The sequence below is a fragment of the Actinobacillus porcinus genome, assembly GCF_901764995.1.
In the GTDB taxonomy this organism is placed as follows: domain Bacteria; phylum Pseudomonadota; class Gammaproteobacteria; order Enterobacterales; family Pasteurellaceae; genus Exercitatus; species Exercitatus porcinus.
Genome location: NZ_CABFKI010000006.1, coordinates 1 through 57,671, shown reverse-complemented (window position 1 = coordinate 57,671; position 57,671 = coordinate 1). Strand labels below are relative to the sequence as shown.

Below are 57,671 nucleotides of genomic sequence, written 5' to 3'. Positions count from 1 at the left end.
GTTCGCATCGCCTGCGGAAATGACCTTAGAATGGCAAGAATCAGGCGTAGAAGGGGCAAAACGTTTCTTAGGTCGTTTGTGGAATTTGGTGTTTGAATACAACAAAAATCCGGCACAAACTGCCTTAGATCCGACCGCACTTTCAGGTGCACAAAAAGCCTTACGTCGTGATGTTCACAAAACCATTGCGAAAGTGTCTGATGATATTGGTCGCCGCCAAACCTTTAACACCGCGATTGCGGCAATTATGGAGTTAATGAACAAACTCACGCGCGCACCACTTGCAGATGAACAAGATCGCGCAGTAATGGCGGAAGCATTAAGTGCGGTCGTACGCATGCTTTACCCAATTACACCACACATCTGTTTCCAATTATGGAAAGAATTAGGCAACCAAGACAACATCGACTTCGCCCCTTGGGTCGTTGCTGACGAAACGGCAATGGTGGAAGATGAGAAATTGGTTGTGGTGCAAGTCAACGGTAAAGTACGCGGTAAAGTCACAGTCCCTGCTGACTTCAGCGAAGAGCAAATCAAAGAAGTGGCATTGCAAGATGACAACGTACAAAAATTCTTAGATGGCTTGAACATTGTGAAAACCATTTATGTACCGGGTAAATTATTTAGTTTTGTTGCGAAGTAATTGACTTGTTAACAAATAAGGTGGGTGAAAACCCACCATATTTCTATATGCCTATGAAATTCACAACATTAACAAAAACCGCCATCATTCTCACCGCACTTTCAGGCTGTGCATCCAATAATGATTTCGCACATTTAGATTGGCGTCCTTTTAAAGATATTGACGGCAGTATTCAAGAAGTCGGTTTTTATAGCTGGAAAGTTCAGGCTTTTCAAAACGGGAAAAGCGTAGAACGTGATGCACATATGGCTTATTTAGCTCAACCTTTTGGGGAATTAAAAGCGAAAAAAGAACTCGGTGAAATGTTTCCTTTAGGGCGTGCCAAGGAAAATAGTGCTATGGCAACCATTTTCTTGCTTGATGGAAAATCCGTTAATATTTATGATGAGCAAAATATTAAAAAACTCGCGCAAGCTACAAGTTTTGATTTCTATGAATTTGGCGGTATGCGATTAAGTCATGCTAAATTCAGTGCGGAAAAAGCCATTTGTCAGGATTTCAAAGGCAAAACAGGGGTAACGTTGTTAATGACAACCAATTATTACCCTGAAAATAGCTTTACGGATTTCTATACGGCACTAATTAACGTCACATTACGCCATAACAGCGCACCGACAGAAATTGGTTATACGCCAAGCTTTACCGGCAATAACGAAAAGTTACAAAAAATGATCAAAGCACAAGAACAGAAATGGGGCAAAAATATGGCGGTTGCCAATATTAAAGAAAAAGCCAGTCTTCTGTTTAATATTATTTGCAAATAAAAGGGGAATTTATGTTTAACCTATTGAAAAAAATCGCATTAATCACAAGCATTGCCGCCATTTCCGCCTGTGGTTTTCATTTTCAAACCGGTCAATTAGTACCGAAAGAATTACAAACCATCAGTTTTGAAAGTGCGGACAAATACGATGCTATGTCCATGGCAATGCGCAAACAACTTCAGATGAGCAATATTAATGTGGTGGATCCGCGCGAAGATGTCGCTGTTTTACGGATTCACAACGTGCGCACCAATGATGAAGTGGTGTCGGTCTTTAAACAAGGACGTGAAGCAGAAAAAGTGCTGATTATGAACGTAAGCGCCAATGTTCGCTTACCAAAACAAGAAGCTCATGAAATTTCCGTCAGCGTTAACCGTACTTTCTTTGACAACTCTCGTGCCGCGCTAGCAAAATCGGCAGAACGTGAGGTCATTTGGAACGATATGCGCGAACAAGCGGCTCGTCAAATTATCGCCAAAATGGTCGCCTTACAACATCAAGTTAAAACGGCAAAATAACAATGAACCGTATTTTCCCTGAACAGCTCAGCCACTCGCTAGGTCAACGCCTAGCGAGTCTTTATTATTTAACCGGACAAGATCCCTTGCTGTTAGCGGAAGCGCGCGATCTCATTATTCAAACCGCCACCGCACAGGGTTTTGATGAGAAAATTGATATTCAAGTGGATCAATCAACGGATTGGGATGATTTATTTGAACGTTGCCAATCTATGGGGCTGTTCTTCAATAAACAAGTGATTAGTCTCACCTTACCTGAAAATCTCACCGCCGCTTTACAAGCCAAATTGTTTGAACTCATCAGCTTATCCCATGAAGATGTGCTATTGATTTTGCAACTGCCCAAATTTGGCAAAGCCAATGAAAAACAAGAATGGGTGAAAAAATCGCTGGAAATTGAACCGCACTTAACCGTAGTAAATTGCCAAACACCCGGCATAGAACAGCTACCACGTTGGGTTTCCCATCGCGTTAAAGCCATGGGGCTTTCCATTGAACAAGACGCAATACAATTGCTTTGTTATAGCTATGAAAACAACTTGCTTGCCCTAAAGCAAACCCTTGAATTATTGGTGTTACTCTACCCCGACCACAAAATCAGCTTTACACGTGTCAAATCTGTGGTTGAACAAGCCTCCGTTTTTACGCCTTTTCAATGGATTGACGCCCTATTAGAAGGCAAAGAAGGACGTGCACGCCGGATTCTTGAAAGCTTGAAAGCAGAAGAAATGCAACCTGTTATTTTATTACGTACTTTACAACGAGAACTGATGACCTTACTGGAATTATCTAAACCACAACAACGCTTAACCGGTATTGATCAACCTTTACCAACACATCAGTTAAAAGAAGGGTTTGACCGCCTAAAAATATGGCAAAATCGCCGCCATGTTTATAGCGCACTTTTTCAACGCTTCACCTACCGCAAGCTCTATAAAATTATCCAACAATTAGCTGAATTAGAACGCCTTGCCAAATTAGAGTTTAGCAACGATATTTGGGATAAGTTGGCGGATATTTCAGTGAAATTTTCGGCTTAATCGACAAATCCAATCAGTTAGGGATATATTTTCTATAAATACTATTTTATAATAATGCTCTTCATTGTAAGTCCAACTTAATTCCGACGTTGGCTTGAATTGATTAGCTTATGTGATTGTATATAAGTTTCAACTTGATTGAAGGGTGGCAAGGAAAGCAGCCGACACAGGAGAGCAATCAAAAAATCTATTATTTTTCAATTAGTTAGCCTTGCCCCCCCCCCCAACACTTTGTTATTTTTCTCATATCTCAAATCCATGGCTAACACAATGACATGTTAGACAATGTCTTATTCCTAGTGAATCCTACACCAAATACCAAGGCTTAACTCTGAATATATTGTCTAGCGGTAAGAGATAAATTTCTTCATTCATTTAATAGCAACTTCAATAGACGAATAGTTTTTCAATTGTAATGGGAACTTATGGCGTCAGTTTTTCATTTATTTGTTATAAGGAAACAATATGAATAAGATTTTCAGAGTAATTTGGAACCAATCAACTCAAACGTGGATGGCTGTATCAGAACTTGCTAAAGGAAAGGTTAAGTCTTCTTCAGTGGGCAATACAGATAAATCGAGCATTTCATTTAAAATCTCATTATTAAGCATTGCCATTACAGTTGGTTTGGGTGTATTTACTAGCAATGCTTTTGCTACGATTACCGAAGGGACTATAAATGGTAAAGCAACTGATACAGCCAGCCTAGGAAAATATGGTACGCCAAATAACCTTCAAGGTTCAAATGGGGATACTGATAACTATTCTAAAGGTCTTGGTGGAATTGCGATTGGACAAAATTCAGTCTCTACCTATCAAGGAGGGGTTGCTGTCGGGGAGAGAAGTACAGCAACCAATGTGGCTGTTGCACTGGGCTCTGCAGCAACTGCTAATGGTACATCTTCTATTGCAGTTGGTGCTGGCACTTTAGCTAAAGGTGCTAATTCACTAGCAATTATGCGCCAAGCGGGGGCAACAGGAAACTACGCTATGGCTATTGGTACCGCAGCTTCCGTATCAAGTGAGGCAGGTATTGGTATTGGTAAATCGGTATTGACAACGGGTACACGTGCGATTGCTATTGGTTCGGCAACAGATTCATCATCTAACAGCTATAATGCAGCTACCAATACTCAAGCTACAGGTACAGATAGTATTGCCTTTGGTACAAAAGCCAGAGCCACGAATACAACTGCGACTGCTATTGGCTCAAATACAACAGCAAGTGGAGTTAGTTCAAATTCAATCGGTGTAAACTCAACAGCAAGCGCAGTCAATGCAACTGCAATTGGTGTAGATTCTGTTGCTAAAGGTGCAAATAGTACTGCAATTGGTACCATTGCAAATGCCTCTGCTGCCAATACAGTAGCAATCGGTACAAATACCATAGCCTTTGGTACATCTGCCGTTGCAGTCGGCGAAAATGCTACAGCGCAAGGTAATTACGGTATTGCAACAGGTGCAAATGCAACAGCCAGTGCTGCTCATTCTATTGCAACTGGGTTTAATGCAACGGCAAGTGGCGTAAACACTTTTGCTGTTGGTGAAAATTCAACCGCAAGCGGTCCAAATACGGTAGCAATTGGTAAATTATCTGTTGCCAATGCAACCAATGCAACAGCTATTGGTTTACAAACTAATGCAACGGGAGAATCTGCTATTGCGATTGGTAAAGCGGTCAATGCAACAGCATTAAATACCATTGCGATGGGTAACGATACCGATGCATTAGCTGAAAACGCAATGGCATTCGGTGCCTATGCAAATGCAAGTGCGGTAAACTCAATTGCGATTGGTCGAACGGCAGTTGCCACTGCAGCCAATGCAACAGCTATTGGCAGACAGTCCACTGCTGCACTAGAGGGAAGCTTAGCTCTAGGTAATGGTTCTACAACTGGTACATCAGTTCCTGACACAACGCTAAATTATAATTTCTTAAACGACTCAGGAACAACCGTTGCACCTAATACTCAAAAAGCAGCAAACTCTGTTGTTTCTGTTGGCACAAGTGGCAAATATCAGCGCAAAATTATTAATGTAGCAGCAGGAGCCGTAACTGCGACATCTACCGAAGCCATTAATGGCAGCCAACTTTATGATGTAGTAACGAAAGTTGGTTTTAATATTCAAGAAAATGGTTCAACTAAATCACGTATTAACAATAATAATTTTGTTAATTTTGCTAGCGGCACTTATACCACCGCAAGCGTGACGGATGGGGCGAATATTTCAAAAGTTGTCTTTAATGTAGTAAATCAAGCTATTACGACAACCAAGGGCGTTGCTGCTGCGACAGGTACAGCAGGTTTAGCAACTGCTGCTGATGTAGTAAATGCAGTTAATAATACAGGTTTTAATTTACAAGCGAATGATGCAAGCAGTTCATTTGTTAAATCGGGTGATACTGTAAACTTCAAAAAGGGCGATAATATCCTTGTCACAAAATCAGGGAATAATATTACTGTTGCCACATCAATGACGCCAACCTTTACTATGCTTACCACAACAGGGGATGCAACGATTGGTGGTAATCTTGATATGACGAATGGCAAAATCACTAATCTTGCCGACGGTACAAATCCAAATGATGCGGTAAATTTGTCGCAGTTAAAAGCTAATACCACTAAAGTGGTTGAGGGTAAAAATACAACAGTTACTAATACCACAGGTGCAGATGGTACAACTTATACCATTAATGCAGACGATACTAGCGCAAGCGTTTCAACAGATAGTAGCTTATTGACCGTTACACCAAATGGCTCAACAGCAGCAGGAAATGCAACGGTAACCGATTATAAAGTGAGCCTAACTCAAGGAACGTTGGCAACAAATGATGGCGTTGTTTCAACAGCAACTAATGGTGTGGCTACAACGCAAGATGTGGCGGATGCAATTGGTAAAGGTTATTGGAAAGTCGGTAATAATGCTGGCACTGAAACCGCACAAATTAAATTTGGTGATCAAGTTAATTTTGTGAATGGCAAAGGCACAGTATCCAATGTATCCAATGTAAAGGGAGCGAATGTTAGCTTTGATGTTAATGTAGATGGTAAAACGATCAATGTAGACAGTGATGGCAAACTCACAGTTAATACAAGTGCTTTACCTAAAGGGGTATCTGTTGAAGCAGGTAAAAATACTACAGTAACATCAAAACCGGGAACTAATGGTGAAACTATTTATACTGTAGATGCTGAAAAAACCACTGCAAGTGCAGGATCAAATGCAGTAACTGTCACGGCGGGCAAAAAAGATGCGAGCGGTGTTACAAATTATACTGTTGATTTAAGTGACACAACCAAAAAGCAACTTGCTAAAGCAGATACGGCTATCCAAAACTTCACAACAAGTGTGAATGGCAAAGAAGTTGAAAGCATTGACAAAGACAACAACGATGTGAACTTTGTGAATGGCACAGGCACGACAGCACGTAGAGATGCAAACAAGCATATTACATTTGATATAAATAAAGCGACCTTAAGCAAAGGTACGGATGGTACAATAACAGCCAGTGCCCAAGGAGATAATTTTGCGACGGCACAGAATGTTGCAGAGATGATCAACAATGCTTCAAAATCGGCGAAGACTGAAGTAAAAGAAGGCGATAACATTGTAGTGACGTCAGAGAAAGGCACGGATGGTCAAACGATTTACAAGGTTGCAACATCGAAAGATTTAGTGGTAGACAGCGTAAAAGCTGGCGACACCATGTTAAATAAGGATGGTTTAACTATTACCGGTGGACCAAATATTACTAAATCAGGTATTGATGCAGCAGATAACAAAATCACGAATGTGAAAGATGGTGCAATAGACGCAACCAGCAAAGATGCGGTGAACGGCAGTCAATTGCATGATGTGATTACCAAAGGCTTCAAAATCAATGCGGATAAGGGCACAGAAGACACGGTGGCTTTAGGTGAAAGTGTCAAGTTTACCGATACCTCTGGCAATATCATTACCACGGTGACGGACAACATGATTGCGTTTGCGTTAGCGAACAGCATTACAGTAGGCGCAGCACACCCGATAACGATTAATGGCACAGCAGGCACGATAACGGGTTTAACGAACAAAACATTTGATCCAAATAATATCGTCACAGGTCAAGCGGCGACGGAAGACCAGTTAAAAACGGTAGCGGATACAGCAAACAGTGCACTGCAAGAGTTTACGACCAGCGTAAATGGTAAAGTGGTAGAAACCATAAGCAAAAATAACAAAGATGTGAACTTTGTGAACGGTACAGGTACGACAGCACGTGGAGATGCAAACAAGCATATTACATTTGATGTAAATAAAGCGACCTTAAGCAAAGGTACGGATGGTACAGTAACAGCCAGTGCCCAAGGAGATAATTTTGCGACGGCACAGAATGTTGCAGAGATGATCAACAATACATCAAGTGAACTGAAAAATAAAGGCTTTAGCTTAACGGCGGAAGACAATCAATCGGTGAAGAAAGCCTTGGGAGAGAGCATCGCTGTGGTGGGAGATGAGAACATCAATACGACAGTGAATACAGGTAAGTTAGAAGTTCAGTTAAGTAAAAACTTGAATGTGACTAGCGTGAATGCTACCACGGTGAATGCCACTACAGTGAAGACAGGCGACACCACAATGACAGATAATGGTTTAACCATTACCGGTGGACCAAGCATTACTAAATCAGGTATTGATGCTGCGAATAAGAAAATCACGAATGTAGCAAATGGCACGGTAGGTGCAGACAGTAAAGATGCAATTAACGGTGGTCAGTTGCATGATGTGATTAGCAAAGGCTTCAAAATCAATGCGGATAAGGGCACAGAAGACACGGTGGCTTTAGGTGAAAGTGTCAAGTTTACCGATACCTCTGGCAATATCATTACCACGGTGACGGACAACACGATTGCGTTTGCGTTAGCGAACAGCATTAAAGTGGGTGTAAACAATCCGATTACGATTAACGGTAATGCAGGTACCATCAGTGGTTTAACGAATAAAACGTTTGACCCGAATAACATTGTGTCAGGACAAGCGGCGACGGAAGACCAGTTAAAAACGGTAGCGGATACAGCAAACAGTGCACTGCAAGAGTTTACGACCAGCGTAAATGGTAAAGTGGTAGAAACCATAAGCAAAAATAACAAAGATGTGAACTTTGTGAACGGTACAGGTACGACAGCACGTGGAGATGCAAACAAGCATATTACATTTGATGTAAATAAAGCGACCTTAAGCAAAGGTACGGATGGTACAGTAACAGCCAGTGCCCAAGGAGATAATTTTGCGACGGCAGAGAATGTGGCTGATGTCATTAACCAGACCGCCAATAACTTGATCAACAAAGGTTTTGGCTTGAAAGCCGAAGATAGTAAGACGGTAACTCAACCACTAGGCAATACCATTGAAGTAGTAGGCGATGAAAACATTAATACCGAGGTGAAAGACGGCAAAGTAGAAGTTCAGCTAAGTAAAGACTTAAATGTCAACTCTGTAAATGCAACAACTGTGAAAACAGGCGATACCACAATGACAGATAATGGCATTACGATCGCTAACGGAACTAAAGGTAGCCCAGTAAGCTTAACCAAAGACGGCTTGGACAATGGTGGTAATAAAATTACCAATGTCGCAGCTGGCACGATAGATGCAACCAGCACGGATGCAGTAAATGGTAGCCAGTTATACCAAGTACAAGAAGCCGCGAAAGCTGCTAAAACAGAAGTGGTTGCAGGTAAAAATACAACCGTTACTTCAGAAACAGGTGCTAATGGTCAATCTATTTATACTGTAAATGCAGATAAATCTGTTGTAGAAGCAAAAGCTGACTCTGGTTTAACTGTTACGGCAACAACTGATGCAGGCAACTATACAACAACGTATATGTTAGATTTAGATGCTGATACGAAAAAACAACTTGCGAAAGAAGAAACTGTGAAAGCAGGAAGTAGCAATATTGTTGTGAGTGAAAGTACTAATAGCACAGGTGGTAAAGAGTTTACCGTTGATCTTGCGAAAGATATTGCTGTAGATACGCTTAAAGTCGGCGATACAGTAAATATTGATGCAAATGGTATTAATGCAGGTAATACGAAAATTATTAGTGTAGCAACAGGTACAGATGATACTGATGCAGTTAATGTTAAACAATTAACCGATACAATTGCAGCATCTAAAACAACTGTTTCATCAACAGATTCATCTATTGTGGTGGTATCGTCAGGCAACAACTACGATATTTCGGTAAAAACAGATAGTACTACAATTCGTAGCGGTTCTAATGGTTTAGAAGTTGTTACGGGCGATATTAGTACAAATTCTGATGGTAAAGCGGAAGTTGCGACTGGCGATGAATCGAAAGTTGCAACCGCAGGCGATGTTGCTAAAGCAGTAAATAATGCTGCTTGGACTGTTAAAGCTGATAAAGTTACAGGTACTAATGGCGATGCAACTGGTTACACAGGTGGTGACAAAGTTAAAGCAGGTGATACCGTATCTATCAATGCAGGAAATAATATTGTCATCAGTGGCTCAGGCAAAAATATCAATATTGCCACATCAGATACGCCGAAATTTAGCTCAGTTACTACTAAATCGGTTTCTGCTGATGAAGTGAATATTACTAATGGTCCTTCAATTAATTCTAATGGAATTGATATGAATAATAAGCGCATCACTAATGTTGCGCCAGGCCGTGTAGGCACTAATGATGCTGTGAATATGAACCAATTGGGTGATGCAATTGGCAAAGTAAATAATAGAATTCACTCTGTAGATAAGAAACTACGTAGTGGTATCGCTGGTGCAGTTGCAATTGGTTCTCTTGTTCAGGCGTATAACCCAAGCGATACCTTGCTAGCTGTAGGCGGTGGTACTTACCGTGGCTCTTCTGCACTCGCATTAGGTTACTCTAAAGTATCCGATAATGGTAAAATCATTATAAAAGCGACTGGTAGTGTGAATAATGCAGGTCACTATATGGGGGGTGCAAGTGTAGGTTACCGCTTCTAACAACTAATTACCCTATTAACCAAAAAAACTAGCCAAATCTGGCTAGTTTTTTTATTGGATACACGATGACATTAAGGTCTGTTTATCTTTCAAAAAAGGTCTAACAATATAGATGCTAAGTGCGGTTGAATTTTTCAAATATTTTGATAAAATTCACCGCACTTTTTGTTAAGTAAGCAACAAAAATGTTCGGTTGAAGCTAGTTGGAGAGTGACGAATTAACGTTACACCGACGAAGTAAATCTTTCAGGTGCGCGAAAGCGTAAGGACTGCTAGTGGACGAACCCTTGGAGAGATCCTGCACAAGATGTGCATGGGCGCCGAAGGCGAAAGAATAGCATCAGGCTATTTGAAACGCTCAGGCAAAAGGACAGGGGCAAGAGATTTCATCATTCACGTCTTTGGCGTGCATTTCTTCTTTATCTCTTATCCCTTTGTATTTTCAATTTTCAGGAAATTACAATGGAATCAATTTTATCAACCATCGACTCTTTTATTTGGGGACCGCCCCTTTTAATTTTACTTTCTGGAACAGGGTTATATTTAACTTTGCGCCTAGGTTTTATCCAAATTCGCCATTTACCGCGCGCGTTTGTCTATATGTTTAAGCGTGAAAGCAGTAATGGGCAAGCCGGCGATGTCTCGGCTTTTGCGGCACTTTGCACCGCACTTTCCGCCACCATTGGAACAGGCAACATCGTTGGCGTGGCAACTGCCGTCAAAGCGGGGGGGCCCGGTGCGATTTTTTGGATGTGGTTAGTGGCATTGCTTGGAATGGCTACGAAATACGCCGAAAGTTTATTAGCCGTAAAATATCGAGTACGAGACAAAGACGGCTTTATGGCCGGCGGTCCGATGTACTACATTGAACGCGGATTAGGTATTAAATGGCTTGCTAAGTTATTTGCGGTCTTTGGTATTCTTGTTGCCTTTTTTGGTATTGGCACTTTCCCGCAAATCAATGCCATTACTCACGCTATGCAAGATAGCTTTAATGTCCCCATTGAACTGACCGTTATCGTGATGACAACGATTGTGGCACTCATTATCTTGGGTGGCGTAAAACGAATTGCTTCCGTATCGACTTTTATCGTGCCATTTATGGCAATCCTTTATGTGGCAACTTCGGTGATTATTTTAATTTTAAATGCCGATAAAGTGCCTGCTGCCTTAGGCTTAATTATCCATAGTGCCTTTGATCCTGAAGCGGCTTTAGGTGGTGCATTAGGTTTCACCGTCATGAAAGCCATTCAAATAGGGGTGGCTCGTGGTATTTTCTCTAATGAGTCCGGCTTAGGTTCCGCCCCAATTGCCGCGGCGGCAGCTCAAACGAAAGAACCGGTACGCCAAGGTTTAATCTCTATGACGGGAACTTTCTTAGATACCGTCATTGTTTGTACCATGACAGGATTGGTGTTAGTGATTACTGGGGTATGGAATAGCGCGGCCGAAGGGGCTGCCGCTACAAATGACGCCTTTTCATTAGGTTTAGGCACAGAAATCGGTGCAACCATTGTGACGATTGGCTTGCTTTTCTTTGCGTTCACCACCATTTTAGGTTGGTGCTATTATGGCGAACGTTGTTTTGTTTACTTATTCGATATTCGCGGCATAAAAATTTATCGTTTTATTTTTATCCTATTGGTTGCTACCGGTGCGTTTATTACCCTTGATACCATTTGGATTTTAGCCGATATCGTCAATGGCTTAATGGCATTTCCTAATCTCATTGCGATTGTTGGCTTGCGCAAAGTCATTATCGAAGAAACGCAAGATTACTTCCGCCGCTTACGCAGCGGTGAATTGGATGTAGATGAACGTCAAGTGTAGTATCACAGGTTGGGGATTAGTACAAATGATAGGGGCGAAATATCTTTCGCCCCTTTTATTTTAACCAGCCCTAACGATTAGGTTATCGCGCTTTTTTCAAGAAAAAAAGTGCTTTTTTATGGTTTTGCGATCTAGATCATATTTTTACAAATTAATCTTTTTTCGCGAAATAAAGTACTTGCAAAGCAAATTGAATAGGCATATTTTGTTATCAAAGGAAGTAAACAGCGTGGCGACACGCAACAACAGCAAAAGAGGTAACTGCTATGACACTTAATATCGCAAGCAAACAAATGGATATCACTCCTGCAATTCGTTCTCATATCGAAGACAGACTCGCAAAATTGGAGAAATGGCAAACGCAGTTAATTAACCCACATTTCGTATTAAGCAAACTCCCACAAGGCTTTGGCGTAGAAGCAACGATCGGCACACCAAACGGCAATTTGTTCGCCAGTGCTGAAGCGGATGATATGTATCATGCCATCAATCTTGTCGAAGAAAAATTAGAAAAACAACTCAATAAATTACAACATAAAGGTGAAGCGCGTAGAGCGGATGAACGCTTGAAAGACTCTTTCTAATGGATTAATCATGAAAATTAAAGACCGCACTTTTGTTGAAGTGCGGTCTTTTTATTAAGGTTTTTTGATTAGTGTGTACTGGTACTGGTTGTAGTACGGTTCGCACGTTTACGATCATTTTCAGTCAGTAATTTTTTACGCACGCGAATTGACACCGGCGTTACTTCCACTAACTCATCATCATCAATAAACTCAATGGCTTGCTCTAAAGTGAATTTCACAGGGGTTGTTAACACAATGGCATCATCTTTACCTGACGCACGCATATTAGTTAATTTTTTACCTTGTAAACAGTTCACCGTTAAGTCATTTGAACGACTATGAATACCAATGATTTGACCTTCATATACATCAACACCGTGGTCAATCATCAATTTACCACGTTCTTGCAAGCCCCATAACGCATAAGCCAAAGCTTTACCTGTGGCATTTGAAATTAATACACCGTTTTTACGTTGACCAATTTCGCCCGGTTTCACATCATCGTAGTGGCTGAATGTTGAGTAAAGTAAGCCTGTTCCTGAGGTCATGGTCATAAATTCGTTACGGAAGCCAATTAAACCACGGCTTGGGATAACATATTCCAAACGTGTACGACCTTTGCCATCCGGGATCATATCTTTCACTTCACCTTTACGAATCCCCAATGCTTCCATCACAGAACCTTGGTGTTGTTCTTCAATATCGATGGTCACTTGCTCAAACGGCTCTTGTTTTTTGCCGTTGATTTCACGATAAATAACGCGTGGACGTGATACCGCTAATTCATAACCTTCACGGCGCATATTCTCGATTAACACAGACAAATGCAACTCACCACGACCTGAAACACGGAACTCATCCGGGTTTGGTGTTTCTTCAACACGTAATGCCACATTATGTACTAGCTCTTTGTTCAAGCGTTCTAAGATTTGGCGCGAAGTCACATATTTCCCTTCTTTACCACAGAACGGCGAGGTATTTACACAGAAGAACATGGTTACCGTTGGCTCGTCTACGCTTAATGCAGGTAAGGCTTCTACATTGTTAATATCGCAAATAGTATCTGAAATATTCAATTCACCCATACCTGTAATCGCCACGATATCGCCAGCGAAAGCTTCATCTGTTTCGTAACGCTGTAAACCTAAATGTCCCAATACTTGACCAATACGACCTTGACGCGTTTTACCTTCGCTATCAATTAAGGTTACCGCTTGGTTTGGTTTCACTGAGCCGCGTTTAATGCGACCAATACCAATAACACCCACGTAGTTATTATAGTCTAACTGCGAAATTTGCATTTGGAACGGAGCATCCAATTCCACCGCAGGCGGTGCAACATGTTCTACAATTGCTTCAAATAATGGCGTCATATCTTCCGCGAGTTCTTCATGTTCTAAACCCGCTACCCCATTTAATGCAGAAGCATAAACAATCGGGAAGTCTAATTGTTCGTCTGTTGCGCCTAAGTTAACGAATAAATCGAACACTTGATCCACCACCCAATCAGGGCGCGCGCCCGGGCGGTCAACTTTGTTGATCACAACGATGGGCTTTAAGCCGTGGGCAAAGGCTTTTTGGGTCACGAAACGTGTTTGTGGCATTGGACCATCAAAAGCATCCACCACCAATAACACCGAATCCACCATAGAAAGAACTCGCTCTACTTCACCACCGAAGTCCGCGTGCCCTGGGGTGTCTACGATATTAATACGGTAGTCATTCCAGTTAATCGCCGTATTTTTTGCCAAAATAGTAATACCGCGTTCTTTTTCAAGATCGTTACTGTCCATCACACGCTCATCATTATCACCGTTACGAGCGGCTTCAAGTGTGCCTGATTGTTGTAAAAGTTTGTCCACTAAGGTTGTTTTACCGTGGTCAACGTGCGCAATAATTGCAATATTACGCAATTTATTAATGTCTAAATCTGCCATTGAAATATTCTTTTATTTTGTTAGGAAAGTTTTTAAAATTTCACCGCACTTTTGCGATATTATGTAGCGCTTGCACAAGACGGTCGTTGAGCTTGTCGAAACGTAAGTCTTGTGCAAAGAACGCTGAAATGCCTTATGGTTCGACAAGCTCACCAACCGCCATTTCAGCTTCGTGCAAGTGATGCATCATACCGCACTTTTGTGACTACTGGCGAAAGGTCGCAAATTATACAACTTTTTGCTTTCCTTGTCTTGAATATTCACAAAATAGATAAAATCACGATTCATTATCTGTTTATTATGTAATTAATAATAAAAACGCCGATTAGTTAGATAAATTTCACTCTTACAAATATTTTTTTAGATTTTCTCTTATTGCTATTTGCTAAATTCTAATTCTGTGGTATTTTGACGCCGACAAAGTAAATGACTTTGGATTTCCTTTTTACTTGCACAACAAATTTATTAACAGGAGAGCTTTTTTATGGCTAACGCAGCAGCTATTGAACGTGTGTTCAAACTTATTGAAGAAAATGACATTAAATTCGTTCTTCTTCGCTTCACCAACCTCCGTGGTAAAGAACACGGTGTATCGTTACCCGCCAGCGCAATTGACGAAGACTTCTTTGAAGATGGCAAAATGTTTGACGGTTCATCAGTAGAAGGTTGGAGAGCCATCAACAAAGCAGATATGCTTCTAATGCCAATCGCCGAAACTGCCGTTGTTGACCCATTCGCTCAAATCCCTACCCTTTCAATCCGCTGTAGCATCTACGACCCAAATACTATGCAATCTTACGACCGCGACCCACGCTCAATTGCGATTCGCGCAGAAGACTATATGCGTTCAACAGGTATTGCAGATGATGTATTCTTTGGGCCGGAACCGGAATTCTTCTTATTTGATGATGTTCGTTTCAGCACAGAAATGAACAATGTGTCATTCAAAATTGACGACATCGAAGCTACTTGGAATACCAACCGCAAATATGAAGATGGCAACAACGCTTACCGTCCATTGAAAAAAGGCGGCTACTGTGCCGTTGCACCAAACGATACCGCGCACGATATTCGTTCAGAAATGTGCTTATTAATGGAAGAAATGGGGTTAGTGATTGAAGCGCATCACCATGAAGTTGCCACCGCAGGTCAAAACGAAATTGCGACCAAATTCAACAGCTTAACCTTAAAAGCGGACGAAACCCAAATCTATAAATATGTCGTACAAAACGTTGCTGCAGAACACGGTAAATCAGCTTGCTTTATGCCAAAACCATTCGCAGGCGACAACGGTTCAGGTATGCACTGTAATATGTCATTAAGCAAAGACGGCAAAAACGTGTTCCAAGGCGATAAATACGCAGGTTTATCAGAAACTGCCCTTTACTACATCGGCGGTATCATCAAACACGCAAAAGCATTAAATGCCTTTACAAACCCGGCAACTAACTCATACAAACGTTTAGTACCAGGATTTGAAGCGCCTGTATTATTAGCTTACTCCGCAAGCAACCGTTCAGCGTCAATTCGTATCCCTGCGGTAACGAACCCGAAAGCAATCCGTGTTGAAGCCCGTTTCCCGGATCCATCAGCCAACCCATACTTATGTTTTGCGGCATTGTTAATGGCAGGTCTTGACGGTATCATCAACAAAATCCACCCAGGCGATGCAATGGACAAAAACTTATACGATTTACCACCTGAAGAATTAAAAGAAATCCCGGCGGTATGTTCATCATTAGAACAAGCCTTAGATTCTTTAGAAGCGGATTACGAATTCTTAACCAAAGGCGGCGTATTTACTAAAGACTTCATCGATGCTTTCGTAGCAATGAAACGCAAAGATGTTGAACGCGTAAACATGACACCACACCCGGTGGAATATGAATTGTATTATGCTTAATTACTCATAAAAACAGAAAGTGCGGTCAAATCAAATGTGATCGCACTTTTCTTTTCCATTTCTACTAGGGGCGTTTTGGGAAGATACACAAACCCTAGCGTTTTCTATATTTTTTCCACAATCTCTCTGTCGCAATAGCGGTTCCCATTGCCAACGTCAAAGGCATTAATGTCTCTGCGTTGCTTCGGGTGAGCTCAAGCAAAAATACAATAGACGTCATTGGCATTTTCTGCATAATGCCTAAAAATACACAAGCCCCCACAATCGCTGCGCCTTCCAAGGATAAATGGGGAAATAATGTATTCCAGCCGATGGCTAATGCATAAGCAAAGGTACTACCGAGCATCATGGATGGCGTAATCAAACCGCCGTAAGCCCCTGCGGCTAAAGCCAAAATCACCACGATCCATTTTAACCCCAGCAACTGTACGCTTTCTTGCCAGGTTAACATTTCCCCAAACGTCAATTGATTGCCCGCTTTCCCATTGCCCAGAATTTCAGGCTGAATCATAGAAATTGCGCCGATCAGGCTAAATAACACCACGGCTAATACCATCATGCGCTTATCTGTGCGTTTCCAAAAAGGCACTTTTTCGCCGGAAAAGCGGAAAGCTTGCACCAAAAGTGCGGTCAAAATCCCGATTATTCCTGCAAAAACCAATAACGGCGGATTGATTTCAAAAGGCACCACTTGATGATATTGAACCAAATCCCCTAGAAAGAAACGAGAAACACAAGTGGCAATCACTACAGTCACTAACGCCGCGCCCAGTGAACGCGTACTTATACTCATCACCATCGTTTCTAAAATGAAAATGGTTGCTGCCAACGGTACGTTATACACCGCGGTTAAACCGGCGCCTGAAGCACAAGCTAAAATCAATTTGGCATCAATATCCGTCAGCCCCATACGGCGTACCCAAAGACTGCCAAAGGCAACGGAAATCTCGCGCGGCGCCACTTCTCGTCCCAACGGGGATCCCAATCCTACGGTGATAATTTGCAATAAAGCATGCGCAATTGTTTTGAAAAACGGCACACCTTGTTGCGGCTCATCAAGCCCTTGTTTAATAGAACGCAATGGCTTACCATAGCGATGTATGACAAACCAGCCTAATCCTGCCACCAATCCACACAGGGTTAACACCATCCAACGCCGCTCAGGAGAGCTTTGTAACACCCCTTCGCGAAAAGACATTTCTTCCCCATTAAGCCCATAACCGAAGGCAAAATGTTGAATATAATGAAGAAGATAGGTTAAACAGGTGCCGATAAGCCCTGCGATAATCCCAATATAAATAAGGGAAAAATAAAAACGAGAATTCAATTTCATAGGTGATACAAAGTGTAAAACAGGCGGATATTTTACCGCACTTTTACCCATACCGTCTTTTCAAAATTTCTGTCAAACGATCAAACACAAACAGCACCCTTGGCGATGTGATGGTTTGATAGGGGCGGTATAAATACAGTTGCCATTTATCAATAGGGATTTCAGGAAATAACTTAACCAACTCGCCACGATCAAAATAAGGTTTACAAAACAGCTCGCTGATAAAGCCTACCACATTGCCACGCAATACCGCTTTTAGTTCGCATTCGGGGTCGGAGCTGTAAAAAAGCACTTCTCTCGGTAACAGTTTTTGCTCGTCATTCATTGCTAAATCCCACGCACGCCCTGTTTCTACGTTAATCGGCAAGGAAAACGGGAAATTGCGCTGTAAATCGTCTAGATCTTTCGGCGTTCCCAATCGTTCCAGTAATTTCGGGGACGCCACAATCCAGTCTTGCAAATCAGCAATTTTGCGCACGATAAAATTCGGGTTCGGTTCAGGCCCGATGCGCAAGCCAATATCAATGCGATGTTCCACCGCATCAAATTTGGTCATATCTTCACGCCAATCAATCACCAACTGCGGATAGGGCGCAAGTGCGGTCAGAAGTTCGTCCAGAATTTTGTCATTTTCACGCCAACGGGGAAAGGTAATCCGCACCACGCCTGCCATTTCGTCCGTTTGTTGCTTGCCGAGTTTGAACAGATTATCGGTGTCCGCCAGCAGTTGTTTTGCCTTAATCAAAAACTGCTCGCCAAAATTGGTCAGGCGAATTTGGCGCGTATTTCGCTTAAACAACTGCTCGCCCAATTCCTGTTCCAATTCCGCAATCACACGCGTGACTACCGAAGGCGAAACCGCCAACTGCATTGCCGTTTCCCGAAAATTCAGTGTTTCGCTGGCAAGGCAAAAATATTTAATCGCATCGAGTTTGTTCATTGGATTGCTCCTTCTTCAAAAAGCAGTCAGATTTTTGATCACTTTGGCTATTGCAAAATCTTGTCAAAATCCGACCGCTCTTTCGTTATAGTTTCTGTTCCATCAAGGTCTTAAGTGGCTCAAGCCCTAAACGTTCATAGAAACGAAATGCCCCTTGATTGTCATTCCAAACGTGCAACGTTACGCTATCGCAACCGTTCTCTTTGGCGTATGCCACCACGTGTTGATACAATTTCTCGCCAATTTTTTTACCCCGTTGCGAAGCGTCCACACAAAGGTCGTCAATGTACAACACCTTGCGATCAAATAAAGCCGGAATGCCCTGCGTAATTTGATATACACAAAACGCATAGCCTTGCACCGTGCCGTTTTCGTCTTCATAAACAAAAATCGGTTTTTGCTCATCTGCCAACAAAGCGACAATTTCCTCATCGTTGTATTTGCGCTTGCCTGCCTGAAAAATATCAGGACGAGCTTCAGCGTGTACAGCGTGAACTTGATACAACAACTCGGCAATACGTGCCACATCTTCGGTTTTTGCGGGTCTGATCATTGTTTTACTCCTTCAGTATTATTCTCTTTTTCAGAAAACTCTATTCTATTTTTATTGATTGTAGTGCAATCAATCTCCCATTACAATACACCCATCAAAACCCAACAGGAGAACAAAATGAAAAAGGTTTTAGTGATTTCAGGACACCCAAATTTATCGCAATCCATTGCCAACCAAACCATTATTGACAGCCTAGCAAGCGGTCTAAATTCGGTGGAAATTCGCCGATTAGACACGCTCTACCCAACCGAACAAATTGATGTTAGCGCCGAGCAGCAAGCTTTGCTCAATGCCGATGTGATTGTGTGGCAATTTCCGTTTTACTGGTATTCAATGCCGGCTTTGATGAAAAAATGGTTGGACGAAGTGTTTTTGCACGGTTTTGCTCACGGTTCAACGGCGAAATTAGGCGGTAAAAAATTAGTGATTTCCATCACAACCGGCGCACCCGAAGTGGCTTATCAAGAAGATGCTGTGATGAAACACACAATGGCGCAATTAGTTGCCCCTTTTGAAAGTATTGCGGCGTTATGCCAATTAGATTTACAGAATATCAGCTATTTGAACGGTGTGAGTTATGTGGGGCGTAACGAAGAAAAAATTGCAGAGCAAAAACAAACAGCCCGTAAATATGCCGAGCAACTTATTCAAACCATCAATGAATTAATTGGAGAAAAATAATGTATTTAATTGATATTTCATTAAAAAATTCAACGTTATCCGAAGAAGAACAAGCTAAACAACTTGACGCACATCGTGCGTGGTTTGCCAAATATTTCCAACAAGGCAACTTTTTATTACTCGGTCCTTATTTAGATAAAGAACGTGCCGGTGTGATTATTGCCCAAACAGAAAGTCGTGAACAGTTAGAAAGTATTCTAGCAGAAGATGTTTATTACCCTAATTTAGCCGATTACCAAATCCGTGAATTTAAAGCGGCAATGGTGGCGGAAAATATTCAACAATTTCAAGGAGCATAAAATGAACAACATTGAAAACAAAGTCGTGATTATTACCGGTGCAAGTAGCGGTATTGGTGAAGCCACCGCTTATAAACTGGCGCAAGCAGGGGCGAAATTAGTGCTGGGCGCACGCCGTGAAGATAAATTACAAGCCATCGTAAACAACATTAAAGCCAACGGTGGCGAAGCGGTGTATCGTGTTACCGATGTGGTCAAAGCGGAAGACAATCAATCCTTAGTCGCGCTAGCCAAATCCGCTTTCGGCAAAGTAGATGCAATTTTCTTAAATGCTGGATTGATGCCAAATTCACCCCTTTCTGCGCTTGAAACGGATAATTGGAATGCGATGGTTGATGTGAATATTAAAGGTGTACTCAACGGAATTGCTGCCGTGTTACCGACTTTTGAAGCCCAAAAATCAGGGCATATTTTAGCGACTTCTTCCGTTGCCGGCTTAAAAGTTTACCCGGGTTGCGCCGTCTATTGCGGCACGAAATGGGCGGTTAAAGCGATTATGGAAGGCTTACGAATGGAAAGCGCACAAGCCGGCACCAACATTCGCACCGCAACCATTTACCCTGCGGCAGTACAATCCGAATTGGTAGCAGGCATTACTAACCCTGAAATGGCTGAAGCGATGCGTGGTTTATATGACACTTACGAAATCCCCGCTGAACGTGTGGCAAACGTGGTGGCATTTGCGTTAAACCAACCCAAAGATACCAATATCTCTGAATTCACACTGGGTCCGACTACTCAACCTTGGTAAATTTTTAGCTTGTGGGGCAAATGTGATTTGCCCCTACAAATAATTTCGTTATAGGTGTAACACAATGAAAAAATGGGCTTTTTTATTAGGACTAACAATGAGTTTATCAACCCAAGCCGAACCAATTATTCGCATTTTTGAAATGCAAATCCGCCCCGAAAGCGTGGAACAATTCACCGAATTAGGCAAACACAATATTCGTCAATCGGTCAATACCGAGCAAGGTGTGTTGGGAATGTATGTAATGACCGACAAAACCGACCCGAACAAATTTTATGTCGTAGAAGCCTATGCCGATGAAACCGCCTATCAAGCCCACCGAGCCTCGCCCCATTTTCAAGCGTGGCTTAATGGCGCAAAAGAGATGATTGTGTCACGCAAAATGATTGAAACCAATCCAGTGGTGTTTGGTTCAAAAGCGGTGTCTGTACCATAAAAGTGAAATTACCCCATAAAAAATAGGAGCAATAAATGATCCACGCATTTCCCCTTAACCAACCGATTTTAGCCGACAGTCCGATTTTTGAAGAAATTCATCGTATCGTTGAGCAAAATGCGCCAAAACTGGCAGCACTCAACAGCGGTTATCATTCCCCCGAAGAAGTGCGGTCGGTTTTTAGCGAAATATCAGGACAAAAAATTGATGAAAGTGTCGTGATTAGCCTACCTGTGTATTCGGATTTTGGTAGCCATATTCGCTTTGGCAAAGAGATATTTATTAACAGCAATGTGATGTTTACCGATTTGGGCGGTATTACCATTGAAGATAAGGTGCTAATCGGTCCGAAAGCCAGCATTTTGACCGTCAATCACCCGACTAATCCCACACAACGCCGTGGCTTAATTCTCAAACCTGTTCACTTAAAGAAAAACTGCTGGATTGGTGCAAACGCCACGATTTTACCGGGGGTAACCGTTGGCGAAAATGCCATTGTTGCCGCAGGTGCGGTGGTCAGCAAAGATGTTCCCGATAATGCGATTGTGGCGGGCGTTCCTGCCAAAGTGGTTCAAATGATTGATTAACGTCTTAAGGTAACAACCAATGCGAAAAACAGGACTACTCGGCTTGCTGCTTTCAATCTTTATGATCCCAAACGCCGCAGCAGAAAATACCGTTAAATATCGAGGAAATACAATGAATATTACCATTGGGCAATCTACGTTCAGCACAGAATTAGCCGACACACAAGCAGCAAAAGAATTGACCGCACTTTTGCCTTTAACCTTCACAATGCAAGATCATCAATGCAATGAAAAATTTGCCGAATTGCCAAAAGCCTTAAGCCGCAACGACCAAGCGGTCGGTCGCATTGAAGCGGGCGATATTATGCTTTGGGGCGGCAATACCTTAGTGGTGTTTTACGAAAGTTTCCAGTCATCCTATCGTTATACCAAATTAGGCAAAATCAAAAATACCGCACAACTCAAAAATGCAGTCGGTGCAGGAAAAGTCACGATGACTTTCTCCCCTTAGCTGAGGAGCTAGAAGGAACAAGCGATCTGAAACAACAAGCGATCGGATTTGAAATAAAATTTACGATGTTTCAAGCGTGGCTCAATGGTGCAAAAGAGATGATTGTATCGCGCAAAATGATTGAAACCAATCCTGTGGTGTTTGGTTCAAAAGCGGTGGTTGTGCCGTAAGTATGTAACGCCTTAATCGTTGGTTGCAATGAAAAAAGAGCGGTCGAATTTTAAGAAGTTTTTGCCAATGAAAAAACTCGCTGAAATTTGACCGCGCTTTTTCTAATTTCCTAATACTTCAACACTTGCCCTTCTTTCGGCACAGCAACCTTGCTTAATTTATTTTCTTTCACAAATTTTCGCATTTCATCAGAAGTAACGGCAGCGTGATTGACGGCGTCCATATGCACGGTAATGATGTCAGCGTTCGGGGCGGCTTGGCGAGCTTTGGCAACATCGGCTTTGCCCATAATAATGCTGTCTGAAAAACCTTGTAGTTGAGCGTAGCCTGTATTCATTACAATGACTTCAGGTTTATAGCGGTTGAGTGCAAAATCCACTTCTTCATTCCAAATGGTATCGCCTACAATATACAGCGTTTTTTCGCCGTCTGCTTGCATCACCACGCCCATTGCCTCGCCTGCTAATTCAGCTAGCTGCGGAATAGCATACATTTGATCCGTGCCGTGTTGTCCGCCTGTTTTGCTTAATTTTACCTGGTTAAATTCGGTATTTTTGCCAACTACACGCACATCTTTAAAACCTTGTGAACGGATAATTTGTGCATCGCCTGCATTTTGTACGAAAATCGGTAAGGTTTTCGGTAACACTTTTTGTGCGTATTCATCCCAGTGGTCGGCGTGGGTGTGGGTAACAATCACGGCATCTACGCCTTCAAGCATTTTTTCTACGGGTTCTTTCATATCAATCAAAGGGTTACGTTTTTGGCTGTTGATAGTGCCTTCAAATCCTGCGTAACTGCCTTTCGGTGCAAGATAAGGATCGACCAAAAACGTGCTGCCTGCCATTTCAATTTTAGCGGTGGCGTTACGGATATGTTGATAGCGGATTTCCGCATTAGCCGTGGTTGCAACGGTGGTTGCGATTAAAGAAAAAATAAGAGATTTCAGTTTCATTCTGTTTCCTTTTGTAAAAAATAAGATAAATTAAACCGCTTGTTTGCGATGGGGGTATTATGAAACCAATGAGAAATGAAAAACATTGACTTATTATTCAAAAATCGTAAAAATCGGGTCAAATTCATTTAGCGAGTAAAAAAGATGTCTATGCCAACCGTTGCCTTAGTGCTTTATCCCCAATTTAGCCCTTTTCATTTTTCCGTGCCTTATATGGTGTTTTCCGCCGAAATTGACGGCAAGCCGCTATTTAACGTGAAAGTGGTCGCAGAAAATCCAACAGTTACCCAATCCAAGCCAGCGATTATTCAGGCAGACGGCGATTTGAGTTTGTTGGAACAAGCGGATTTGGTTGTGATGATCGGTTGGGACAAGTTGGAACAAATGCCCTCTGCCGCCTTAACGCAGGCATTGCAGCAAGCGGCACGGCGTGGTGCGACCGTTGTGGGATTGTGTTACGGCGCTTATCCCCTTGCCTATGCAGGTTTGTTGAACGGCAAAAAAGCCACCACGCACTGGCTGGGCGAAACGGATTTCAGACAGCGTTTTCCGCAAGTGAAATTAGATTGTAGCGCCATTTATATTGAAGATGAAAACATCATCACCTCCGCCGGCACCGCGGCAGGATTGGATTGTTGCCTAGCGATTGTTCGCCGCCAATATGGGGTAAAAATTGCCAATCAACTGGCACGTTTGTTGGTCATCTCGCCCCATCGGGAAGGCGGGCAGGCACAATTTATTGAACAGCCCATCACTCGCAAAACCGCCAATGAAAACATCAACGAATGGCTAGACATTATGCGAGCCAACCTAAACGCCGATTATTCCATTGACACACTCGCCGAAAAGTTAATGATGAGCCGTAGCACCTTTACCCGCCATTTCCGCAAAGCAACGGGAATGGCATTGACCGAATGGCTGATTGAAGTGCGGTTACAAAAAGGACGAGAATTGTTAGAAAGCACCAAGCTCGGCATTGAAGAAATCGCCCACCAAATCGGTTTTCATTCCGCCACCGCCTTTCGTCAGCACTTTAAAGCGAAACATCACATCAGCCCAAAGCAGTGGCAAAAACGGTTTTGGGGTGGTTGAAAAAGAAAGCGGTGGAATTTTCAAAATTTTTTGCAATCGCAAAATCTCCCAAAAACCCACCGATCTTTTACCCTTCCCCTTTCAACAAGCGGTCAAAGTCGCTTTCAAAATGTTGATCTTGAATAACACGATATTTTTCAAACTCGCTCAAGGCGTGGGCTTTGGCGATTTCGGCGGTAACTTTGCCGGCGTCTTGTAGCACTGCACGGTCAGTGGCGTCTAAAAAGCGATTGAGCCTGGTTTCCCAATCCTGCATTGTCATCGGAATTTGGCGTAATGCCATATCTTCCGCCATATCCAAATAAGCAGATACCAACCGTTGCAGTTGAGCCAATTCATTGTCAGATAAATAATTTTTCGCCACCACCACATCAAAAGGATAAATTTTGCCTTGCGGTGCGTCTTTCCAAGTGGTCAAGCCCATATTCGGCTTGCTGGCGTTTGCTCGTTCCACAATTAATTCTGCGGCGGTATGACCGTGAATAGCCCAATGCAACTTATTTTGCACCGTGGCAAAAAAGCGTTTGGTTGCTGTGGCGGTGCGGTCGTAATCAATGGAAGTTGCATAAATATCGGTGATTTTTTGGTAAAACTTGCGTTCCGACAGGCGAATTTCTCGGATACGGGCAAGTTGTTCTTCAAAATACTTTTTGCCTAAACGAGTGCCGTCATTTTTCAACCGCTCATCGTCCATCGCAAAGCCTTTGATGGTGTAGGTTTGAATAATCTCTGTCGCCCATTTGCGAAATTGCACGGCTCGCTCGGAATTGACTTTATAACCCACGGCAATAATCGCTGAAAGATTGTAGTGTTTGGTCTGGTAATTTTTACCGTCATCGGCAGTTATTCGAAAATTTCTAATAACTGAATTTTCCGATAACTCATTATCATCAAAGACTTTTTTTAGGTGATAGTTAATCGTAGGCACTTCAACATCATAAAGCTGCCCCATCATTTTTTGGCTCAGCCAGACATTTTCGTCCGCATAAATGGCATTGACTTGGCTCTCGCCTGTGGCGGTCATAAAGGTGAGATATTCCGCCACCGAAGAAACAATTTCCGATTTGGTCATACAAACTCCTTAACTGAAATCTTGTTTAGTCTAATGGCATTTGCAACGCTGGCAAAGGGGGAAAAGAGCATTTTTTCGATGCAGATCGCAAAAATTTGTGAAAATCCGACCGCACTTTTCCCACTACTTCACAATCGGCTCAACCCGATCCCCTTCGTTAATCAACGCACCAGCCTTTTGCACCACTTGTTCGCCAACTTTCAAGCCCGATAGGATTTCGGCTGTGCCTTGATTGACTTCTCCTAGGCTAATCGGGCGGCGTTCTATTTGTTGATTACGATTAACTACCATCACAAAAGCGGTTCCGTCTGCGTTAAAATTGACCGCACTTAAAGGCAAAGTGGTTTGGGCTTGCATTTCGGGCAGTTTGATGATGGCTGTGGCTGGTGTGCCAAGCGTGATTTGAGCTGGGATTTGCAGCTGAATACGCACTTTGCCGGTACGACTTGTTTGGTCGATTTGGGAAGAAAGCAAGCAAATTTGACCGCTTGTCGTTTGGTCAAGCACTTGAATTTCCGCCTGCAAGCCCGTTTTGAGCAAAGACAGGTCTTCCGCACTGGCTTCAACGGTAACTTCCAACTCGCCATTGCGTGCAAGATGAAACAAGGCATTGCTGTCCGTTAAATTGCCCACTTCGGCACGGCGTTGCGTGATAATGCCGTCTGCAGGGGCAAGCACTTCGGCTTTTTTGCGTTGATGACGGCTGTCGTCAAGCTGCGCCTGCACCTGAGCGATTTCCGCGTTCGCTGCCTGAACCGCTGCACGAGCGGCACGGGCTTTCGCCTGTTGTTGCTCCAACTCCTGACGGCTTATGGCATCGCTTTTCATCAAGATTTGATAACGTTTCAGCGTAGCTTCCGCTTCGGTTAAAGCGGATTGTTGAGAAACCAAATTCGCCTTAGCTCGCTGCAAATTCGCATCATTTTGACGTAACTGCGATTGCACATTGCTTGTTTCCAACGTGGCTAAAACCTGCCCTTTTTTAACCACATCGCCCACTTCCACATTGACCGTTTGAATTTGTAAACCAAGCAATGCCGTTCCAACAGCAACATCTTCTTTCGCGGTAATCGACCCCGAAAGACGCAACGTCTGCGTTAATGTGGCAGGTTGCACCTGCACCACATTCACTTTCATTAATGCAGTTTCAACTTGTTCGCTGTTTTGCTCTTGGCAAGCGGTTAGAAATAGGCTTGGCAAGGCGAAGAATAAAATCAATTTTTTCATTTTTAAAGTCTCAAAAATTACTAACTTACGGTATTATTAGTTATTTTTAAGACTAAATCAAGTAAATTTTAGGACTGTTTTGTTATGCTATCAAAATTTTTATCAATGTTTTAAGCAATAGGTGGAACTTATCGAGTTGCCAAAAATAGGAATTGAAGGTAATAGCCATTCTTAATACCAAGTATGAATAGAATAATGTGCAAGTGACGGAACATTTGGCGAAGTGGTTGAAAGAGAAAGGGTCGGATAAGTAAGAGAGTAATTTAATGCCGTCTAAAATTGGATTTCAGACGGCATTAAATTATTGTCCCATTTGGGAAAATGGAACATAAATTCTTCCTTCTCTTGAAGCTATTTGTTTTTTTCGATTTATTAAGTCAATAAAAGAAATTCTTTCTTCTAAAACAGCCATTAAATCAGAACCATCCATAAGAATCATCACTTTATCTGAAGATTGGGAAGCAGTTATACCATCTTCAGAAAACCCATCAATGGACAGAAATAAACCTAAAGTATTTTCTAACTTAGATTTTATTTTTTCTTTAAAAATTGCTAAATCTGAATTATTGATTGGTGACTTGACCCATTTAGCCTCAAAAAGGAATTCTGTACCATCCAAGGTAAAGGCTCCATCAATTTGTTGTCCTACAACTTTAAATGAAGCTTTAGGATCTAAATCATTTAAGACAAAAAGTCTGTTCATCAGATTCTCTAACTTAAATCCTCGTTGCTGATTATCCTGACTTGTAGCTAAAGAACAAAATTCTTGTTTTAAGCTCAATAATTCTTCTTGATAATTTTTAAATATCTGACGTTTTTCTTCAGCAACTTTTTTCCGTTGTTTTCTAAGTTCTTCAGCTTGTTTTTCTTCTTGATAAGGCATCATAAATTGCTTTAAATGATTTACAGAATTTTGGGCTAAACGTATTTTTTCTTCTGAATTATCAATATGTAATAAGTGTTCAAAGTTGTTAAATTGACAAATGTCTTGTGCTAATTTTAATAAAATTTCTGTATGTTTTGTTTGAGCCAATTTATCAATAATAGTTGAAATAATTTCCCTTTTAGTAAGATCCCAATCAATATTATGAATTTGAATATTTGTAGGTAAACTGGTTAACAAAAATGATTTAAGATCCCTTTTATACCAATAAATATTGGTAAGAGCATCTTTCAAAGCCACCAAGGCAGCTGGTGTTAATTGTTTATTCATACATTGTAACCTTTTGTTTCACTTTATATTGATGCATATAATATCAAACTCATCAAAAATCTAATACTATTTATTGAATTTTAAGGATCTGCTACAATCCTATACAGTAGCATGATCATCACTCCCCCCTTTTTTCAAAAACTCCCTCAAACTCGTCCATCGTCACATATTTGGGGTTATTGTCTTGAATTTTGAACAATTTTCCACGATTTTGCACACGATAGCCAATCAAGGCGTTTCGCAAACCTAAATCTTCAAAATAGGAAAAATTTTATATCAATTCCTTATACAACATCCATACAACGGCACATTCACCATCCAATCTTGTTCCCTAAAATCCGCCATTGAAAAACGAAAAGCCTGTTCAGGTTGGAATTGCTCTACATAGACTTTCAAACTTTTTGCTTTCAGATTTTCTTCGGCTTTGACTTCAATCGGGATTACGGTTTGTTTGCGTTGTAGCACAAAATCCACTTCTGCTGTGCCTTTTTCTGTTGCCCAATAAAAGACGGGATTTTCTTGAGTTGCAATCAATTGTTGCAACACATATTGCTCGGTTAAAGCACCTTTAAATTCGGTAAAAATACGGTTGCCTTCCAACAGCGTAGTGGCGTCCAAATAGCTTTGAGCGGCAAGTAAACCGACATCTAAACCATACAATTTGAAAGCGTTATCCTGATAAGCAGATAAAGGCAAATACGGCTTTTTCACACGCGGTACAACCTGAACCAAACCGCTGTCTTTCAGCCATTGTAAGGCAATTTCATAATCTTTACTTCTCGCCCCTTTTTGCAGTTGTGCATACATAAATTTTTTGTTTTCTTTGGCAAGTTGCTCAGGAATAGATGCCCAAATCGACCTCACTTTTTTCACTGTTTGCCCATCGGAAATATGCTTAGAAAAATCCTGTTCATACGCCATCAATAAATTGCGTTGCACTTGGCGAACTTCGTTCAAATTTTGTGTATCAATAAAGGTTTGCACCGCCTCAGGCATACCGCCGACAAAATAATATTGACGAAGAAAGTCGATATAACGGCTTTTCATCGCAGAAATCAGCGACCAATCTTGCATTTCCAACAGTTGAACCAAATCAGATTGCCCAAGTGCGGTCAAAAATTCGTGAAAAGTCATCGGATAAAGCGGCAGAAAATCCACCTTGCCCACAGGGAAAGACACCTGATGATGCAGGGAAACGCCAAGCAGTGAACCAGCCGCCACAATATAAAACTGCGGTGCATTTTCATAAAAATATTTGAGTGCCGACAATGCCTGTGGCACTTCTTGCACTTCATCAAAAATAATCAGCGTGTTATCCGCTTGAATATCCACACCGCTTTCAATTTTCAAGCCTAAAATCAAACGGTTAATATCATAATCGCCCAAAAATAGCGTTTTCATTCGGGGATTATTATCAAAATTGATGTAGGCAACCTGTTCAAATGCCTGCTCACCAAAATGTTTCATCACCCAAGTTTTGCCGACTTGTCTAGCCCCTTGAATAATCAAGGGTTTACGGTTGGGCTTGGTTTTCCATTGTATGAGTTTATCTAAAATATCTCGTTGCATAACTCACCTTATATTGAATTTTTTTGGTCTATTTTAGTCGGCTCAAACATTTTTATCAATGAAAACTCTCCATAAAAATACATTTTTTCCAATGAAAAAGTGTGAATAAATAACATTTTTCAATTGATAAAAAGATACTTCATCATCAAAAAAGCAAATTTAACAATATCTGAAACCAAATAAAGTAAATTTTAATACCAATACCCCTTGCCTTTTCTCTTTCTCACATCTAAAATAGCACTCAACTTAGTAATTTTTAGGACTTTAAGCCATGAGCAACTTCGACAAACTAGGCAAACAAATTAGTGAAGTAGATGCCACAATGGACGCTTGGATCGCTAAATTAGGCTTGGGTTATAACCATTTTGCGGTGCTGTATTCGTTGGCAGCGGCGGAAAGTGGGCAATGTACGCAAAAGCAGATTTGCGATGAGTGGCTGTTGCCGAAGCAGACGGTGTTTAACGTGTGCAAGGAATACAAGGAAAAAGGCTGGATTGAATTTAGCGAAAGTGCGGTGGATAAACGGGAAAAAATGATGCGTTTGACCGCAGACGGCAAGGCGAAGGCGGAACCGGTTTGGCAGGCGACACAGCAGTTGGCGGATAAAACTTTTGCAAAATTAGGCGAGAAAAAGACCGCTCAACTGTTTGCCTTGTTGGCGGAATTTTGCATGGTTTGCCGTGAGCAAATCGACAAAACGGATACGGTGGCTTGATGTCCTTAGAAAATCTTGAACCGACCTTTGAGCCAACCCTTGCACCAACAATGTTCCGTTCGCTCAAAACCCTTGCCTTGCAACATAAAAAACGGCTGTTTGCCACATTCGGCTTGGTGGCGGCGGAAAATTTGCTGTTGTTGATTTATCCTTTGGTGGGCAGTTTTGCGGTAAATGCGGTGCTAAACGGGCAACTGGTTTCCGCTCTCGCTTATGCCTTAATGGTGCTGATTATTTGGGGCGTGGGGGCGGCTCGCCGTGCGGTGGACACTCGTGCCTTCACTCGCATTTACACAGAACTTGCCGTGCCGGTGATTTTGAACCAGCGGATTAAAGGCATTGATACTTCAACCACCACCGCGCGTGTGGCGTTGTCCCGTGAGTTTGTGAATTTCTTTGAACACCATTTGCCAACCTTGATTACCTCGGCGTTTTCGATTATCGGGGCGGTGCTGATGTTGCTGTTGATTGAATTTTGGTCGGGCGTGGTAGCATTGTTGATTGTGGTGGGCTTTGGCTTGCTATTGCCCCATTATGTGAAGGTCAATGACCACCTGTACTTCAAACTCAACAACCGCCTTGAAAAAGAAGTGGATCGGGTGGAACGTGCCAAAAACAGCGAGCTGATTAAACATTATCGCTTGGTGGAACGTTTCCGTATCCTGATTTCCAACCGAGAAGCGTTCAGTTTTTTGTGTATCGGCGTGGCAATGTGCGTGCTGTTTGGCGTAACACTCACGGCTTTAACCCTCAAACAAGGCGTTACCGCAGGGCATATTTATGCGGTGATTACTTATCTCTGGACCTTCGCCATTAGCTTAGATGATGCACCAAGATTGGTGGAAGAATTGTCGAAGTTGAAGGATATTGGGAAAAGGGTGGAGGTTTAATAAAGGGGCAAACGTGATTTGCCCCTAAGATCACCACACTTCTCTTTAGTAAGTTAGTATTATTGCCCAAACACCTTCCAAAACGGCACAACATCAATAATTTTTTCATCTACAATCATCTTATCTTCCTGATCAAAAGTGATAATCGTGCCTTGTTCAAAATGGAAGAAATTCATTGCGTCAATCAATCCATCTCGTTCACGAGCGATATTTTCCGCACTGAGTTGCCAGCAAACTTGGATAAGTTGTACGGGCGAGCCGTTTTTACATACCACAAAATCGCATTCTTTGTTGTTTTCGTTGTAATAATACAGCTCTGAAAATTGTCTTCTTAACGCCCAAAATACTGCATTTTCTAGCTTTCTTCCTTGATCTTGAGTGAAAGACGGGCTGATGACACGCTGCAATCCATTGTCTATAAAATAGGCTTTGCGTGGGTTGGCAAGCTGTGTTTTGTAAGAATAGGAAAACTTCGGTAGCAAACTGATCACATAGGCTTGCTCTAAATGCGAGAGATATTCCTGCACAGTGGCGGTGCTTTTGACTTCAAGGCTCTGTTTGAGTTTGCCGGCGGTAATCAAATTGCCCACGTTGCCCGCTAAGAAAAGCAGCAAACGCTTCATTGAACGTTCATCACGGATACCAAAACGCACGATAATATCGCGATACAAAATGTCGTTGATAAGCGCATTCAAAATCTCGTCTTCATTGAATTGCAAATATTGCGGAAAACCGCCTAGATGAAGATAATCCGCCACGGCATCGGCATTTTTTTCTTTGCCAAGAAACTCGCAAAACTCCAAAAAAGAGAAAGGGAAAAGCTCACGGCTAATGTGTCGCCCTGTGAGTTTTGTGCCGAGTTCACTGCTTAACAAAGAGGCATTTGAACCTGTTACCACCACTTGATAGCCCTGATCGAGCTTGCCCCGCACATAAACTTCCCACCCCTCAATAATCTGAATTTCATCAAAATAAAGCGTTTGGATTTGTGTATTTTCCGCAATAATTTCATCGAGCAACGCAAAATCGTTAAACTCAAAATTAAATAATTGCGGCGTGTCGAAGTTGAGAAAGAGATAACTATTTTCCGTTTGTTTTTCAATAAGTTGAGCTAATAACGTACTCTTTCCGCTACGGCGAATACCCGACACAACCAAAGCAAAATCAGGCAACACTTTAATGCTGCTAAGCATTTGACGTGGATATGTTTTTTGTTCCAACAACTTACTCTGCTGAGTTTGAATGGCTTGTTTGATCTCGGTTTTTAATAACATTTTATCTCCCAACAAATTGTTTAATGCTAGTGAACAAAACTATTCAATAGCAACGAACAAAAGCGTTTAATACTAATGAATGGATTTTATACCTAAAAATAAGTTGGTTCAAATGGAAAATGTTTATAGGTCATTGTGTCAGTTAAATCTTCTCACTTCTATGCATCATCTGAGACTGGCTGTAAAAAAGGTGCGTTCGCACGCACCTTATATTAGAATTTAAGTAATTAGAATTTAAGCTGACGCTCTACCGCTCTGACTTTTGTTAAGAAACTTCGGCGTTCGTCTTCGCGCATACCATTGCTTGTTCCCGGTAATTTCACTGTCATAGGGTTAACCGGGCGACCGTTTATATGAAACTCATAATGTAAATGTGGGCCTGTTGAAATCCCTGTATTACCTGAAAGAGCAATACGTTCACCGCGTTTAACCGATTGTCCCGCACGAACAAGCGGTTTACTCAAATGCATATAAACCGTTTGGTATTCTCGCCCATGGCGTAAAACGATATAACGCCCTGCACCACCGGCTTGATAAGCCACTTTTTCCACCACCGCATCAGCAGGGGCAATAACCGGTGTACCACTTGGTAAGGCAAAATCCACCCCTTTATGCGGTCGAACCCGCCCTGTGACGGGATGACGGCGACCTGGGTTAAAGCCTGAAGAAATACGTGCTTGACGTTGCAGCGGGTAACGGGTGAAACCTTTACCTAAGGTTTCTCCTTGTCGATTGTAATAACGTCCGTTTTCTGCTTGAACTGCATAGTAGCTCTTGCCTTGGTTTTTAATATGGATCGCTTCCACATTTCCTTGCCCGGTTAATTTATCATCCAAATATTCCCGTGAAATCAAAATGGCAAATTCGTCACCGCTCTTCAATTTATTCATGCTAAATTGCCATTGAAGTGCGGTTGTTAATTGGTTGATTTGGCGATTATCCAATCCTAAATTTTTCAAGCCTGCGCGAAATGAGGAAGTCACTTTTCCTTTAAGTACTTCTTTTTTCCAAACGCTTTTTTTCTCTAAAATTTGACGAGCAAATTTGCCATCAGGTTGACGTTCATAAATGCGTTCTTCTTTTTCAGAAACCAACCAATTCAAATATTCCAGTTCATTTTCATTATCTAAAATCCAATACATTTGCTGTCCCGCTTTTAAATTTTTTAATTCGGGATAGCTTGCAATTAATTGGTTACTGGTATTGTCTTCTAAACCTGACAGTTCCAAAACATCTTTTAGCTTATCGCCACGCGCAATGGTGTGACTAAATTGTTCGGTAATACGTTTCGCCTGTGCAACGGCGTCTAATAGATTATCTACTGCAGATTGCGCATCCTTAGGTAAAGGCTCTGATGAGGAAATATCATCGTCAAAAGCAATAGATTCACTTTCATCATCTTTATCTGTTAAATCATCGTCATAAGATGTCGCATCGTCAGCGCTATCCTTTGCTTTTTCATCATTTAATGCCGTTTGATTCGCGTTATCGCTAGATGGGGCCGGCGTTTGATCTTCATGTAATGATTGATAGCTATAGGTTTCTGCTGGTAATTCCCCCTTATTTTCCACGGTATCCTTCAAACTCAATAAGCCACCTACCCCAATACAAATAAGCGCAAAAAAGAAAATCAACGCTTTGATACGTGATTTTCTTTTTCGGCGTTCGCGGGCAAGTTTAACGTGTTGAACCAAGAGAAATCATCCTATAAAAAATATTTGGAATTAAGACCATAAAATAAAGAAAAAATTCATTATACACGAATACGGACTTTTTACGATCTAAAGTTTAGGCGGTTTATCTTGTTTCATCGGGTAAAATACGCTATCTTAAAACCTTTTCACCCATTGGAATTTATTATGCAAATTAATGCCATACGCGTTGCGCAACCTGCTCATTTTGCAAAACCATTGATTGAGCTAAAAGATATTGCGATGCATTTTGGGCAAAAAACAGCGTTACAGCAAATTAATATGGCGATTTACCCCAATACGGTCACCACGATTGTGGGCCCAAATGGAGGAGGGAAATCAACGCTATTAAAAATTTTGCTCAAATTAATCAAACCCAGCGCCGGCGAAGTGATTTATGGACAAAATGTTTGCATTGGCTATGTGCCGCAAAAAATCCATTTGGATCACAGTTTGCCCATTACCGTGAAAAAATTTCTTTCGCTCAAAAAAGGTATAACCGAACAAGATATCCGGCAGGCTGCCGAATTGCTGTCTATTTCGCATCTTATGCAAAATTCATTGCAAAAGCTTTCCGGTGGGGAAATGCAACGGGTTTTACTCGCCCGTGCGATTTTAAATAAACCCAATTTACTCGTACTAGATGAACCGACACAAGGGGTTGATATTAATGGACAAATTGAACTTTATCAGCTTATTCATCAAATGCGTGAAAAACTAAATTGCGCGGTGTTAATGGTGTCTCACGATTTACATATTGTGATGGCAGATACCAATAAAGTATTGTGCGTCAACCAACATATTTGCTGTGCCGGAACGCCTGAAACAGTCGGTAACGATCCGACTTTTATTCAACATTTTGGCGATCAATTTTCTAAAAATATTGCCTTTTATACGCACCATCACAACCACCGCCACGATATGCACGGCGACATCTGTTGCTCGGGGCAATATCAATGCGCACAACATCATAATCACTAGGAGCAATCTGTCGTGCTTGAAATTATTCTTCCTGCTTGGCTTATCGGTATTCTACTTTCCTTTATCACCGCCCCACTCGGTGCCTTTGTAGTTTGGCGCAAAATGGCCTACTTTGGCGATACCCTTGCTCATTCTGCCCTTTTAGGGGTTGCCTTAGGCATTTTTATTGATCTCAATCCTTATCTTGCCATTCTGCTCTTAACACTATTGATCACATTCCTGTTGGTTTGGCTCGAAAACAACACGCAATATTCCGTGGATACCATTCTCGGTATTATTGCCCATAGTTGTTTATCCCTTGGAGTGGTAACTGTGGGGTTATTAGAAAATGTACGTGTGGATTTAATGGGATATTTATTCGGTGATCTTGTTGCCGTCAGCTTTGAAGATCTGATCCCCATTTCCATCGGTGTGCCTATCGTGTTTGGGATTTTAATGTACTTTTGGAAACCGCTAATTTCCACCACAGTCAGCCCTGAACTGGCACAAGTGGAAGGGATTAATATTCAACGAATGCGATTTATTCTGATGATTTTAACCGCACTTACCATTGCGTTAAGCATGAAATTTGTGGGGGCATTGATTATCACGTCCTTACTGATCATCCCAGCCGCCACCGCACGCCGCTTCGCACGAACCCCTGAAATGATGGCGGGCATTGCAGTAATCATTAGTATGTTAGCCATTACCATGGGCCTAACACTTTCCGCCTTTTACAATACCGCGGCAGGCCCTTCTGTAGTAATCTGCTCCGCCCTTTTGTTTGGGCTTTCGTTTTTGTGGAAGGAACAGGGCTAACAATCTTCTATTTCCTTAAAAGCAACGGACAGAATGCTCTCCTATCCGTTGCCGTCAATCAAATAAAAATTCCCTTTTTCTTCTCTTTTTTACAGCAAAATTCTGCAATTTCGAGTAGAATTGGGATAATTTTTTATCTCTTTTTTCTAGGAAAGGTCATTTTATGAGCAAAGTAATTTTAACTATCGTAAAAGGCAATAAAACGGAATCTATTGCATTGCAACAAGGAAAAACATCCATCAAAAAAGCGGAAGCGGCGGCACGTTATCGCATCGTTGATGAAAATGGTGTATTAATTGACAATGTACAAGTCGAACAAATTGGTGACAATTTAGTATTTTCCACGCCAGCCAATGAAGAACCGCTTTTCGTCTTGGAAGAATACAACGCCTATTATTCCATTGAAGATCTTGCCAGCGTAGTTGAAAACAGCGTTTCTGTTACGGGAAGCGTTGCCGCTAGCTCATTAAGCGCGGTGCAATTAACAGGTATTTCTTTAGGTGCTGTTACTGCAGCTGTTGGTGCTACAAGTCTTTATCAGCGGAATAAAGATCATAATTCTCCGCGTGCTGAACAAGAAAACACACCATCAAAACCGGAAGAACAACCTGTTGAGCCTGAAAACAAGCCAACCAAGCCTGAGAACAAGCCAACCGAACCTGAGAACAAGCCAACCGAGCCTGAAAGCAAGCCCACCGAGCCTGAGAACAAGCCAACCGAGCCTGAAAACAAGCCAACCGAGCCTGAGAACAAGCCAACCGAGCCTGAGAACAAGCCAACCGAGCCTGAAAACAAGCCCACTGAGCCTGAGAACAAGCCAACTGAGCCTGAAAACAAGCCAATCGAACCTGAGAACAAGCCAACCGAGCCTGAGAACAAGCCAACCGAGCCTGAAAACAAGCCAATCGAACCTGAGAACAAGCCGACTGAGCCAGAGAACAAGCCAACCGAGCCTGAAAACAAGCCAACCGAGCCTGAGAACAAGCCCACTGTGCCTGAAAACAAGCCAACTGAGCCTGAAACTAAGCCAACCGAGCCTGAAAATAAGCCTGCTGAGCCTGAAAACAAGCCGAGTGAACCTGAAACTGTCATTGATAAAGATCCCAATGCGGCTTGGGTAGTCACGCCTAAAGAAAAAACGGCTGTGGAAGCGGAAATCGAACCTGAACCCGAAGCAAAAAATAATACAAAACCACAACCGGAACCTTTACCGACACTACCGGAATTAACCAAACCCGCAGCAGACAAAGCACCTGTTGTGGCGATCGCTTGGACAAATTATGTCGGTGGTGATGACGGTGTGATTAGTCAGTCTGAAGCCAATGATATCATTAGATTATCAGGTAGTTATGATGTTAAAGGGGCTTCAACGAAGCCGCCAATGATTACCGTTTTAGCGGATACGATTAGACCGGCGCAAGTTGATCCTGTAACTAAAACTTGGTGGGTCGATATTAACGCTTCTGCATTGGTGGCAAAGGGAGAAGGCGAGAAAGAACTTCGCGCGACTATTACTGCCTTTCACGATACCAAACCTTTAAGAGGTACGGCTCAAGCCAAATTAAAATATATTGTCGACACCGTTGCTCAAGAACCTGAAATTACGTTTGATAAAATTACAGGTGATAATTTCTTAAGTTTTGTCGAGCAAAAATTAGAAAAAACCACGATTTCTGGTTCGGTAAAACATGCCAAAGACGGTGATTTTGTGAAGTTAGAAATTGGGCAATCTGTCTATTATGCCGAAGTGAAAAATGGCAAATTTTCTAAAGAGGTAAATACTCAAAACTTAATCGTTCATGAAAAAGTGACTGCTTCTATTGAAACCCAAAGTATCAGTGGCAGCACAGCGAAAGGCGTTGCGGAAACTTATGCGAATGTCGAAGAAACGCCGTTAACGATTAAGATGAATCCGGTTACCACGGATAATATCCTTAATATCGCGGAATCTCAGCAGGAAATTACCTTATCCGGCTCAGTCACGCGTGCAGATGATGGTTCTGTTGTTGAGCTAACTATTGGTGATCAAACAATCAAAGCACAAGTCATTAATGGCGAATTTGAAGCGAAGGTTAGCGGTGAATTGTTAGCGAAAAATAATACTGTTCGGGCTGTGGTCAAAAATACGGAAAATATGACCGCGCTTGAAGTATTCCAATATGAAACAGCTTTAGACAAACCAACCATTACGCTACGCCCAATTACCGGCGACAATATGATCAATGCCGAAGAAGCTACGAAAGAAACGACCGTTATTGCCGGAAGTGTGACAGGAGCAAATGATGGGGATTTAGTGGAAGTTTCTTGTGGTTGCCCTTATTGCGCAGCAAGCAATTGGAATACAATCCAAACTAAGGTGGTCAATGGATCTTTTAAAGTGGAATTTGCCACAGCTGTTTTAACTGCTGGCAACCATAAAGTCATTCGTGCTAAAGTTATCGGAACAGATAAAGCAGGTAATCATGGTGAAGCCGAAACTTCGCAAGCTTATACGGTTGCAACGTCAGGCAGTGATGCCAACCTGACAAATCTCTCAGCTGTAGGTGAAAACAATATTTTTAATAAAGCCTTTGTAGAAAAGACGCCTAGTTTTACTTATACCGGAACCGTATGGGGGCGTGATATTCTTAACTCGAAAGAGGTAGTTGAAAAAGTTGAAATTAAACTGAACGGAAAAACCTATTCTACTAATTTAAGCCTCAGTAGTAATGTGTTACGTAGTTTTAGTACAAAATTAAATACTGCAGATTTTGCTAATACAGATGAAATGTATGTAGTCGCCACTATTCGCAATAAAGAAACAGGAAAAACCCACGAAGTAGCAGAAAAAGTCTCCTATCGTTACGATACCGAAGCCAATATTGCCGTTTCAGTAAATCAAGTGAATGAAGGGAAAACCATTTCGGCTGAGCGTTTGAATAAAAACACGCTCATTAGCGGCACATTAACTTACGATGAACAAGATATTCACGCCAAAGACATTCAAGTTAAGGTTAGCCTAAACGGCAAAGAATATGATGCTACTGTCGAGGGCAAAAAGTGGTCACTAAACTTACCGGTTAACGAAAGCACGTTAATTGAAGGTAATAATCCATTGAAGGTTAATGTCATTGCCAAAGATATTGCCGGAAATTCAGCGACAGCAGAAAGTGCGGTGGATTTTCAAGTGGATCTGACGCCACCGATGCCCATCATTACCTTAAATCCAATTAATGAAAATAACCTTATCGCCAAAACAGCGACAAATTCTGTGGTGCTAAGCGGTAAAGTGAGCGGGGATTTTACCGCCGGTGAAGCGATCCTATTGCAGTATAACGGCAAAGCCCAATCCGTGAAAATTCAAGACGATGGCTCATTTAGTTTAACAATTTCAGCGGCTGAATTAGCTGCTTCAAATACGCTCATGGTGTCTGCGGTTTATACCACTAAGGATGCGGTTGGCAATACAGGCACCGCACAAAGCCATTTATCTTATAGCGTTAGCCAAGGTAATATCGGGATTTTATTGAATGATATTACAGCAGATAATCACATTAATGTCACAGAAGCGAAAGGTCATTTGGTTCTGTCCGGTAAGATTTTTGGCGCGGATGCTTCAACGGGAACACAAGTTTCACTGCAAATTAATGGCAAAACACACCAAGTTCAAGTTGAACCTGATCTCAGTTTTAAACTAGCGATCGCGGCAACGGAACTTATCCAAACGCCGAATTATACAATCTCAGCAACTGCTTCAACGGGTAGCAGTCGTGCTGACACCACCAAAAACTTTACCGTTGCTACGGAAGTGGCTGCTCAAATCGATATTACAGAAGTAGGGGACTTTAGCTTAAGTATCGCTGAAAAATCACCTATTGTACGAATTTGGGGTGAAGTAGAATTTGATGGCGTGTATGCGCAAGGTAAAAATTACAACGAAGTCCGTCAAGCGATCGTCACCATCGGTAATCAATCCTTTAAGGTGGGCGTAAATAATAAAACGTTCTTTGTGGATATTGCGGCTGAGGATTTAAAAGGACTCAATGGGCAACAGGTTTCTGTAAAATTTACGCCAGATCCAAAAGTGTATGAATTAACCAAAGCGGATGGCTTTTATAAAACTGCTTATATTAACGCCCCTGAAGTCACCACTAAAAGTGTTACCTTTACCAGCGACTATGTAAAAGTCGAGAATAAAGATCAATATTTTGTGGCTTATCACGAAGATATGGCGGTTGTGCGCGGTGTAGTCTCAGGAACCGCTAAAGAGGGAGATATTGTCACCTTGAATATTGGCAATAAAACGCTTAAAACAACGGTAGAGGCAGATCTAAGTTTTTCAGCAACTGTGTCAAAGCAAACCTTGAGTACAGCGGAGCAGATTTCTGCTACCTTGGAAACCACCGATCGGGCAGGCAAGGCAATTAAAGTTTCTGATCAAGAAAATTATACTGTTGCCGCTTCCGTGGATGGCGAAAAACGAATTGGCTTAATTCCTATTGCGAATCCAATACAAGATGATCATTCCAAAGAGGGATGGACAACGCCGTATTTCTTAAAAGCAGTGGGAAGTTTAAACCAAAATGGCTATAGCGCGCCTTTGGGGGGAACACAAGATAAACCTTATGTCATTAAATATTATTTCCACGGCACGGAAGAACTCGAAGCTAATAAAGCATTGCCTACTGATGCTTTAGTTGATGAAGGGCTAAAAGACGTATTCCGAAATGCTTATGCCATTTTATCTAGCTACACCAATATCCAATTTGTAGAAAGTAAAATTAGCGGCGATCGCGATACGTTTGTGCATTATTCACCAATGTCGAATGGCTCTGCTGCTGTAGCAAGAAATGGTGGGCATATTACATGGAATGCCGGCAGTAGCTGGAAAGATTGGGGAATCGATTATCTCTATTACACCGCGCTACATGAAATTGAGCATACGCTTGGCATGGTGCATACGAATGCCGGTGATATCCCAACCTTTAAAGAAAATGGCTATGGCAATGAAAATACAGCGGAATTTTCCATTATTTCTTACAATCGCTATGTCAATGATAACTTGTATTTATCATTGCGCGATCTGCGCCCTTATGATTTAGCCTATTTACATTATCGCTTTGGGGTAAACCCAAATGCGCGTGCGGGTGACGATGTGTATAGCTTTACCAATTATAATACTTATGCTTCCGATGGTGGTCGCTATATTTGGGATGGCAACGGGGTTGATACATTTGATGCGTCAAAAGAAAAACAAAATGTTTATGTCAATTTAAATCCAGGCAGCTGGAGTTATGTTGGTGATGTTCAAGAACGAAACTTCTTGGTAAAAAACATTCACAGCAATACTCAAGATGTACATCAATATTTCGATTTACCGGAAAAAACCATTGTAGAGACAGGCAATGGTCAAGTTAATGCTGCATTAAATATTGCTGATGTTGAATATACTTCGGGACAAGTCTATATTGGTCAAGGCACGCAAATCGAAAATCTTATTGGTTCGGAATTTAATGACACCTTAATCGGTAATGCCGCAGATAATAATATTTTTGGTGGTGCCGGCAACGACCATATTGAAGGAGGTGCCGGAAATGATTATCTTGATGGCGGACTTGGCGAAGACAAGATGATAGGTGGTTTAGGTAACGACATCTATGTTGTGGATAATGTAAAAGATATCATTATCGAAGCCCAAAACGAAGGGACCGATAGCGTTTACAGCACCGTTAATTATCGTCTATCCGAAAATGTAGAAAATCTTACGTTAATTGGAAACACGGCTAAAGAAGCCTACGGTAATGATTTGGATAACGTATTAACAGCGAATAATATCGGCAATACATTAAACGGTGGCGCGGGCAATGATCGACTTATCGGTGGACTCGGTGCGGATACTTTAATTGGGGGTGATGGTTCAGATCATTTTGTGTTCAATACGACTCTCAATGGTAACGTGGATATTATCAAGGACTTCAGTGCAGAAGATAAAATTGAATTGTCCAAAACCGTATTCCAAGCCTTAAGTGATGCGGAAAGTATCGCACGTCATATTAAGTATGATAATACCAATGGGCAATTAAGTTATGATGCTAAAGGTAATGGCGATCTGATTCATTTCGCTACCTTAGAAAATCATCTTTCCACCTTGGATCATAATAATATTGTGATTGTTTAGTATTAAATAGCTAAAAAAATGACCGCACTTTCAAAGCGCGGTCATTTTATTTGTTATTTCAATTAGCTATTTAACGCACGTAAAATATCATCCACACGTTCTTTCGCATCACCAAATAACATTTGGGTATTTTCTTTGAAGAATAGCGGGTTTTGTACGCCTGCGTAGCCTACTGCCATTGAGCGTTTGAATACGATAACGTTTTGTGCTTTCCATACTTCAAGCACCGGCATACCTGCGATTGGGCTTGATGGGTCGTCTAATGCCGCCGGGTTTACGGTATCATTTGCACCGATAACCAATACGACATCAGTATCTTCGAAATCATCATTGATTTCATCCATTTCTAATACCACATCGTAAGGTACTTTCGCTTCTGCCAGTAATACGTTCATATGACCCGGTAAACGACCTGCAACAGGGTGGATACCGAAGCGAACGTTAATGCCTTTCTCACGTAATTTTGCTGTAATTTCAGCCACCGGATATTGTGCTTGCGCAACCGCCATACCGTATCCCGGCGTGATGATCACAGAACTTGCATTTTTCAGCATTTCTGCCACTTCTTCCGCAGTAGTTTCACGGTGTTCGCCGTATTCTTCATCGCCTTTGCTTGCTTGAACATCGTTACCGAAGCCACCGGCAATCACGCTAATAAATGAGCGGTTCATCGCTTTACACATAATGTAAGAAAGAATCGCACCTGAAGAACCGACTAACGCACCGGTTACGATAAGCAAGTCGTTGCTTAACATAAAGCCTGCTGCTGCGGCTGCCCAACCTGAGTAAGAGTTAAGCATTGAAACAACTACCGGCATATCCGCACCACCGATAGAAGCCACTAAGTGCCAACCGAATGCTAATGCGATAGCCGTCATTAACAAGACCGGGAAAATGTTATGTGGGTTATTTAAGAACGCCACCATTAACAAGGCTGAAACCACTAACGCCGCTAAGTTCCATTTGTGTTTGTGCGGTAAATTTAACGCGCTTGATGACACTTTACGACCAAATAATTTGCCGCTTAATTTACCAAATGCCACTAATGAACCTGAGAAAGTTACCGCACCGATGAAGATCCCTAAGAACACTTCAACATTGTGGATATTCGCTAAGGTCGCTTGTTCTGCGTGGAATGCGGCTAAAGCCACTTCATCTAAATTTGCCGGTGGCACCGCTTCAATGTGTAAGCCCCAGCTGTTAAAGCCTACTAAAACCGCTGCTAAACCTACGAAGCTGTGAAGAATTGCCACTAATTCCGGCATTTCTGTCATTTCCACTTTTAAGGCTTTGCGTACACCAAGGTAGCCACCTACTGCCATTGCAATCAGGATCCAAAGTGTGCCTTGTGATTGCGGCCCGAAAATGGTTGCCACCAGAGCAATGCCCATACCCACGATACCGTACCAGCAGCCTGCTTTGGCAGTTTCGTGTTTAGAAAGGCCGGCTAAGCTCATAATGAAAAGAATGGCAGCAATAATATATGCCGCTGTAACTAAACCAAAAGACATTGTTGCTCTCCTTAACCTTTTCTAAACATTGCCAACATACGTTGGGTAACTTTAAAGCCACCAAAAATATTGATGCTCGCCACTAAAATCGCAATAAAGGCAAGAATATCAATAAATAAGTTGCCTGTTGGTTGGCGAATTTGTAACACCGCCCCAACGATAATAATGCCTGAAATCGCATTCGTTACCGCCATTAACGGGGTATGTAATGCGTGGCTAACGTTCCACACCACGTAATAACCAACCACACAAGCCAATACGAAGACGGTAAAGTGTGATAAGAATGCCGCTGGTGCCACAGAAGCGATCCATAGGAACAATACGCCGGCAGCTGCCATTGCGCCATATTTTTTGCGTGGATCCGCCGGTTTCTCTTCTTTCTTCTCAACAGGTGCTGCCGCTTGTTTTTGTTGCGGTTGCGCTGAAACCTGAATTGGTGGTGCCGGCCACGTAACTTCACCATCACGAATAACCGTTACGCCACGAAGTACCACATCTTCAAAGTTAATATCGATCACACCATCTTTATTTGGTGCTAATAATTTCAATAAATTAACTAAGTTTGTACCGTAAAGTTGTGAAGATTGCGTTGGTAAACGTGCCGGGAAGTCGGTATAACCAATCACTTTCACTTGGTTTTCTGTAACAACCACTTCGCCTGCTTTGGTATATTCACAGTTACCGCCTGTTGCCGCTGCTAAATCCACAATCACTGAACCCGGTTTCATTGAATCCACCATTTCTTTTGTGATTAAGCGCGGTGCCGCTTTGCCCGGAATTGCTGCAGTGGTAATAATAATATCCACTTCTTTGGCTTGTTCTGCATAAAGTGCCATTGCACGGCGGTTAAATTCTTCCGACATCACTTTAGCATAACCATCACCTGAGCCGCCTTCTTCTTCAAAGTCGATTTCTAAGAAGTCTGCGCCCATTGATTTCACTTGCTCTTTTACTTCTGGACGAGAGTCAAACGCACGCACAATCGCACCTAAGCTATTTGCCGCACCAATTGCCGCTAAACCGGCAACGCCCGCACCAATCACGAGTACTTTTGCCGGTGGCACTTTACCTGCTGCGGTAATTTGCCCGGTAAAGAAGCTACCGAATGCATTAGCCGCTTCGATGACCGCACGATAACCTGAAATGTTTGCCATTGAAGACAAGGCATCTAACGCTTGTGCACGAGAAATACGTGGCACTGCGTCCATCGCTAACACATTGATTTTCTTCGCGGACAATTTTTCCATTAAAGCAGGATTTTGCGCAGGCCAAATGAAACTAACCAGCGTTGCCCCTTCTTTAATCAGCGCAATTTCTTGTTCAGTCGGCGCATTCACTTTAAAAATAATGTCCGAATTCCAAACTTCTTCTGTTGTGCCGACAGCTGCACCTGCTTTTACAAATGCATCGTCTTCAAAACTCGCTTTAAAGCCGGCATTGTGTTCAACAATGACTTCAAAGCCAAGTTTTTTGATCTGCTCAACGGTTTTCGGTGTTGCAGCAACACGTGTTTCACCGTTTAGCAGTTCTCTAGGTACACCAATTAACATAACGTATCCTTCTCAATTGGTTGATATTGACATATTGAGCAACCCATTCAGCCGCCCAAATACCCACGATGACAAAAGTCAAACTGTGTTCAACTTTACCACTAAACAACGCAGAATTGGAACCCTTTTTTTATGAATAAACGCTATAAAATAGTGATTAATTGCATAAAAAGGAAAAAACAATCAAGGATATTAGAAATTCTATGAAGTGCGGTTAAAAAATGGAAAAATTAAAGGTGGGATTATCACCCACCTTAATTCTCTTAAACCGCCTGAAACTCGATCAACATGGCACTTTGCGGATCTAACACAGGAATGGTTAATCCCACATAAGCCAGCCAATCGCTTTTCACGGTTATCGCTTTCCCATCAAAACTGTCTCTCAACCATTGCGGGAAAGTTTTCATTAAATGCCCGGCTTGCCCTGCCACGATATAATCAGGAATAGAAATCGCCTTAACCTGATAAGTGGCATTAGGTTTAAGATAAGGCACACGTAATTTGCCCATTTGCTTATAATCAGGCATATCCAATTGGCTAATTAATACCACAGCATGAGATTGATCTTTAGACACCACGCCATTAATCAACGTATTTTCATCATGATAATCCAAACGGAATCCGTCACCACTATGCAACAACGGACGCAATTGTTTATGCAAGGCAATATATTTTGCAAAACCTGCACGTTCTTCTTCAGATTCTTTCACAGGATCTAACTCCACGCCCATATGTCCAAACAATGCAGTTAAGCCACGGAAATCAAAAGAAAAATGGCGATGCGTGGTTTGGCATGGTGCGCCACCAATATGCGCGCCAATCACTTCCGGTGGATAAAAATAACTCATTCCGCGTTGGATTTTTTGGCGGGCTAACGCATCATTATTGTCTGACGTCCAGAAACGTTGCGAACGCTTGAGAATTTCAAAATCCACACGCGCGCCGCCTGATGAACAACTTTCAATTTCTACCTGCGGATAGCGTTGTTGCAAAATGCTAAATAAACGATAAGTGGCTTCCGTTTGTGCTTTAACGGCGGCTTTACCTAAATGCCCCGGTTGCACTAAACGGCGGTTATGATCCCATTTTATGTAATCAATTTGATGTTCACCCAGTAACCAATCCATACGTTCTAAGAGATAATTAAAGGCATCCGGGTTCACTAAATCCAAGGTATATTGATGACGTTCTTCAGGTTGATCATAGCCGTCTAATTGCAATAACCAATCAGGGTGTTGTTCATACAATTTGCTGCGCTTATTAATCATTTCCAACTCAACCCAAATCCCAAATTGCATACCTAATTTTTTCACAGCATCAATCACCGGCGTTAAACCATTGGGATATTTTTGCTCATCAAGGTACCAATCCCCCAATCCGCCGAAGTCATCATTGCGCCCCACAAACCAGCCGTCATCAATAATAAAACGCTCTACCCCCATTTCTGCCGCTTTTTCTGCCATGGCAATAATATGGGCAGGCTCATGATTAAAGGTGACCCCTTCCCAAATATTTAAATGCACTGGACGAACAGGTTGGTGGAAGTGCAAAATATGCTGACGAATATGATTGTGGAATTGTTGCGACATGCCATTCAAGCCCGTATCCGAATAGGCCGCATAAACCCAAGGGGTTGATGTAGATTCCCCTTGTTGCAACACAATTTCCCCCGGAAAATATAAGTTTTCTAATTGCGCAAAACGGCGACCGTCAATTAATACATCGGCACGAATACGGTGGTTCCCCGACCACGCCAAATGAAAACCCCAAACTTCGCCTTGTTGTTGACTAAAGTGCGGTCGTCCTAACACAAGATTTGGTGCGTATTCGTGAGACGTGCGACCATGACGATTTTCTTGGGTAAATGCACCATGTTTTAAGCGTAAGCGATTTTCTTGCAATTCACGACACCAGCGTCCATAAAAACTCAGTACTTCATCTGCATATTCCGGCACAGGCAACGTGACCGCTAAACGGTTCACGGTAAACTCGCCTTCCGCTAAATTGGTTACCGTATTGCGGAATTTAAACACCCCATTTTCATCACCTTCAATTTCTGTTTTAAAGGCTAACTGCGCGATAGGATCTTCTGCCTCAATCACTAAATGATTGCCATTTTTCACCGCACTTTTCGTCACAAAAACCGGCGCCCAATCATAACTGTTTCGATGTCCTTCTAAACTGGAACAACCAAAATAGCCACGTCCATTTTCTGCGGCAAAGGTCACGGGAATATCCACATCCAGACTCCCATTTGCCACACCACGATCAATGGCGATAGCATCGAATTCAGAAATATCATCAATATTAAGGTGTTTACCCCAATAAAGAATTTCAGCCGGTTCTGTACGAATAATTAAATCTGTCTCTTTGCTTGTTAATCGAATAATTTCACTCATAGCTTAAATCCTTAGTTTACTTTACGATATTTATCTAATAAGGCGATGTTCACTTTTGCCAATAGATCACCGTGGAGTTTGTAATAGCGGAAGTACACAAATAATTTGATCGCATAGAAGAAAATTGGCAAACCGATCATAATCATTTTCATATAGAACAACGTGGTTTCGCTTTGTGGCTGGTTAGGTACATAATCAATCGCCGTTAACAACACACCAATTAAGAAAGCGGATACTGCTGAGCCTGCTTTAACCACCATTGTTTGCACCGCATAAGCAATACTTTCAGAACGGATCCCTAATTTATATTCACCGTAGTCCACCGTATCTGCCACCATAATCACTTGTAATGTCCAGAATAAAGCACTACCGATTTGCATAAAGATACCGGCAAGAATAATCAAGAATACGCTGACATGATCCGTAATCCCTGTGTAAGCTAAAATGGCACAGCTAATAATGGAACATACCGAAATGCTGATCCACAATTTACGGCGTGAAAATATTTTGGCTAAACGCGCAAATAACACAATCACCGCCAGGTTCGCAATACCGGCATAAGACATATAGTATGGGAACATTTCTTTATCGCCGACTACGTAAGTAAAGTAGTAAACCGCGAAACCGGAAATAATATTTCCTGCAATGTTGTAGCAAAGCGCCATCACTAACAAACTGGATAACTGGTCATTGCGTGGAATCAATGACACCAAGGTTTTAAGTGGCACTTTATTTTGTGGTTCGTTGGTTTCAAGGGCATCAGAAGAATATTTTTCTTTCACATTGACCAACGTAATAATGGTTGAAAGCACAAAGAACGCAATAATCACCAAGGTAAACATTCTAAAGCCAAAACCTTTATCATCGCCGCCAACCGCATCAACAAACGGCATACAAATTCCCGCTGTGACAAAACCCGCTAAACTGGCAAAAAAACGCGGATAAGGCACAAGCTCTTCGCGTTCGCGTTGATCAAGGGTTAGAGTTGGTGTAAGCGACCAAAATGGAATATCCATTAGGGTATAAGTCATCCCCCAAAGAATGTAGGTCACCGCAATATAAACAATTAACGCATTACCGGAGAAATAATCAGCGCAGAAAAGAGAAAAGAGTGAGATTGAGTTAAGAATGGTTCCAATTAAAATCCAAGGTTTAAATTTTCCCCAACGTGAACGGGTATTATTCACAATCCAGCCCATAATAGGATCATTTAAGGCATCCCACACACGCGCAACCATAAAAATACTGCCGACAATCGCGGCGGAAACGCCCAATATATCCGTGTAATAAAACATCAAATACATATACACAATACCAATGGCAAAGTCTTTACCATAAGCACCAAGTCCAAAACTGAGTTTTGTTTTCATAGATAAACTCATACTCAACTCCTTTATTGTTATCAGTTACATCATTATTCACTGTTATCATCACAAAAAGGCAAGGGGTTTCCTATATCGTTTTCTCACGCAAAATTCCCAAAATCTCATTTTTCTAGATCCGCATAACAAAAACTGAGATTTCAGGAATATTTCATAAGGAAATAGGATTTATCGAAAAAACTCGCTATAATACCACCGCACTTCATTCGTAAAGGTTGCTTATGAACATTGAACATCTCAGCTATTTTGATCCGGAAAATTCTCTCGGCAGTAAAACCACCAGCCCATTAGCGCTCCCCTTAGACAAACAATCGCTACGCGTAAAACTTTGGCAACCGCCTGTGAATATGCCGGCACACCATTGGCACGGACATATTGAAATCAACATTCCTTTTGATGGTGATGTAGAATATTTTTATAACGGTTCATTTCTGACCATCAAAAAAAATCATATTGCTGCCTTTTGGGCATCCATTCCCCACAGTTTGGTTAATCGCAAAAATTGCACTCAAATGGCGGTCATCGATGTACCTGTTCACCAATTTCTTTCTTGGCAATTAGCGGATAATCTCGTCACGCATATTACTCACGGTGTCGTCATTCAATCTAAAAGCGCAGATCTGGCGAGTTCATTTGAAATTACGCGCTGGGAGAATGAGCTCGCTAAAAATGATATTAATCATAATCAGTTGGTCTATAGCGAAATACAGCTACTGTTAAAACGCTTAGAATTAGATGGTTGGGAACTGCTACTAAAAACGCGCTATGAACCTAATTTTGGTGGTAAATCCTCGCGCCATACACAACATTATGTGATTGAAATGCTCAATTATATTGGCACAAATTTTAATCAATCCATTACAGTTTCACAGGTCGCAAGTGCGGTGGGATTAAATGTCAATTACGCCATGGGACTGTTTCAAAGCGTGATGCAACTCACCATCAAACAATATATTACGATGATGCGCATTAATCACGCCAAAGCCTTATTGAGCGATACCGATAAAACGATGTTGGATGTTTCGCTTACGGCCGGGTTTAATTCCTTAAGTCGTTTTTATGAAAATTTCCAAAAATATACCGGTTTTTCCCCGATGAACTACCGTAAACAAATACGGGGAAATTTACCGATACATCAAGAAAATAACACAATTTTAACCCTACTTTAGAGGTATATTTATGCAACTCCCCCCACTTCAATCCGCTATCCTTATTCGCCGTTACAAACGTTTTATGGCGGATGTGCAATTCGAGAATCAAGAGCAAATCACCTTGCATTGTGCCAATACCGGCGCGATGACAGGTTGTGGTGGAAAAGGTGATACCGTTTGGTTTTCCGATTCCAAAAGCACCACGCGAAAATACCCTTGTTCTTGGGAATTAACGGAATTGCCCAATGGCAATTTAGTTTGCATTAACACACACCGCTCAAATCAGTTGGTTTACGAAGCCTTGCAAAATAAGCAGATTGTAGAGCTGGCGGATTATCAACAAATCACGCCTGAAGTGAAATACGGTGAAGAAAACAGCCGCATTGATTTTTTATTACAAGGGGAAGGCTTGCCCGATTGTTATGTGGAAGTAAAATCCATTACCTTAGTGAAAAATAACATTGGCATGTTTCCGGATGCCGTTACCACACGCGGACAAAAACATTTGCGCGAACTCATGGCAATGAAAAAACAAGGACATCGCGCCGTGGTTTTATTTGCAGGGCTACACGATGGTTTTGATTGTTTCAAAATTGCGGAATATATCGATCCTGAATACGATAAGTTGCTAAAACAAGCGTTAAAAGAAGGAGTCGAGGCGTACGCTTATGCGGGCGAATTTGAAAAAACAGATGGAATTCCCACCGCACTTTCGTTAACGAAAGCGGTGCCGTTTGTTTAGGAATAAATTATTTGAGAATTATTTGCATTTATTGTTGACAATGTTTTTGAGAACTATTATCATCTAACCATTCAAACAATAATAGATAATCACTCCAACTTTTCGGCGTTGTACTTCCCCACAGGTCAACGCCTTTTCTTTTGTGAAAAATCAAAGAACTGACCTTTTAACTCTTTTCATTTCCATTATATTCACTATAATGAAACCTTTCTTTTTTATGATATTACAATACAGGCAAAACCGATGACTGATTTGAATACTGTTCTCGCGGAACTAAAGCGCGGTGTCGATCAAATTTATTCTGAACAAGATTTAATCGAAAAATTGAAAGAGAACCGTCCATTACGAGTGAAATTAGGTGCTGACCCTACTGCACCGGATATCCACTTAGGTCATACGGTGGTATTAAACAAATTACGCCAATTCCAACAATTTGGTCATGATGTGTATTTCTTAATCGGTGACTTTACCGGTATGGTTGGCGATCCATCCGGTAAAAACACCACACGTCCGCCGTTAAGCCGCGAAGATGTTTTGCGCAATGCGGAAACCTATAAAGAACAAATTTTCAAAATTTTAGATCCACAAAAAACCAAAATCGTGTTTAACTCTGAATGGTTGAGCAAATTGGGCACGGAAGGCATGATCCGTTTAGCGAGCAACTACACCGTTGCCCGTATGTTGGAACGTGAAGACTTCAAAAACCGTTTTACCAACCAAATGCCGATTGCGATTCACGAATTTATCTACCCATTATTGCAAGGTCATGATTCCGTAGAATTGCAAGCAGACGTAGAGTTAGGCGGTAGCGACCAAACCTTCAACTTGTTAGTGGGTCGTGAATTACAAAAATCTGCCGGTCAAAAACCGCAAGTGGCGATCACATTGCCATTGTTAGTCGGTTTAGACGGCGAGAAAAAAATGTCTAAATCTTTAGGCAACTATATCGGCGTAACCGAGGCACCAAGCGAAATGTTCGGTAAAATCATGTCGATTTCAGACGAATTAATGTGGGATTGGTATAACTTACTTTCATTCCGTCCATTAGCTGAAATTGCCCAACTTAAAGCAGACGTTGAGGCAGGCAAAAACCCACGTGATGTGAAGATTTTATTAGCCAAAGAAATTATCGCCCGTTTCCACGATGAAACCGCGGCAGATGCGGCAGAACAAGAATTTATCAACCGTTTCCAAAAAGGGGCAATGCCGGACGAAATGCCTGAATTCACCTTTGAAGGCGACATTGGTTTAGCCACTTTGTTAAAAGAAGCCGGTTTAGTGTCTTCGACATCCGAAGCCATTCGTGGTGCACAACAAGGCGGTGTCAAAATTGATGGTGAAAAAATCGATGATGCTCGTCAAAATGCACAAAAAGGCACCTTTGTTTACCAAGTGGGTAAACGCAAATTTGCTCGTATTACAGTGAAATAATAGGAAAATAACTATGCCAAACAAAATTTGGGTTCTCGGAGATGCCGTTGTGGATCTTATCCCGGACGGCGAGGCGCATTACTTAAAATGCGCAGGTGGCGCACCGGCTAACGTGGCGGTGGGTGTGGCGCGTTTAGGTGTGCCAAGTGCCTTTATCGGTCGCGTAGGCAAAGATCCTTTAGGCGAATTTATGCAACAAACCTTGCGCAATGAAAACGTGAACACGGATTATATGCACCTTGATCCTGACCATCGTACTTCTACGGTGGTAGTCGGTTTAGACAACGGCGAGCGCAGCTTTACCTTTATGGTTAACCCAAGTGCGGATCAATTTTTAGACCATCACGATTTGCCGACATTCCAAGCAGGCGAATGGTTACATTGCTGTTCTATTGCTTTGTTAAATGAACCAAGCCGTACCGCAACAATTCGTGCCATGCAAAAAATTCGCGAAGTGAGCGGTAAAGTGTCTTTCGATCCAAACTTACGCGAAAGTTTGTGGAAGTCTGTGGCGGAAATGAAGTTAGTAGTTAATCAAGCGGTAGCGTTAGCGGACGTATTAAAATTCTCGGAAGAAGAATTAACCTTATTAACGGACACCACTACCTTAGAGGAAGCTTTCGAGAAAATCACCGCACTTTACCCGGAAAAACTGATCATCATCACTATGGGTAAAGATGGGGCATTATTCCACCTAAATGGTCACCGTGAAACCGTTAGCGGCAAAGCCCTCAAACCTGTGGACACCACAGGCGCAGGCGATGCCTTCGTAGGGGGCTTATTAGCCGGCTTATCGCTTAATGACAACTGGCAAGACTTGGATGTCTTAAAACAAGTTATCCGCCAAGCCAACGCGTGCGGCGCACTTGCCACCACAGCCAAAGGCGCAATGTCGGCATTACCAAATCAACAACAGCTAAAAGACTTTTTAGCCAATTAATCACAGGGGCGGATCGAAGTATCCGCCCTGATTGTTGACAAGGTTTATCTTTGAGAAATAACCTAGCACGAGCCGTGCTAGGTTCCTTAAGCCCAGCCCCGTTGGGGCTGAAAAAAGAGCCGCAGAGCGGCTCAGATTAAAGAACCCTATACGGCTCGTATAGGGTGATCCATGGTCTAGGGCTGAAAGTATCCGCCCGAATTTTTCCCGAAATATACAGGTTTTACAATGCATATTTTCAACAACGGCAAATACAAATCGCTACATGCTGCGGCAGCAGGTGAACTCACACAAATCGAAAGTGCGGTAAAAAAAGACAAAGATTTTCGGCCGCACTATCATCTTACGACACCAACAGGTTTACTCAACGATCCTAACGGATTAATTTGGGACGGCGAGAAATATCACGTGTTTTATCAATGGTTTCCATTTGATGCCATTCACGGAATGAAACATTGGAAACATTACACTACACAAGATTTTATTCATTTTACCCCCGCGCAAGATCTGATTCCGGATGAACTGTTTGAAAGCCACGGTTGTTATTCAGGCGGCGCATTATTAGTGGGCGACAACATTGCGTGTTTCTATACGGGCAACACACGCCGTCCGAGCGATAATCAACGCGTGCCGTTCCAAAACTTAGCCATTTTCGACAAAAACGGCAAATTACTGTCCAAACGTCCGTTAATTGAAAATGCGCCTCAAGGTTACACCGAACATTTCCGCGATCCAAAACCTTATTTCACCGCAGAAGGCAAAATCCGTTTTGTTTGCGGCGCACAACGTGAAAATCTCACCGGCACAGCCGTGATATTTGAAATGGATAATTTAGAGGACACACCTCGAGTTATCGGCGAACTGGCGTTGCCTGCTTTTGACAACCGCAACGTGTTTATGTGGGAATGCCCTGATTTGCTCAAAATCAAAGACAATGATGTGTTTATTTGGTCGCCGCAGGGCAAAACCCGCGAACCGCACCAATTCCAAAATAACTATCACGCCACGTACGCGATTGGGCAGTTAGAGGGACAAACCTTAAACAGCACGTATATCGCGGAATTAGATCAAGGCTTTGATTTTTATGCGCCACAAACCGTTGCCAATGTCGCTGATCGCACGATCTTGCTTGCTTGGATTGGGCAACCGGATTTAACCTACCCAACGGACGAATACAAATGGCATTCGATGCTCACCATGCCACGAGAATTGCGCATCGAACAAGGCAAAATTTATCAACAGCCGGCGCGTGAAATCTATCAAAATCTCACCGCACTTCAAGCGGTTCAAGTGGAAAATACCGCGGAAATTGCCCAATTAGACCGCGCTTATATCCAATTTGATGCGCAACAACAGCCCTTTAAATTGGACTTCTTCCACAACGAAAAAGGCGAAACCCTCACGCTTTCCTATGACGGCAAACTGCTTTGCTTAGACCGCGCCAAAACAGAACAAACGGATTGGATGGAAAAATTTGACAGCCAACGTTATTGCGAAATTGAACAACTTGAGCAAGTGGAAATCTTCTTCGACCGCTCTGTATGTGAAATTTTCCTAAACCGCGGTGAAAAAGCCATGACTTCACGTTTCTTTATTCGTGATCGTCAAAATGTGGTGAAATCTGACCGCGCTTTACGCTTAGAAATTGCACAACCAAAAGCGATTGAGATCAAATAATTGGGGCTTTCTCGTTGAGATTTAGCAAAAAAACGAGTAAAGTATTGAGCATTATTTTCAAACACAACAGGATAAAATTATGGGTAAAAGTGTTGTCATCCTTGGCGCTCAATGGGGCGATGAAGGCAAGGGTAAAATCGTTGATTTATTAACCGACCGCGTGAAATATGTGGTGCGCTACCAAGGTGGTCATAATGCAGGTCACACTTTAATCATTAACGGTGAAAAAACCGTATTACGTTTAATTCCAAGCGGCATTTTACGCGACAACGTGACCTGTTTAATCGGGAACGGCGTAGTGCTTTCACCATCCGCATTAATGCAAGAAATGGGCGAATTGGAAAGCCGCGGTATCAACGTTCGTGAACGTTTATTAATTTCTGAAGCTTGTCCGTTAATTCTTCCTTACCACGTAGCCATGGATCACGCGCGCGAAGCGGCACTTGGCAACAACAAAATCGGCACAACAGGCCGCGGTATTGGTCCGGCTTATGAAGACAAAGTAGCACGCCGTGGTTTACGTGTTAGCGATTTATTCGACAAAGAAAAATTCGCGGAAAAATTAAAAAATGTGTTGGATTACTACAATTTCCAACTGGTTCACTACTACAAATCAGAAGCCGTTGACTATCAAAAAACCTTAGACGATGTTTTAGCCATTCGCGATGTGATTTTAAGTATGGTAGCTGATGTCAGCACCATCTTAGATACTGCGCGCAAAAATGGCGACAATATCTTATTTGAAGGTGCACAAGGCGCAATGTTAGATATCGATCACGGTACTTATCCATTCGTTACCAGCTCAAATACGACAGCAGGCGGCGTTGCAACCGGTGCCGGTTTTGGCCCGCGCAACATTGACTACGTATTAGGTATCATCAAAGCTTACTGTACGCGTGTTGGCGGCGGTCCATTCACTACGGAATTATTCGATGAAGTGGGCGCTGAAATCGCACGTAAAGGGAATGAATTTGGTGCCGTAACAGGTCGCCCACGCCGTTGTGGTTGGTTTGACGCCGTAGCAATTCGCCGTGCAATTCAAGTGAACTCCATCAGCGGTTTTTGTATGACCAAACTTGACGTATTGGATGGTTTTGATGAAGTGAAAATCTGCGTAGGTTACAAATTACCAAATGGCGAAGTGGTTGATTATGCACCACTGTCAGCCAAAGACTGGGAAGGCGTTGAACCAATCTACGAAAGCATGCCGGGTTGGAAAGAAAACACCTTTGGCGTAACCGAATACGATAAATTACCAAAAGCGGTTCATAACTACGTGAAACGCATTGAAGAAGTCACAGGCGTGCCTGTTGCCATTCTTTCAACCGGTCCGGATCGTGTAGAAACCATGATTTTACAAGATCCGTTTGCAGCATAATATCTAGTTATATCACCTATAAATAAGAGCGAATAAAACTCGCTCTTATTGTTCTCTCCTTTATTTTTACTTAATCAATCTCAAAACTCCACGCAAACGATTAAATTTTATATCGACAATTTTAATTTTTCGATTACAATCTATCCTAGCTGAAAGGATTTATCCGATTTATTTATAATCTGTAACAAAAGGAAGCACTATGCAAAGACCAATGAACTTTGTAATGATTTCCCCACATTTTCCTGCCAATTTCGAGACTTTTGCAGTGAGATTGCGTGAAAGTGGTTTTAATACTTTGGGGATTGCAGACACACCTTACGAGCAATTAAGCGAAGGCTTACGCAACTCGCTAACTGAGTATTATCGTGTGGATAATATGGAAGACTATGAGCAAGTTTACCGTGCAGTCGGTTATTTTGCTCACAAATATGGTCGCATTGATCGTGTGGAATCGCACAACGAATACTGGCTTGAGTTAGACGCAAAATTGCGTACAGATTTCAATGTATCGGGCTATAAAAACGAAGATATGTTGGCAATCAAAACCAAAGCACAAATGAAAGAAGTGTTCCGCAAAGCGGGCTTAAAAGTGGCGAAAGGTCGTGTGTTTAAAGATGATGAAGACGCACGCAAACTAGCCAAAGAGCTTAAATTCCCTGTAATTATCAAACCAAATTCTGGCGTTGGGGCGAGCGATACCTACAAAATCAAAAGTGCGGACGAATTAGAAGCCTTTTTTGGTTATAAAAATGCCCACGTTGAATACATTATGGAAGAGTTCATTGAAGGCGATATCGTGACCTTTGACGGTTTAACTGATAAAGACGGCAATATCGTATTCTACTCAAGCCTTGAGTATTCTGAAGTGGTATTAGATACCGTTGAAAAAGACAACGATATGTTCTATTACGTGCCACGTGAAATTAAACAAGATTTAGTCAAATTAGGCGAAAAATGTGTAGAAGCCTTTAAAGTGCGTGAACGTTTCTTCCACTTTGAATATTTCCGTGTGAAGAAAACTGGCGAATTAATGCCACTTGAAATCAACTGCCGTCCACCGGGTGGTTTAACCATTGATATGTGGAACTATGCGAACGATTTTGATGTATTCAAAGAATATGCCAATATCGTGAAAGAAAATAAATTCTACTCAAACATCACGCACCCTTGGAATGTGGTTTATATTTCTCGTAAGGCAAACAAAAACTACAAACACAGCATTGATGAAGTATGTCAAAAATACGCTGGCAATATCATCAGCGTGCAAACTGTTCCAGGTGTGTTTGCTAAAATTATGGGCGAACACGGTATTTTGGCTCGTACTGAAACCATGGAGCAAATGCACGAAATCGTTCGTTTTGCGCAAGAGAAACAATAAGTTATATTCTATTTCCCTTTGCTAAGGCAAATGAACCGTAGCAACTGTGTTCAACAAAAAAATTTTTATTCAATTTTAATCCATAGTTTCTGTGGATAA

The 57,671-nt window shown here is 42.0% G+C and carries 42 protein-coding genes, 1 pseudogene and 2 riboswitches (1 of these 45 running past the window's edge); of the genes and pseudogenes, 27 read left to right on the top strand and 16 right to left on the bottom strand.

Annotation, left to right across the window (positions count from 1 at the left end):
- The 7 genes from leuS to raiA form a co-directional block, all read left to right on the top strand.
- Nucleotides 1-643, top strand: partial view of a leucine--tRNA ligase gene (gene leuS, locus E7T07_RS05675; protein WP_135709929.1) — the end only. Its footprint begins 1,940 nt before the window's first position; the window shows 643 of its 2,583 coding nt (coding positions 1,941-2,583); its start codon lies off the left edge, out of view; it ends in the stop codon at nt 641-643.
- Nucleotides 644-696: 53 nt separating this feature from the next.
- A complete protein-coding gene (locus E7T07_RS05670; protein WP_135709928.1) occupies nt 697-1,407 on the top strand; it encodes a DUF8095 domain-containing protein in 711 nt (236 codons plus the stop codon).
- Nucleotides 1,408-1,418: 11 nt separating this feature from the next.
- Nucleotides 1,419-1,925: an LPS-assembly lipoprotein LptE gene (locus tag E7T07_RS05665; RefSeq protein WP_135709927.1), complete on the top strand. Its 507-nt coding sequence runs from the start codon at nt 1,419-1,421 to the stop codon at nt 1,923-1,925.
- Nucleotides 1,926-1,927: 2 nt separating this feature from the next.
- Nucleotides 1,928-2,965, top strand: a complete 1,038-nt coding sequence (gene holA / locus E7T07_RS05660; RefSeq protein WP_135709926.1) for a DNA polymerase III subunit delta — start codon at nt 1,928-1,930, stop codon at nt 2,963-2,965.
- 465 nt (nt 2,966-3,430) lie between these two features.
- On the top strand, nt 3,431-9,961 hold the full coding sequence (locus E7T07_RS05655) for an ESPR-type extended signal peptide-containing protein (RefSeq protein ID WP_135709925.1): 6,531 nt from the start codon (nt 3,431-3,433) through the stop codon (nt 9,959-9,961).
- Nucleotides 9,962-10,154: 193 nt separating this feature from the next.
- Nucleotides 10,155-10,243: riboswitch (glycine riboswitch) on the top strand.
- 2 nt (nt 10,244-10,245) lie between these two features.
- Nucleotides 10,246-10,338, top strand: a riboswitch (glycine riboswitch).
- A 79-nt stretch (nt 10,339-10,417) separates the two neighbouring features.
- The gene (locus tag E7T07_RS05650; protein ID WP_135710024.1) at nt 10,418-11,791 is read left to right on the top strand and encodes an alanine/glycine:cation symporter family protein; all 1,374 of its coding nucleotides are present in this window, start codon (nt 10,418-10,420) and stop codon (nt 11,789-11,791) included.
- 266 nt (nt 11,792-12,057) lie between these two features.
- A complete protein-coding gene (gene raiA, locus E7T07_RS05645; protein WP_135709924.1) occupies nt 12,058-12,375 on the top strand; it encodes a ribosome-associated translation inhibitor RaiA in 318 nt (105 codons plus the stop codon).
- A gap of 68 nt (nt 12,376-12,443) precedes the next feature.
- On the opposite strand, the gene typA is transcribed toward raiA, so the two are convergent.
- Entirely contained in the window at nt 12,444-14,294 is a 1,851-nt protein-coding gene (typA, locus tag E7T07_RS05640) for a translational GTPase TypA (RefSeq protein WP_135709923.1), read from the bottom strand.
- 484 nt (nt 14,295-14,778) lie between these two features.
- On the opposite strand from typA, the gene glnA reads away from it, so the two are divergent.
- The gene (gene glnA / locus E7T07_RS05635; RefSeq protein ID WP_135709922.1) at nt 14,779-16,197 is read left to right on the top strand and encodes a type I glutamate--ammonia ligase; all 1,419 of its coding nucleotides are present in this window, start codon (nt 14,779-14,781) and stop codon (nt 16,195-16,197) included.
- 94 nt (nt 16,198-16,291) lie between these two features.
- Here the strand turns inward: glnA and E7T07_RS05630 are convergent, their stop codons facing one another.
- From E7T07_RS05630 to E7T07_RS05620, 3 genes are all read right to left on the bottom strand, one after another.
- Nucleotides 16,292-17,530 (bottom strand): chloride channel protein, encoded by a 1,239-nt coding sequence (locus E7T07_RS05630; RefSeq protein ID WP_135709921.1) that lies wholly within the window; start codon nt 17,528-17,530, stop codon nt 16,292-16,294.
- Nucleotides 17,531-17,573: 43 nt separating this feature from the next.
- Nucleotides 17,574-18,470 carry a LysR family transcriptional regulator gene (locus E7T07_RS05625; protein WP_135709920.1) on the bottom strand — a complete coding sequence of 299 codons (897 nt, stop codon included), beginning with the start codon at nt 18,468-18,470 and terminating at the stop codon, nt 17,574-17,576.
- Nucleotides 18,471-18,555: 85 nt separating this feature from the next.
- Nucleotides 18,556-19,023: a GNAT family N-acetyltransferase gene (locus tag E7T07_RS05620; RefSeq protein ID WP_108922995.1), complete on the bottom strand. Its 468-nt coding sequence runs from the start codon at nt 19,021-19,023 to the stop codon at nt 18,556-18,558.
- 117 nt (nt 19,024-19,140) lie between these two features.
- On the opposite strand from E7T07_RS05620, the gene E7T07_RS05615 reads away from it, so the two are divergent.
- The 6 genes from E7T07_RS05615 to E7T07_RS05590 all read left to right on the top strand — a co-directional run bounded on the left by E7T07_RS05615 (nt 19,141) and on the right by E7T07_RS05590 (nt 22,228).
- Nucleotides 19,141-19,704 carry an NAD(P)H-dependent oxidoreductase gene (locus E7T07_RS05615; protein ID WP_005823212.1) on the top strand — a complete coding sequence of 188 codons (564 nt, stop codon included), beginning with the start codon at nt 19,141-19,143 and terminating at the stop codon, nt 19,702-19,704.
- Complete coding sequence (locus E7T07_RS05610) at nt 19,704-20,003, top strand: YciI family protein (protein ID WP_005823215.1); 300 nt, start codon at nt 19,704-19,706, stop codon at nt 20,001-20,003. The genes E7T07_RS05615 and E7T07_RS05610 overlap by 1 nt, the downstream gene beginning before the upstream one ends.
- Before the next feature lies 1 nt (nt 20,004).
- Nucleotides 20,005-20,754 carry an SDR family oxidoreductase gene (locus E7T07_RS05605; protein WP_135709919.1) on the top strand — a complete coding sequence of 250 codons (750 nt, stop codon included), beginning with the start codon at nt 20,005-20,007 and terminating at the stop codon, nt 20,752-20,754.
- Nucleotides 20,755-20,851: 97 nt separating this feature from the next.
- The gene (locus E7T07_RS05600; protein ID WP_157951826.1) at nt 20,852-21,190 is read left to right on the top strand and encodes a putative quinol monooxygenase; all 339 of its coding nucleotides are present in this window, start codon (nt 20,852-20,854) and stop codon (nt 21,188-21,190) included.
- A gap of 35 nt (nt 21,191-21,225) precedes the next feature.
- Nucleotides 21,226-21,777 (top strand): DapH/DapD/GlmU-related protein, encoded by a 552-nt coding sequence (locus E7T07_RS05595; protein WP_135709918.1) that lies wholly within the window; start codon nt 21,226-21,228, stop codon nt 21,775-21,777.
- A 19-nt stretch (nt 21,778-21,796) separates the two neighbouring features.
- A complete protein-coding gene (locus E7T07_RS05590; protein WP_246046151.1) occupies nt 21,797-22,228 on the top strand; it encodes a cyclophilin-like fold protein in 432 nt (143 codons plus the stop codon).
- A gap of 280 nt (nt 22,229-22,508) precedes the next feature.
- Here the strand turns inward: E7T07_RS05590 and E7T07_RS05585 are convergent, their stop codons facing one another.
- Entirely contained in the window at nt 22,509-23,354 is an 846-nt protein-coding gene (locus E7T07_RS05585; protein WP_135709917.1) for an MBL fold metallo-hydrolase, read from the bottom strand.
- A gap of 144 nt (nt 23,355-23,498) precedes the next feature.
- Here E7T07_RS05585 and E7T07_RS05580 point away from each other — a divergent pair, with 144 nt between their 5' ends.
- Complete coding sequence (locus E7T07_RS05580) at nt 23,499-24,446, top strand: GlxA family transcriptional regulator (protein WP_135709916.1); 948 nt, start codon at nt 23,499-23,501, stop codon at nt 24,444-24,446.
- 67 nt (nt 24,447-24,513) lie between these two features.
- Here E7T07_RS05580 and E7T07_RS05575 read toward each other — a convergent pair whose 3' ends face one another.
- From E7T07_RS05575 to E7T07_RS05555, 5 genes and pseudogenes are all read right to left on the bottom strand, one after another.
- Nucleotides 24,514-25,518, bottom strand: a complete 1,005-nt coding sequence (locus E7T07_RS05575) for a virulence RhuM family protein (protein WP_071610698.1) — start codon at nt 25,516-25,518, stop codon at nt 24,514-24,516.
- Nucleotides 25,519-25,641: 123 nt separating this feature from the next.
- The gene (locus tag E7T07_RS05570; protein WP_135709915.1) at nt 25,642-26,745 is read right to left on the bottom strand and encodes an efflux RND transporter periplasmic adaptor subunit; all 1,104 of its coding nucleotides are present in this window, start codon (nt 26,743-26,745) and stop codon (nt 25,642-25,644) included.
- A gap of 301 nt (nt 26,746-27,046) precedes the next feature.
- Nucleotides 27,047-27,958 carry a hypothetical protein gene (locus E7T07_RS05565; protein WP_135709914.1) on the bottom strand — a complete coding sequence of 304 codons (912 nt, stop codon included), beginning with the start codon at nt 27,956-27,958 and terminating at the stop codon, nt 27,047-27,049.
- Nucleotides 27,959-28,076: 118 nt separating this feature from the next.
- Nucleotides 28,077-28,220: pseudogene (locus E7T07_RS11110) on the bottom strand (ATPase); the annotation flags it as partial.
- Nucleotides 28,221-28,234: 14 nt separating this feature from the next.
- On the bottom strand, nt 28,235-29,527 hold the full coding sequence (locus E7T07_RS05555; protein ID WP_135709913.1) for an ATP-binding protein: 1,293 nt from the start codon (nt 29,525-29,527) through the stop codon (nt 28,235-28,237).
- A gap of 271 nt (nt 29,528-29,798) precedes the next feature.
- On the opposite strand from E7T07_RS05555, the gene E7T07_RS05550 reads away from it, so the two are divergent.
- Entirely contained in the window at nt 29,799-30,242 is a 444-nt protein-coding gene (locus E7T07_RS05550; RefSeq protein WP_135709912.1) for a MarR family winged helix-turn-helix transcriptional regulator, read from the top strand.
- Nucleotides 30,242-31,132: an ABC transporter six-transmembrane domain-containing protein gene (locus E7T07_RS05545; protein WP_135709911.1), complete on the top strand. Its 891-nt coding sequence runs from the start codon at nt 30,242-30,244 to the stop codon at nt 31,130-31,132. Before E7T07_RS05550 ends, E7T07_RS05545 begins: the two co-directional genes overlap by 1 nt.
- 59 nt (nt 31,133-31,191) lie before the next feature.
- Here E7T07_RS05545 and E7T07_RS05540 read toward each other — a convergent pair whose 3' ends face one another.
- A complete protein-coding gene (locus E7T07_RS05540; protein ID WP_135709910.1) occupies nt 31,192-32,406 on the bottom strand; it encodes an ATP-binding protein in 1,215 nt (404 codons plus the stop codon).
- Between the two features lie 227 nt (nt 32,407-32,633).
- Nucleotides 32,634-34,100 (bottom strand): murein DD-endopeptidase MepM, encoded by a 1,467-nt coding sequence (gene mepM / locus E7T07_RS05535; RefSeq protein WP_135709909.1) that lies wholly within the window; start codon nt 34,098-34,100, stop codon nt 32,634-32,636.
- 165 nt (nt 34,101-34,265) lie between these two features.
- Here mepM and znuC point away from each other — a divergent pair, with 165 nt between their 5' ends.
- The 3 genes from znuC to E7T07_RS05520 all read left to right on the top strand — a co-directional run bounded on the left by znuC (nt 34,266) and on the right by E7T07_RS05520 (nt 42,033).
- On the top strand, nt 34,266-35,078 hold the full coding sequence (gene znuC, locus E7T07_RS05530) for a zinc ABC transporter ATP-binding protein ZnuC (protein WP_135709908.1): 813 nt from the start codon (nt 34,266-34,268) through the stop codon (nt 35,076-35,078).
- A 12-nt stretch (nt 35,079-35,090) separates the two neighbouring features.
- Nucleotides 35,091-35,876 carry a zinc ABC transporter permease subunit ZnuB gene (znuB, locus tag E7T07_RS05525; RefSeq protein ID WP_135709907.1) on the top strand — a complete coding sequence of 262 codons (786 nt, stop codon included), beginning with the start codon at nt 35,091-35,093 and terminating at the stop codon, nt 35,874-35,876.
- Between the two features lie 163 nt (nt 35,877-36,039).
- Nucleotides 36,040-42,033 carry an Ig-like domain-containing protein gene (locus tag E7T07_RS05520; RefSeq protein WP_135709906.1) on the top strand — a complete coding sequence of 1,998 codons (5,994 nt, stop codon included), beginning with the start codon at nt 36,040-36,042 and terminating at the stop codon, nt 42,031-42,033.
- Between the two features lie 62 nt (nt 42,034-42,095).
- Here E7T07_RS05520 and pntB read toward each other — a convergent pair whose 3' ends face one another.
- From pntB to melB, 4 genes are all read right to left on the bottom strand, one after another.
- On the bottom strand, nt 42,096-43,544 hold the full coding sequence (gene pntB / locus E7T07_RS05515) for a Re/Si-specific NAD(P)(+) transhydrogenase subunit beta (RefSeq protein ID WP_135709905.1): 1,449 nt from the start codon (nt 43,542-43,544) through the stop codon (nt 42,096-42,098).
- A gap of 11 nt (nt 43,545-43,555) precedes the next feature.
- The gene (gene pntA / locus E7T07_RS05510; protein ID WP_135709904.1) at nt 43,556-45,094 is read right to left on the bottom strand and encodes a Re/Si-specific NAD(P)(+) transhydrogenase subunit alpha; all 1,539 of its coding nucleotides are present in this window, start codon (nt 45,092-45,094) and stop codon (nt 43,556-43,558) included.
- Between the two features lie 263 nt (nt 45,095-45,357).
- Nucleotides 45,358-47,493, bottom strand: a complete 2,136-nt coding sequence (locus E7T07_RS05505) for an alpha-galactosidase (RefSeq protein ID WP_135709903.1) — start codon at nt 47,491-47,493, stop codon at nt 45,358-45,360.
- A gap of 11 nt (nt 47,494-47,504) precedes the next feature.
- Nucleotides 47,505-48,875, bottom strand: a complete 1,371-nt coding sequence (gene melB, locus E7T07_RS05500) for a melibiose:sodium transporter MelB (RefSeq protein ID WP_135709902.1) — start codon at nt 48,873-48,875, stop codon at nt 47,505-47,507.
- Between the two features lie 221 nt (nt 48,876-49,096).
- Between melB and melR the strand changes: the two genes are divergently transcribed.
- From melR to E7T07_RS05465, 7 genes are all read left to right on the top strand, one after another.
- A complete protein-coding gene (gene melR, locus E7T07_RS05495) occupies nt 49,097-50,044 on the top strand; it encodes a transcriptional regulator MelR (RefSeq protein ID WP_135709901.1) in 948 nt (315 codons plus the stop codon).
- A gap of 10 nt (nt 50,045-50,054) precedes the next feature.
- Nucleotides 50,055-50,768: a DNA/RNA nuclease SfsA gene (sfsA, locus tag E7T07_RS05490; protein ID WP_135709900.1), complete on the top strand. Its 714-nt coding sequence runs from the start codon at nt 50,055-50,057 to the stop codon at nt 50,766-50,768.
- Nucleotides 50,769-51,011: 243 nt separating this feature from the next.
- Nucleotides 51,012-52,199, top strand: a complete 1,188-nt coding sequence (tyrS, locus tag E7T07_RS05485; RefSeq protein WP_135709899.1) for a tyrosine--tRNA ligase — start codon at nt 51,012-51,014, stop codon at nt 52,197-52,199.
- Between the two features lie 13 nt (nt 52,200-52,212).
- Nucleotides 52,213-53,139, top strand: a complete 927-nt coding sequence (cscK, locus tag E7T07_RS05480; protein ID WP_135709898.1) for a fructokinase — start codon at nt 52,213-52,215, stop codon at nt 53,137-53,139.
- Nucleotides 53,140-53,367: 228 nt separating this feature from the next.
- On the top strand, nt 53,368-54,816 hold the full coding sequence (locus E7T07_RS05475; RefSeq protein ID WP_135709897.1) for a glycoside hydrolase family 32 protein: 1,449 nt from the start codon (nt 53,368-53,370) through the stop codon (nt 54,814-54,816).
- 79 nt (nt 54,817-54,895) lie between these two features.
- Nucleotides 54,896-56,194 carry an adenylosuccinate synthase gene (locus E7T07_RS05470; RefSeq protein ID WP_135709896.1) on the top strand — a complete coding sequence of 433 codons (1,299 nt, stop codon included), beginning with the start codon at nt 54,896-54,898 and terminating at the stop codon, nt 56,192-56,194.
- A gap of 199 nt (nt 56,195-56,393) precedes the next feature.
- Entirely contained in the window at nt 56,394-57,572 is a 1,179-nt protein-coding gene (locus E7T07_RS05465) for an ATP-grasp domain-containing protein (protein WP_135709895.1), read from the top strand.
- The last annotated feature ends 99 nt before the right edge of the window (nt 57,573-57,671 follow it).

Bases quoted from the DNA above. Each gene is read 5' to 3' on its own strand.
- E7T07_RS05615 (WP_005823212.1), top strand. From the start codon at position 19,141: ATGAAAAAGGTTTTAGTGATTTCAGGACACCCAAATTTATCGCAATCC.
- E7T07_RS05475 (WP_135709897.1), top strand. From the start codon at position 53,368: ATGCATATTTTCAACAACGGCAAATACAAATCGCTACATGCTGCGGCA.
- E7T07_RS05545 (WP_135709911.1), top strand. From the start codon at position 30,242: ATGTCCTTAGAAAATCTTGAACCGACCTTTGAGCCAACCCTTGCACCA.
- melR (WP_135709901.1), top strand. From the start codon at position 49,097: ATGAACATTGAACATCTCAGCTATTTTGATCCGGAAAATTCTCTCGGC.
- E7T07_RS05585 (WP_135709917.1), bottom strand. From the start codon at position 23,354: ATGAAACTGAAATCTCTTATTTTTTCTTTAATCGCAACCACCGTTGCA.
- E7T07_RS05605 (WP_135709919.1), top strand. From the start codon at position 20,005: ATGAACAACATTGAAAACAAAGTCGTGATTATTACCGGTGCAAGTAGC.
- glnA (WP_135709922.1), top strand. From the start codon at position 14,779: ATGGCTAACGCAGCAGCTATTGAACGTGTGTTCAAACTTATTGAAGAA.
- E7T07_RS05590 (WP_246046151.1), top strand. From the start codon at position 21,797: ATGCGAAAAACAGGACTACTCGGCTTGCTGCTTTCAATCTTTATGATC.
- E7T07_RS05505 (WP_135709903.1), bottom strand. From the start codon at position 47,493: ATGAGTGAAATTATTCGATTAACAAGCAAAGAGACAGATTTAATTATT.
- E7T07_RS05540 (WP_135709910.1), bottom strand. From the start codon at position 32,406: ATGTTATTAAAAACCGAGATCAAACAAGCCATTCAAACTCAGCAGAGT.
- E7T07_RS05555 (WP_135709913.1), bottom strand. From the start codon at position 29,527: ATGCAACGAGATATTTTAGATAAACTCATACAATGGAAAACCAAGCCC.
- E7T07_RS05580 (WP_135709916.1), top strand. From the start codon at position 23,499: ATGTCTATGCCAACCGTTGCCTTAGTGCTTTATCCCCAATTTAGCCCT.
- E7T07_RS05575 (WP_071610698.1), bottom strand. From the start codon at position 25,518: ATGACCAAATCGGAAATTGTTTCTTCGGTGGCGGAATATCTCACCTTT.
- E7T07_RS05595 (WP_135709918.1), top strand. From the start codon at position 21,226: ATGATCCACGCATTTCCCCTTAACCAACCGATTTTAGCCGACAGTCCG.
- raiA (WP_135709924.1), top strand. From the start codon at position 12,058: ATGACACTTAATATCGCAAGCAAACAAATGGATATCACTCCTGCAATT.
- E7T07_RS05610 (WP_005823215.1), top strand. From the start codon at position 19,704: ATGTATTTAATTGATATTTCATTAAAAAATTCAACGTTATCCGAAGAA.
- E7T07_RS05600 (WP_157951826.1), top strand. From the start codon at position 20,852: ATGAGTTTATCAACCCAAGCCGAACCAATTATTCGCATTTTTGAAATG.
- pntB (WP_135709905.1), bottom strand. From the start codon at position 43,544: ATGTCTTTTGGTTTAGTTACAGCGGCATATATTATTGCTGCCATTCTT.
- E7T07_RS05655 (WP_135709925.1), top strand. From the start codon at position 3,431: ATGAATAAGATTTTCAGAGTAATTTGGAACCAATCAACTCAAACGTGG.
- E7T07_RS05470 (WP_135709896.1), top strand. From the start codon at position 54,896: ATGGGTAAAAGTGTTGTCATCCTTGGCGCTCAATGGGGCGATGAAGGC.
- pntA (WP_135709904.1), bottom strand. From the start codon at position 45,094: ATGTTAATTGGTGTACCTAGAGAACTGCTAAACGGTGAAACACGTGTT.
- holA (WP_135709926.1), top strand. From the start codon at position 1,928: ATGAACCGTATTTTCCCTGAACAGCTCAGCCACTCGCTAGGTCAACGC.
- melB (WP_135709902.1), bottom strand. From the start codon at position 48,875: ATGAGTTTATCTATGAAAACAAAACTCAGTTTTGGACTTGGTGCTTAT.
- E7T07_RS05520 (WP_135709906.1), top strand. From the start codon at position 36,040: ATGAGCAAAGTAATTTTAACTATCGTAAAAGGCAATAAAACGGAATCT.
- E7T07_RS05465 (WP_135709895.1), top strand. From the start codon at position 56,394: ATGCAAAGACCAATGAACTTTGTAATGATTTCCCCACATTTTCCTGCC.
- E7T07_RS05665 (WP_135709927.1), top strand. From the start codon at position 1,419: ATGTTTAACCTATTGAAAAAAATCGCATTAATCACAAGCATTGCCGCC.
- E7T07_RS05550 (WP_135709912.1), top strand. From the start codon at position 29,799: ATGAGCAACTTCGACAAACTAGGCAAACAAATTAGTGAAGTAGATGCC.
- typA (WP_135709923.1), bottom strand. From the start codon at position 14,294: ATGGCAGATTTAGACATTAATAAATTGCGTAATATTGCAATTATTGCG.
- znuC (WP_135709908.1), top strand. From the start codon at position 34,266: ATGCAAATTAATGCCATACGCGTTGCGCAACCTGCTCATTTTGCAAAA.
- E7T07_RS05565 (WP_135709914.1), bottom strand. From the start codon at position 27,958: ATGAATAAACAATTAACACCAGCTGCCTTGGTGGCTTTGAAAGATGCT.
- E7T07_RS05630 (WP_135709921.1), bottom strand. From the start codon at position 17,530: ATGAAATTGAATTCTCGTTTTTATTTTTCCCTTATTTATATTGGGATT.
- E7T07_RS05670 (WP_135709928.1), top strand. From the start codon at position 697: ATGAAATTCACAACATTAACAAAAACCGCCATCATTCTCACCGCACTT.
- tyrS (WP_135709899.1), top strand. From the start codon at position 51,012: ATGACTGATTTGAATACTGTTCTCGCGGAACTAAAGCGCGGTGTCGAT.
- E7T07_RS05570 (WP_135709915.1), bottom strand. From the start codon at position 26,745: ATGAAAAAATTGATTTTATTCTTCGCCTTGCCAAGCCTATTTCTAACC.
- sfsA (WP_135709900.1), top strand. From the start codon at position 50,055: ATGCAACTCCCCCCACTTCAATCCGCTATCCTTATTCGCCGTTACAAA.
- E7T07_RS05625 (WP_135709920.1), bottom strand. From the start codon at position 18,470: ATGAACAAACTCGATGCGATTAAATATTTTTGCCTTGCCAGCGAAACA.
- E7T07_RS05620 (WP_108922995.1), bottom strand. From the start codon at position 19,023: ATGATCAGACCCGCAAAAACCGAAGATGTGGCACGTATTGCCGAGTTG.
- cscK (WP_135709898.1), top strand. From the start codon at position 52,213: ATGCCAAACAAAATTTGGGTTCTCGGAGATGCCGTTGTGGATCTTATC.